Annotated in this window: 47 protein-coding genes and 1 rRNA gene; 36 read left to right on the forward strand and 12 right to left on the reverse strand. The window is 50.8% G+C overall.

Annotated features, from left to right (window positions below; translation table 11 throughout):
• Positions 1 to 244: 244 nt before the first annotated feature.
• Positions 245 to 1264 carry a hypothetical protein gene (locus LQ229_RS19980; protein ID WP_230192671.1) on the forward strand — a complete coding sequence of 340 codons (1020 nt, stop codon included), beginning with the start codon at positions 245 to 247 and terminating at the stop codon, positions 1262 to 1264.
• A 344-nt stretch (positions 1265 to 1608) separates the two neighbouring features.
• Here the strand turns inward: LQ229_RS19980 and LQ229_RS19985 are convergent, their stop codons facing one another.
• Both LQ229_RS19985 and LQ229_RS27355 read right to left on the reverse strand, forming a co-directional pair.
• A complete protein-coding gene (locus LQ229_RS19985) occupies positions 1609 to 1812 on the reverse strand; it encodes a hypothetical protein (protein WP_230192672.1) in 204 nt (67 codons plus the stop codon).
• A gap of 971 nt (positions 1813 to 2783) precedes the next feature.
• The gene (locus LQ229_RS27355) at positions 2784 to 3095 is read right to left on the reverse strand and encodes a transposase (RefSeq protein ID WP_356711437.1); all 312 of its coding nucleotides are present in this window, start codon (positions 3093 to 3095) and stop codon (positions 2784 to 2786) included.
• 203 nt (positions 3096 to 3298) lie between these two features.
• Between LQ229_RS27355 and LQ229_RS19990 the strand changes: the two genes are divergently transcribed.
• The 4 genes from LQ229_RS19990 (at position 3299) to LQ229_RS20005 (ending at position 6104) form a co-directional block, all read left to right on the forward strand.
• Entirely contained in the window at positions 3299 to 3937 is a 639-nt protein-coding gene (locus LQ229_RS19990) for a response regulator transcription factor (protein ID WP_230192673.1), read from the forward strand.
• A gap of 51 nt (positions 3938 to 3988) precedes the next feature.
• Positions 3989 to 4498: a hypothetical protein gene (locus LQ229_RS19995; protein ID WP_230192674.1), complete on the forward strand. Its 510-nt coding sequence runs from the start codon at positions 3989 to 3991 to the stop codon at positions 4496 to 4498.
• A gap of 263 nt (positions 4499 to 4761) precedes the next feature.
• On the forward strand, positions 4762 to 4971 hold the full coding sequence (locus LQ229_RS20000; RefSeq protein ID WP_230192675.1) for a hypothetical protein: 210 nt from the start codon (positions 4762 to 4764) through the stop codon (positions 4969 to 4971).
• Positions 4972 to 5852: 881 nt separating this feature from the next.
• Positions 5853 to 6104 (forward strand): hypothetical protein, encoded by a 252-nt coding sequence (locus tag LQ229_RS20005; protein WP_230192676.1) that lies wholly within the window; start codon positions 5853 to 5855, stop codon positions 6102 to 6104.
• Positions 6105 to 6208: 104 nt separating this feature from the next.
• Here LQ229_RS20005 and LQ229_RS20010 read toward each other — a convergent pair whose 3' ends face one another.
• The 8 genes from LQ229_RS20010 to LQ229_RS20045 all read right to left on the reverse strand — a co-directional run bounded on the left by LQ229_RS20010 (position 6209) and on the right by LQ229_RS20045 (position 16997).
• A complete protein-coding gene (locus LQ229_RS20010; RefSeq protein WP_230192677.1) occupies positions 6209 to 6592 on the reverse strand; it encodes a VOC family protein in 384 nt (127 codons plus the stop codon).
• 102 nt (positions 6593 to 6694) lie between these two features.
• Positions 6695 to 6973 carry a metalloregulator ArsR/SmtB family transcription factor gene (locus LQ229_RS20015; RefSeq protein ID WP_230192678.1) on the reverse strand — a complete coding sequence of 93 codons (279 nt, stop codon included), beginning with the start codon at positions 6971 to 6973 and terminating at the stop codon, positions 6695 to 6697.
• Between the two features lie 250 nt (positions 6974 to 7223).
• Positions 7224 to 7895, reverse strand: coding sequence for a TetR/AcrR family transcriptional regulator (locus LQ229_RS20020; RefSeq protein ID WP_230192679.1), 672 nt, complete (start codon positions 7893 to 7895; stop codon positions 7224 to 7226).
• Positions 7896 to 7945: 50 nt separating this feature from the next.
• Positions 7946 to 8986, reverse strand: a complete 1041-nt coding sequence (locus LQ229_RS20025) for an ABC transporter permease (protein ID WP_230192680.1) — start codon at positions 8984 to 8986, stop codon at positions 7946 to 7948.
• A complete protein-coding gene (locus tag LQ229_RS20030; RefSeq protein WP_230192681.1) occupies positions 8983 to 9717 on the reverse strand; it encodes an ABC transporter ATP-binding protein in 735 nt (244 codons plus the stop codon). Before LQ229_RS20030 ends, LQ229_RS20025 begins: the two co-directional genes overlap by 4 nt.
• A gap of 245 nt (positions 9718 to 9962) precedes the next feature.
• On the reverse strand, positions 9963 to 10928 hold the full coding sequence (locus tag LQ229_RS20035) for a LacI family DNA-binding transcriptional regulator (protein ID WP_230192682.1): 966 nt from the start codon (positions 10926 to 10928) through the stop codon (positions 9963 to 9965).
• Between the two features lie 540 nt (positions 10929 to 11468).
• On the reverse strand, positions 11469 to 14813 hold the full coding sequence (locus LQ229_RS20040; protein WP_230192683.1) for a cellobiose phosphorylase: 3345 nt from the start codon (positions 14811 to 14813) through the stop codon (positions 11469 to 11471).
• Positions 14814 to 14828: 15 nt separating this feature from the next.
• Positions 14829 to 16997, reverse strand: a complete 2169-nt coding sequence (locus tag LQ229_RS20045; RefSeq protein ID WP_230192684.1) for a glycoside hydrolase family 3 N-terminal domain-containing protein — start codon at positions 16995 to 16997, stop codon at positions 14829 to 14831.
• A gap of 473 nt (positions 16998 to 17470) precedes the next feature.
• Here LQ229_RS20045 and LQ229_RS20050 point away from each other — a divergent pair, with 473 nt between their 5' ends.
• From LQ229_RS20050 to LQ229_RS20060, 3 genes are all read left to right on the forward strand, one after another.
• Complete coding sequence (locus LQ229_RS20050; protein WP_216540587.1) at positions 17471 to 18730, forward strand: sugar ABC transporter substrate-binding protein; 1260 nt, start codon at positions 17471 to 17473, stop codon at positions 18728 to 18730.
• Positions 18731 to 18821: 91 nt separating this feature from the next.
• Complete coding sequence (locus LQ229_RS20055; protein ID WP_216540586.1) at positions 18822 to 19709, forward strand: sugar ABC transporter permease; 888 nt, start codon at positions 18822 to 18824, stop codon at positions 19707 to 19709.
• Positions 19710 to 19726: 17 nt separating this feature from the next.
• Positions 19727 to 20584 (forward strand): carbohydrate ABC transporter permease, encoded by an 858-nt coding sequence (locus LQ229_RS20060; protein WP_216540585.1) that lies wholly within the window; start codon positions 19727 to 19729, stop codon positions 20582 to 20584.
• A gap of 450 nt (positions 20585 to 21034) precedes the next feature.
• Here the strand turns inward: LQ229_RS20060 and LQ229_RS20065 are convergent, their stop codons facing one another.
• Positions 21035 to 21343: a hypothetical protein gene (locus LQ229_RS20065; protein ID WP_230192685.1), complete on the reverse strand. Its 309-nt coding sequence runs from the start codon at positions 21341 to 21343 to the stop codon at positions 21035 to 21037.
• Positions 21344 to 21445: 102 nt separating this feature from the next.
• Here LQ229_RS20065 and LQ229_RS20070 point away from each other — a divergent pair, with 102 nt between their 5' ends.
• Together LQ229_RS20070 and LQ229_RS20075 are read left to right on the forward strand one after the other, a co-directional pair.
• The gene (locus tag LQ229_RS20070; protein ID WP_230192686.1) at positions 21446 to 22162 is read left to right on the forward strand and encodes a SurA N-terminal domain-containing protein; all 717 of its coding nucleotides are present in this window, start codon (positions 21446 to 21448) and stop codon (positions 22160 to 22162) included.
• 126 nt (positions 22163 to 22288) lie between these two features.
• Positions 22289 to 24100, forward strand: a complete 1812-nt coding sequence (locus LQ229_RS20075; RefSeq protein ID WP_216540583.1) for a LamG-like jellyroll fold domain-containing protein — start codon at positions 22289 to 22291, stop codon at positions 24098 to 24100.
• Between the two features lie 48 nt (positions 24101 to 24148).
• Here the strand turns inward: LQ229_RS20075 and LQ229_RS20080 are convergent, their stop codons facing one another.
• The gene (locus LQ229_RS20080) at positions 24149 to 25930 is read right to left on the reverse strand and encodes a hybrid sensor histidine kinase/response regulator transcription factor (RefSeq protein ID WP_216540582.1); all 1782 of its coding nucleotides are present in this window, start codon (positions 25928 to 25930) and stop codon (positions 24149 to 24151) included.
• A gap of 153 nt (positions 25931 to 26083) precedes the next feature.
• Between LQ229_RS20080 and LQ229_RS20085 the strand changes: the two genes are divergently transcribed.
• The 26 genes from LQ229_RS20085 to LQ229_RS20210 form a co-directional block, all read left to right on the forward strand.
• Positions 26084 to 26662: a sensor domain-containing protein gene (locus LQ229_RS20085; RefSeq protein WP_216540581.1), complete on the forward strand. Its 579-nt coding sequence runs from the start codon at positions 26084 to 26086 to the stop codon at positions 26660 to 26662.
• Positions 26663 to 26788: 126 nt separating this feature from the next.
• The gene (locus tag LQ229_RS20090; RefSeq protein ID WP_230192687.1) at positions 26789 to 27214 is read left to right on the forward strand and encodes a DUF3450 domain-containing protein; all 426 of its coding nucleotides are present in this window, start codon (positions 26789 to 26791) and stop codon (positions 27212 to 27214) included.
• 159 nt (positions 27215 to 27373) lie between these two features.
• Complete coding sequence (locus LQ229_RS20095; RefSeq protein WP_216540602.1) at positions 27374 to 28039, forward strand: tetratricopeptide repeat protein; 666 nt, start codon at positions 27374 to 27376, stop codon at positions 28037 to 28039.
• 81 nt (positions 28040 to 28120) lie between these two features.
• Positions 28121 to 28972: a VWA domain-containing protein gene (locus LQ229_RS20100; protein ID WP_216540578.1), complete on the forward strand. Its 852-nt coding sequence runs from the start codon at positions 28121 to 28123 to the stop codon at positions 28970 to 28972.
• On the forward strand, positions 28929 to 29921 hold the full coding sequence (locus LQ229_RS20105) for a serine/threonine protein kinase (protein ID WP_230192688.1): 993 nt from the start codon (positions 28929 to 28931) through the stop codon (positions 29919 to 29921). Before LQ229_RS20100 ends, LQ229_RS20105 begins: the two co-directional genes overlap by 44 nt.
• Before the next feature lie 26 nt (positions 29922 to 29947).
• On the forward strand, positions 29948 to 31426 hold the full coding sequence (gene tilS / locus LQ229_RS20110; protein WP_216540576.1) for a tRNA lysidine(34) synthetase TilS: 1479 nt from the start codon (positions 29948 to 29950) through the stop codon (positions 31424 to 31426).
• Positions 31427 to 31478: 52 nt separating this feature from the next.
• Positions 31479 to 32018 carry a hypoxanthine phosphoribosyltransferase gene (hpt, locus tag LQ229_RS20115; RefSeq protein ID WP_216540575.1) on the forward strand — a complete coding sequence of 180 codons (540 nt, stop codon included), beginning with the start codon at positions 31479 to 31481 and terminating at the stop codon, positions 32016 to 32018.
• 91 nt (positions 32019 to 32109) lie between these two features.
• Positions 32110 to 34275 (forward strand): ATP-dependent zinc metalloprotease FtsH, encoded by a 2166-nt coding sequence (ftsH, locus tag LQ229_RS20120; protein WP_230192689.1) that lies wholly within the window; start codon positions 32110 to 32112, stop codon positions 34273 to 34275.
• A 1109-nt stretch (positions 34276 to 35384) separates the two neighbouring features.
• On the forward strand, positions 35385 to 36323 hold the full coding sequence (gene nadA, locus LQ229_RS20125) for a quinolinate synthase NadA (RefSeq protein WP_216540573.1): 939 nt from the start codon (positions 35385 to 35387) through the stop codon (positions 36321 to 36323).
• Positions 36324 to 36360: 37 nt separating this feature from the next.
• The gene (gene nadB, locus LQ229_RS20130; RefSeq protein ID WP_230192690.1) at positions 36361 to 37986 is read left to right on the forward strand and encodes an L-aspartate oxidase; all 1626 of its coding nucleotides are present in this window, start codon (positions 36361 to 36363) and stop codon (positions 37984 to 37986) included.
• Positions 37970 to 38833, forward strand: coding sequence for a carboxylating nicotinate-nucleotide diphosphorylase (nadC, locus tag LQ229_RS20135; protein WP_230192694.1), 864 nt, complete (start codon positions 37970 to 37972; stop codon positions 38831 to 38833). The genes nadB and nadC overlap by 17 nt, the downstream gene beginning before the upstream one ends.
• Before the next feature lie 8 nt (positions 38834 to 38841).
• Positions 38842 to 39606, forward strand: coding sequence for a type III pantothenate kinase (locus LQ229_RS20140; RefSeq protein WP_216540571.1), 765 nt, complete (start codon positions 38842 to 38844; stop codon positions 39604 to 39606).
• Positions 39607 to 39771: 165 nt separating this feature from the next.
• Complete coding sequence (gene hslO / locus LQ229_RS20145; protein ID WP_216540570.1) at positions 39772 to 40665, forward strand: Hsp33 family molecular chaperone HslO; 894 nt, start codon at positions 39772 to 39774, stop codon at positions 40663 to 40665.
• A gap of 39 nt (positions 40666 to 40704) precedes the next feature.
• Positions 40705 to 41673, forward strand: a complete 969-nt coding sequence (locus LQ229_RS20150) for a SurA N-terminal domain-containing protein (protein WP_216540569.1) — start codon at positions 40705 to 40707, stop codon at positions 41671 to 41673.
• A gap of 205 nt (positions 41674 to 41878) precedes the next feature.
• Complete coding sequence (gene cysK / locus LQ229_RS20155; protein ID WP_216540568.1) at positions 41879 to 42814, forward strand: cysteine synthase A; 936 nt, start codon at positions 41879 to 41881, stop codon at positions 42812 to 42814.
• Positions 42815 to 43021: 207 nt separating this feature from the next.
• Positions 43022 to 44626: an anthranilate synthase component I family protein gene (locus LQ229_RS20160; protein WP_230192691.1), complete on the forward strand. Its 1605-nt coding sequence runs from the start codon at positions 43022 to 43024 to the stop codon at positions 44624 to 44626.
• A complete protein-coding gene (pabA, locus tag LQ229_RS20165; protein ID WP_216541400.1) occupies positions 44623 to 45204 on the forward strand; it encodes an aminodeoxychorismate/anthranilate synthase component II in 582 nt (193 codons plus the stop codon). The genes LQ229_RS20160 and pabA overlap by 4 nt, the downstream gene beginning before the upstream one ends.
• Entirely contained in the window at positions 45201 to 46088 is an 888-nt protein-coding gene (pabC, locus tag LQ229_RS20170) for an aminodeoxychorismate lyase (RefSeq protein ID WP_230192692.1), read from the forward strand. Before pabA ends, pabC begins: the two co-directional genes overlap by 4 nt.
• A 25-nt stretch (positions 46089 to 46113) precedes the next feature.
• Positions 46114 to 46974, forward strand: a complete 861-nt coding sequence (folP, locus tag LQ229_RS20175; RefSeq protein WP_230192693.1) for a dihydropteroate synthase — start codon at positions 46114 to 46116, stop codon at positions 46972 to 46974.
• A complete protein-coding gene (folB, locus tag LQ229_RS20180; RefSeq protein ID WP_216541401.1) occupies positions 46967 to 47329 on the forward strand; it encodes a dihydroneopterin aldolase in 363 nt (120 codons plus the stop codon). Before folP ends, folB begins: the two co-directional genes overlap by 8 nt.
• A 5-nt stretch (positions 47330 to 47334) precedes the next feature.
• Complete coding sequence (gene folK / locus LQ229_RS20185) at positions 47335 to 47931, forward strand: 2-amino-4-hydroxy-6-hydroxymethyldihydropteridine diphosphokinase (RefSeq protein ID WP_216541397.1); 597 nt, start codon at positions 47335 to 47337, stop codon at positions 47929 to 47931.
• Entirely contained in the window at positions 47883 to 48101 is a 219-nt protein-coding gene (locus tag LQ229_RS20190; protein WP_216541396.1) for a helix-turn-helix transcriptional regulator, read from the forward strand. Before folK ends, LQ229_RS20190 begins: the two co-directional genes overlap by 49 nt.
• Before the next feature lie 28 nt (positions 48102 to 48129).
• Entirely contained in the window at positions 48130 to 49158 is a 1029-nt protein-coding gene (dusB, locus tag LQ229_RS20195) for a tRNA dihydrouridine synthase DusB (RefSeq protein WP_216541395.1), read from the forward strand.
• Between the two features lie 234 nt (positions 49159 to 49392).
• On the forward strand, positions 49393 to 49869 hold the full coding sequence (greA, locus tag LQ229_RS20200) for a transcription elongation factor GreA (protein ID WP_216541394.1): 477 nt from the start codon (positions 49393 to 49395) through the stop codon (positions 49867 to 49869).
• A gap of 77 nt (positions 49870 to 49946) precedes the next feature.
• The gene (lysS, locus tag LQ229_RS20205; RefSeq protein WP_216541393.1) at positions 49947 to 51452 is read left to right on the forward strand and encodes a lysine--tRNA ligase; all 1506 of its coding nucleotides are present in this window, start codon (positions 49947 to 49949) and stop codon (positions 51450 to 51452) included.
• A gap of 399 nt (positions 51453 to 51851) precedes the next feature.
• Positions 51852 to 51977: ribosomal RNA gene (locus LQ229_RS20210) — 16S ribosomal RNA — on the forward strand; the annotation flags it as partial.

A 51977-nucleotide genomic window follows, 5' to 3' on the forward strand; every position in this document is an offset into this window, starting at 1 on the left:
TACAGGATAAATGATGTGAAAAAGTAGACTGGGGACAGGGGAAGAAGATCCCCATACCCCAGCTTACTTTGGTACGTATGAACGGAGATGCACGAACTTAAAGGACGCCGTCAGGCGTTTTTCTTACGTGGTTCCACATCAGAAAATATGTGGAGTTCCACATGGAAGTTTGTGGACATGGTGTTGGGAAAATAAGGTATTATAAAGGTGGTAGCGCTATCAAAATTTAAAGGAGGAATGCTTTATGAAAAAAAATTTACTCAGTGTACTTATTACTGGTGTATTGTTACTTTCAATTGCAGCTCCTAATATATCAGCTGAAAAGACTTCCCCCGAGGTTTCCCTCTACACCAAGAACATAGCTGATATTAGCTCAGACACAACCATTAACCCTATAGGAAAAATAGTTAAGTATGAAGAAGGAAAGAATGTAAAACCACTTATTATGGAATTAACAAAGTCCCATAATAAAACTCTAAACAATGAAGACTATGAGGCTAGAGAAAGAAGGAAAGATGATTATTTGTCTTTAATAGCATCTGGCCAAGAGGAACGTTTTACCGAGAAGTTTTTTGACTTCCTAGAAGAAAATGAACTTGTTTATTACGAATTAGGAGCTCCTAAAAAGGGACAAGCTAGCATCCTCTCAACGTCAGCATCAGATGTCAGTTTAACTACACCATTTGGCACGTATGATTCTGTTAATAAAAGATACGAAATTTGGGGTGGCTTTCATTTTACGAATGATAACGCCTGGTTTGACGAAGCCAAAAACTGGCTTGGCATTGGAAATCCCACTGGTAATATTGGAGGAGTAGATACTATAGGGATTAATTTAGATGGTGGCACTAATGGAGCAGCACTAGAATCATTCTTTATGCAACCGATGTACTCAGATGCACCCGGCAATTTTAACGGTGGTCACGGTGGAGACTATTCCGCACCTCAAGTAACTAATCGTGTAGGCAATTTAAGTAGTAACAGCGGTGCAATGTTCTTGTTCCAAGACAAATCAGTAGGTTTTGGTCTTGGAAATGATGGATATGCGAAATATGCCAATAACTTTGGCAGAGCTGCCGTTAAGTTAGCCTATTCAAGCGCATTTGCGAATGCAAGTGGCAACGCTTCAACTTATTATAAACACACTTGGAATAAGACAACTATATCCGGTATAACACTGAACAGCGATGGTTCCTTCAGCATTTCCATCGCAAACGGAAATGATTCAACTGAAACACTGATTGGTTACGACTACGCTTATTGATTTAAAATCTAAGGAAAAGCTCCGCGCACCCCTTATAATGGACATTGGAAAACCCCCTTGGTTAATCCGATGAATTATAAGGGGTGCATTTTTAATGGCGATTAAGGGCCAAAAATTTAAACATTACAACTGTATTCGACGGGAGAATAGCGGAGAATCTACTTCAACGGAATTTTCATGCTGACAGTCCAAATCAAAGAGGGCGAGCACAGGGGAAACTAAATAAGCTGACGCCGGTTGAATACCGACATCAGCTTGCATCCCAGGTTTTTTTTATGTCTATTAAATAGGGGCTTGACCATTATTTACTAGCTTTTTGAGTTTACAAAAAGACTTTCAGTAATTTACCGTCTATTTTGGCTTTTTAAAATTAATAATAATACGATCAAAATAAGCCAAGGAAGTATATAGGTAGTTGTATATTGAAAGACATCAACTATGAAAAACCAACCATTTTTTTCATGATTAATAACTCCAATAGTGGCTATAATCGCCAAAAAAATAATCACCATACCCAAAGAGACATAATATAATTTTTTACCTATCAATCGTAAACCTCCCTCCCTCAATAAATTAATGTTCTCCGTTTTTCTCACTAATTCGCATGTTTTTATCTTTGACGTACGAAGCGCTTGAGGATAAGATTTGACGAAGAGTGAATATATGGGATCGACCTGTTGCCGGAATAGAGGTGGTAGTCACCTCGTTTTAAAAGCGTATGGCCGCATATGGATCTCCACATGTAGCTTGCGGTTAACCCTCCCATATCTCCCCGGGTCGATGCCCTTATGGTGATGATTTCTCCCAGCCTATCCGTGATTTGTTCATCAAAGATCAACATGTGTATAAGCGTTGGAACAGAATGAGTTATTAAGCTGTGAATGACTTAAGCTACCGTTTGTAATTGAGCTTCCCGATGGGGGCCGAACGCTTTGCTAGCGTCATAGTTTACCTTATCATTTTTTTTATATCAGTTAAGGCAGTTGATCAGACTTTTAAGGAGCTGCTAAAGAGATCCAGCTGGATAGGCTGGTTCAATTTCGCCTTTAACAACTGGTCTTTTCCGTTATCCAATTGCTGTTGCGATTTTAAAATATCTCCCCATTGGCTGGCGTACATAAACAAGTCTTTCACTTATACACGCTGCACAAGTGTCGCGCTAAATTGCTCGACGAAATTACTATTGAATGTTACGTAATAGTTTATGGTTATAATCATAGCATAACCTCACAACTCCGAACAGCTCCCCTTCGCCCCCAAACGGGGGAACGTGAAGGGCTTGCGCCCTCTGCACACGCCCCCTCCCCCGACGCTAAAGGGGCGGGCCATGCAGGGGGTTGCATACGCCCTTGACGGCTTTCTGCCAGCACTAAATCCGAAGAACAGCAGCACCCAATCGAATTCGATATTTGCAGAAGTTGAAAGGCTTTACGCAAGAGCAGCTTGCAGAGATTGTCGGCACAAACTATACAGATTGACAGTCAGGACCACCCGTTCAACGGGTGGCTTGATATCGCCTCTATAAGGGGCATGGTATTTTGCTGCGCTTAAAGGCGCGGTTTCGCCAGCCAATATTACTGGCTACCCCTAAAAGAGGTTGCTTTTCTGACCTGTCTTCGATGGTATCCGCTTCTTCTTGCTTCTGGATGTATTCACGAATGACATCTTTATTTATCCCGGCGGTACTTACATAATATCCTCTTGCCCACAGATGACAGCCACTCCCTTGTTTCTTTTGGGGGAAGCGATGTTTCCTTTCCTTTTCTGGGGGAAAAGATTCTTTTTGCCTACCTCTCAGCCCTTGTCCCGTTCGGCTTGCCGAGCGTCGCAATTAGCTCGGTTACTCAACATCCCTGTTACTTTAACAAGATTTTCTCTATAGCGGGTGAAGATTCAATAACAGAAAAGATATATAAGTTTATTGCAAAGCAACGGAAAAAATAATTCGTATCGTAAAAGCTTTCATCAATTTTTGTGACCTCCTTACGTTTATTAATAAAGGGGAAAAATTAATTAAATAGGGGGCTTTTTGCTATGAACGAAATGATTAATATAATCGTTGCAGAGCCAATTCATGCTATAGGTATAGGAATGAAGGCAATTTTAGAACAAGTTGATCATGTTACTGTAGTGGATATCGTTGAGAATGTTGGGCAGGCGGCGGAATTGATAACTGTACATAATCCTCATTTCATAGTAGCCGATTTAACCGTACCGTTTCATGAGAATTTACATATCATACGAAATATAAAAATAAATTATTCCGATCTGCATATCATAGCATATATCGATAAGGAAGATGATCACCTCTATAATGATTTGCTGGCAGCTGGCGTTAGCGAAGTTTTCGTTATAAGTGCCGATCCGCAGCAAATAAGAAGATTACTGTATAGTATTCTCGATGGCGATACGGTCATCCCCCTTTGGCTAGTGGACGCATATCGCTCCAGAAAATCGGAAGATCCGGTCATAGGGATGGAACATTTGTCGGATCGGGATAAGCAAATATTACAATGTGTATCGAATGGATACACGAATTCGGAAATTGCCGCAGAATTGCACTTGAGCGTTAGATCGATTGAGACGAATTTATCAAAAATATATAAGAAATTACATGTTAAATCTCGCCTTGAAGCGGTGAAGCAGGGTTATGCCGTAGGATTTATAAAATAAATTTCATGCAATGAAACACCGGGGCCAAATTGATTGCAGAGGTGAAGTTTCATGAAAAAATTGAGCATCGTCGCGTTATGCGTTATTTTCATCATAGGTTGCTCAAAGGTAGCAAATTATTCGGTACCTACGGAGCAACAATTGATTGATTTTTTGAGATCGGAGGATATTACTCCGTTAGACATTCATTTTTTTAAGGATACGGCCGTTGTACTGCACGGGACGGAATTTAGCAATACCGTTTCCTTCATTTCCTATGAAAATATTAAAAAGGAACATGTTATAAATTCTAGCACTACCGGCAACGATAATCCTCTCACGTTCATTCCGTATAAAGGCAGTGATCGAGATCCCTCATTTATCGCCATTTTCCTGAACGATTCGCAACTCGTGGCCGATGCAGCGAAGATCATCGTTGATTTCGATGGAACGCCAACAGAGACAGAGATTGAGAACAGGAGAGGCATCATTGTTAGCAGTCCCAATCCCAAACCAACGAAAAAAATGAATGTCTTAATATACGGTAATGAAAATCGTCTTTTATATAGCAATGAACTGTAGAGGCAAGACACCAGATAAGCGGGTAACAAGATTTTAAGGCGGACGCCTCGAACAGCAGCGCGGAAATAACGGTTACTCCTGTTATTTTGTCGGATTCAAGCAAATAACCAATCGAAACATGTTAGTTACCTACCCAGCAGATGGTTACTTTTTTTAAAGAAAAGGGTGTAAATTGATGAAGAAGCTGATCCTATGTCAATCATGGGGAGAAACCGGATTACGTAAAAATTCAAGTTCGAAATGCAACAGATGCTCTCTTTGCAATGGAAGACAAGGAGAGTGTTAGCTTTTTTCACGAATTGGAAGATGTGAGAATTAAAAAAGCCTCTGTGAAAGAAAGCGATGGCTCGATGAACTACACTTATGCGTTAATGGTACAAGACTCCAATAAAATTCAATCTGTAGAAATTGAGTATGAGTATTTGGGTCAGTCGTTTAAAAAAAACCTGTTTATTTCATCGTCATTTTATTGATAATTCAAGCTTCCGTTAAGTTTTACATAGGTAATTTTTATATACAAAAAACTGTTGTATTGCAACGATGATGCTTATGGGTTGTCAAGATCAATCTCTCAAAATACAAACTCCAACGAAAATCAAAATTCTTGCTTGGGATGAGGAATTATTGTTTAGGCGTTAGGAAGTGATGGCATCACTCAGGACAAATCGATCATAAAGGTCACTTCAAAGTGATATCGGTGAAAGTAATGAGTCATGATGAAGGGGGAGAAAGAAATAAATATTGTGATCGCTGCACTTTTGGTTGTTATTATAGGTTTGCTTATCGACATTAATCATAAGATTCCGCCAAGGGATTATATCAAAGAAGCTGTAGATCGCGACCGGAAGCATACAGATACGGAATGAAAGCAGGGATGAACCTCCCTTTACATGAAAGTCCTGGATAACTACGTGCACCTCATTAATTTTTTCACATTACTCAAACCTCATCATTTTATTTTATCGTTATTTTTCTCCTCTTCCCTTCGTTAAATAAATAAACCTGAATAACAAAGGAAACGAAGGGGACGACCCAAATGAGATGGTTGATCATATTTATTGTATTTATCGGCTTGATCGGCTGCACACCAGTCAAAACGGATGTAAAGGACTTGAACGGAGAAATCAGGTAGTACGGCATCGATGCCGAGATCCCGGAGATTGACGGTCTGGTTCCTATCTATGTTCATGTTCATTTTCCGCTAGTCGATGGAAAGGGCAACTCGAGTGGGGACCACTCCGCTTTAGTTATAACTTATTCGGAAAAGAAAGGGGCGAACGTTGGTATTCCGGACGAAGAGAAGGAAACAGCCGACCGAAAAATCCTATACGGTCCCTACGACGGCGAGAAGGTCATGGATATGACGATAAGCAATGCGGAAAATCATCTGGAGGGCGCAGAAGACTTGTCCATGAGCGACGGGACGAAGATCGAGTTTAAACAAAGTAACGATCGGGTTCTGTTTGTTTTCAATCGGGAGGATTTGTCTTACTTCATCGAGGGCCGCTTTACGGACCGATATACTCTGAAAAAATACATGGACATTGTTGAACATTTGGCGATGTCGCTGCGGGAAGAAACGACTTCCGATTCGGCGTTCGTCTAGGCGTTGGCAATCAGACATAAAAATGTATATAAATATAACCCCGCCCTAATATAGGACAGGGTTAACATATAAGTTATTTAAAGTCGTTAGTGCTAGGCGTGAAGTTACTTCTGCACAATCTGAATAAGGTTGCCGCATGTATCGTCGAAGACAGCTATTGTGAGTTCGCCCATTATTGTCGGCTCCATAGTAAACTTCACGCCGTTTTCCACTAATCTTTTATACTCTTGATGAATATCTGCAACGCCAAACATGGTTGCTGGGATGCCATCGGCAAATATCTTCTTTTGATACTCTTGGGCGGCAGGATGGTCATTCGGTTCGAGCAAAAGCTCGGTACCGTCCTGTTCATCGGGAGAAACAAGCGTTATCCACCTAAATTCACCGACGGGAACGTCCTCCTTTTTTATAAACCCCAGCTTTTCCGAATAAAATTCCAGTGCCTTGTCTTGATCTTGTACGAATATACTGGTAACGACGATTTTCATACTGTTTTTTGCCTCCTTTGATAGTTACGACGTTGGCGCTCTGTTAACAATCTGGCTCCAATCGGAAAACCCCATACATTCGTCAGAAATTTTTACTTAAAATTACTCTACCCATCCTTTCAGCAAATTTTTAAGCGGCTCGTTGTTGAATATAATGATGCGATATTTCCCCTTTTTTTCTGATTTTACGAGCCCTGCATCTTCCAATGCAGAAAGATGTTTCGCAATCGCCTGTCGCGAAATGGAAAGGTCATGCTTCATAATAAGACGTGCCGTAAGTTCATACAACGTCAGCTCGTTGCGCTCGGAGAGTTCGTCTAACATAAGACGCCGAGTCGAGTCGCTAAGAGCTTTAAATATAGCGTCTTTGTCCCAATTCATAGTTCAAGTATACGCAACTCGAAGGTTGCTTGTCAAGCATAAGAAACTATAAAGTTGCATGACAAAAAACCGAAACCTGCAATCTCAACAACTTAAATCATTGCTCGGGAAATAATATGACGCACTGCGACAAGATCAGTTGAACGGCAATGAATGGCAAACAGGAAGAAAAAGCATAAAGCCCCCGTCCATACTGGGTCGGGAGCTAAATCGGGCGGAGCTTGTTCGCTGACTGCTTCGGTGAGCGCGTTTACTCTGTTCGTTTGGAAATACCGTATAGTAGGATGTTGATCGTTTGTTCAATTTCCTCGTCTTCGTCGAAAGGAAATTCCGGCGCCAAAAATACATGGAAGATGATCATGCCGAGGAAGAGGCTGGCGGTGGAGCGAATGACACGCCAGGATGGCCCTTCGATTATCTGGCCTTGTTCCTGAAAATGCCGCACGACTTTGTCAACGCGTGCAACGACGATATCCGTCGCCATGCTTTTTATTTGCTCCATCAGTTCCGGCTGAAAGGGCACCTCGTGAGCCAGAATCTTGATCAGCTTCACGTTATTGCGTGCGAACTCGAGGCGGTCCCTGAGTACGGCGCGAAAAAATTCTTCTATGCGCGGATATGGGAGGTCGAGCAGCTTGGCAAAATCGCGCATGAGGAACGGAGCGAATAATTTAGCCGCGATAGGGCCGGCGATCGATAGCAAGAGATCTTTCTTTGTCTTATAGTGTCGGAAAATCGTACCTTCCGCAACACCCGCTTTTTGCGCAATTTCACTGGTGGATGTGGCAGCGAAGCCTTTCTCCGAAAAAATTTCAATGGCCGCTTCGATAATCTTAACCTGTTTATCGGTTTTCTTCTTGTCGTCATCCTCAACGAAGCGGATGAAGTCCATCAGCCATTGTTCCTTTTTCTGATCTGACATGATTACGTTCCCCTCTCACTTGCACATACATGAGCTTTTCCATAAGGTTACTATATCTTCCGATGTTTACGCAACGCAAGCACATTGGCTGCCATAAACACAAGCGATAATCCAACCAACACATAGACATCCACCGCAATAGAGTTCCAGCCTTCGCCTCGGATCATAATGTTGCGGAGCGCGTCAGCGCCATATTTCAGCGGGGTGATATGGGACAGCCAGCGAAGCCAGGGCGAAATGGTGTCCAGATCGAACAAGCCGGAGAAGAACACCTGCGGTACGATCACAATCGGAATGAATTGAATCATCTGAAATTCCGTTTCAGCGAATGCAGACAAGAAAGTGCCTAAACTGAGCGCCGTAATCGATAAGAGCAGCATAATTAAAAGGACGTACCAGAAGGAACCTGCCATTAAGCTGCCCAATACTCCGATTGTATACCCCGCAATAAGCAGCGATTGCAAGCCGGTGAAGATGCCGAAAGCCGCCATATATCCGACTACGATTTCCCAGCGGCGCAGCGGAGTTGCCAGGAGACGCTCTAACGTTCCGCTGGTACGTTCTTTGAGAAAGGAGACACCGGCAATCAGGAAGACAAAGAAAAAAGCGAACAATCCGATTAATACAGGGCCGAAGTTGTCAAAGGATGACATGTCGGGGCCGCCGTGCAGATAATCAATTACCGGAGCGGCAGGTGTACCGGCCTGATTCGGGGCTGAGAAGTGCGCTTGCATGGCATTCTGAACGAGCATCATAACCGCGCGGTTTTTGGAAGGATCGCTGCCCTCCAGCTTCACATGGGGAATGGAGTCTGCCAATGAGATGATTGCATCAACTTTCCTGTTTGCAAGCGCATCCTCCGCCTCGTCTATCGAATGGTAAGCCGTAATATCGGCATCTTGTGCGCTAAGGCTTTGTTCAATAGAAGGCGGCAATTGGATCGTACCGATCTTTGGTTGATACGTATCGCCGTTAAACACAAGGTAAATCATAGACAAGACTAGAAGCGGAGCAACGACCAACAAAGCCATCGTGCGTTTGTCGCGAATGAACTGGCGGATGATACGGACAATCAGGGCGCGGATTCTCATGCGTGAACACCTCCATAGTACAAGAATGCTTCCTCGATATTGGCGGTGCCGGACTTCGCTTTGAGTTCGTCCAGCGTCCCTACGGCGATCAAACTGCCATCGCGTACCATGCCGAGACGATTACACTTATCGGCTTCGTCCATCACGTGGGTCGTGACGATGATTGACTTTCCTTTGCGGCTTAAGTTCTGAAGCTCATCCCAAATCGATTTGCGAAGGACTGGATCGATGCCGACGGTCGGTTCGTCCAGAATCAGGACTTCCGGCTCGTGCAACAGCGCAATAGCCAAGGACAAACGACGTTTCATGCCGCCTGAATAAGCGCGAACGGAGCGTTTGATGTGCGAGGTTAAATTGACGAGTTCCATGACTTCCTGTATCCGCTCCTTCAGTTTCCCGCCGCGCAGTCCGAATAGTGCGCCGAAGAATTCCAGGTTTTCTTTGGCCGTCAGCTCCGTATATAGCGCGTCGGATTGCGCCATGTAGCCGATGCGATTCATCATTTCCAGCTTCGGCATTGCTGTGCCGAGCACCTCAATGCGTCCGCTTGTCGCCTCGTCAATGCCTGCGATCAATTTGACGAATGTGGTTTTGCCGGATCCCGAGGGACCGAGCAGCCCGAAAATCTCGCCATGGCGAACCGAAAGGCTTACGCCGTGAAGCACCTCCTTATCGTCGAACTTCCGGAAGACGTCCCGGGCTTGGATACAAATTTTCGAGTCTGTATTCATCACGTGTACCCCCTTTAATGAGAGTGAGTAATTACTTTTTTTCGCAAGCTCATCGTACCTTAGATTGAATTTGCAGTCAAGTGAGTACTCACTATTATTTTGTCCAATATGAGGGGATTAGGCCGTCTACCGCAATTAAAAAGACGATTACCGCGTCTTCGGGAAATGGGCCATGGATTGCAAAAAACCGCCGCAACGCAGGCTGGATGCCTACGGCGGCGGGTTTCTCATATCATCGTTCATCACTATACCGATTGTACCGAGTCGCCGGGAACCAGTGTGACATAAATGCGCTCATGTTCGACTTCCTCGCCGGCGATGAGCTTCAGCAATTGTTCGGAGGCGATGGCTCCCCATTTGCGCTTGGAGTAATCGATCGTTGCGATGCGGGGATGCGTGTACTGGGTCAGCTCGATATTATCGAAGCCGATGATGTGGATTTGTTCGCCTACCCGTAGCCCGGCATGAACGACCGTATCGTAGACGCCGATGGCCATCTCGTCGTTCAGGCAGAATACGGCCGCCGGTTCCGTATATTCTTCGATCACTTGCCGGGCGGCTTCCTCGCCTGTCGATTTCGTAAAATCGCCTTGGATGGAAGTGAAGCGAATCGGCTGGTTCCTCTCAATCGTTTGCTTAACCGCTTGCATGCGCTGCATCGAATCGAAGGAATCTTTCGGGCCCGACACGACGTAAATGTTGCGATGGCCTTTCTCGATTAAATATTCAACAGCGAGGCCTGCGCCCGCTTTGTTGTCGAGCAGCACTTGATTCACGTTCGGGTGGTTTAATTCCCGATCGAGCACGACTAGTTTATGGCCTCGGTCGGCATATTGAAGCAGTTCTTCGCTGGCGAAGAATCCGTCCAAAATGATAGCGCCGTCAATCATCTTCTCCGGGAGAAGGCGGTGGGATTGCGAGCCGCTGCATACGATGAGATCGTAGCCGTTCTTGTTCAATACTTCCTTCATTCCTTGCAACAAATCGCCGTAAAAAGCGCCGCTGAAATCGGTCAAGAACGCGCCGATAATTTTCGTTTCTTGCTTTTTCAACGTTCTGGCCGCCGCGTTCGGCACATAGTTCAGTTCTTTTGCAATCGCCAAAATTTTGGCTTTCGTTTCTTCCGTTACTTTCGGGTTCCCGTTCAACGCATAAGATACGGTTGAGATCGAGACCCCGGCCTTTTTGGCGATATCTTTAATACTGACCACAACACCCGCTCCAATCGTTCATTTCCACCATTTTCTTTACTATAGCAAATTTGACGGCGATCTCGAAAGATCGCCGACGAATTCCATCCATTTTCAACGCACTTACATGTGAAAGTTTCCTTGTGCACTACATCCGTCCATTGGATTTTGTCCAATAGAATAATCTTTCCGACTCGTAAAACGGCTTTTCATTGGAATTTATCCAATGGAATTCTCGTAAACGCGGCCGAATACGAGAAATAAGGTTCGGTTCATTGGATGTTTTCCATTGGGGTTGCAGATTTTACATAAAAATTGCCAATTCAATTGGATGTTATCCAATGGGCGACCAGTGGTGACCGAGAAGGGGACTTCATCCGCCGGATATCAAAAGGTTCGAGTATTAGCGGACCCTTGCCCGACCCGCCCAAGCAGGGTCCGCTCAAGCCACACCATAGACTCGGCGTCCGCTCAAGGCGCATCTCATACAACCGTCCGCACATACCCGCCGCCGCCCGTCAAGCCGCAAGCCCCCCCGGGGGCGGCGCCCCGGCGAAGGCCTTACATCTCAATGACGATCTCGTTCGCATCGGCGTTCAGCGCGCGGGCCAATTCCTGGCCGCGAATGCGTAGGCCGCCTTGGCGATAACGGTTGGCCGTTCGGCTCGCTTCCACTTGCTGCCCGTTGATGGTCACGCTGCGAACCGGTTGGCCGCTGACGCGGTATACGAATCGTACCGGAACGTCGTTCAGCTTGAAATCGAATTGCAAACCGTCGCAGTCCTGCGGCAATACCGGATCAACGATCAGATCATCGCCTTCGTGGCGAATGCCCAGGCAGTTCGAGATCAACTGGTTCATATAAATCCCCGGACCGCTGGAATAGATGCGCCATCCGCCTTTGACGGCCACCTTGCCTTGGCGCAGTTCGCCGAATCGTTCCTGCGCTTCGTAACGGTTGTTGAATTTGCCGTCCGAGCTGCTGAAGTAAGCGTTGCTCTGTCTGAGTTCCGCGTTCGGCACCGCATCCCGCAGTCCGATCGGGTTGATCGTCTCAAGCCCTTTCCAGGCTTCCTCGGCTTTCCCCAGCTTCGCCATCGCTTCGACGAAACGAATATGCGCATGCACATATTGCAAGCCGACTTCCCGGCCGAAGTTCGCCGCTTGTTCCGCCCGCTTGAAATGCGTGCTCACGCCGCCGGCATACTGGGCCGGACGGTTCATCAACCGGACGCCGTCCGGACAATACAGCTCTCGCTTGATCAAATCGTAGTGAGCCGCGGCCTGCTTCTCGTCCAGCAACTCGCTGATGATGCTTCGCGTCATCGGCAGCAGGCGGTATTGAATGCCTGTCTCGGCGTCGGTCGGGTGAAGCATCAACTTCGCTTGCCCCGGCTCTTCCATATAGACGAACCCTGGGATGACGTCGGTTTGCAGCATGTACCGCTGGAAATCGGCTTGAATGCCGGAGGCAAGCTCCCGCAGTTGAGCGGACAATGCTTCGTCCGCTTGCGCGAGCGCGCCCGATAATTGCCGGAATACTTGGTACGTCAGCGCGACGGTCCAACTGCTGATCAAATATTGTTTCAGTTGCGGATTCGCGGGCTGAAGCGTGTCGTCCCAATCGCCGTCGCCATACGAGGACAGGAACGTATCGTGCAGGAAGTTCCGCTTCATATAGTCGATTTCTTTGAGGACATGATCGGAGATCGCCGCCCGTTCTTCCGTAAACTCGAAGCTATGTCGGTCCGTATAAGGAACCCGTTCCGTCAAAATGCTGTAATCCCGCGTTGCGATTAAATAATCGCTCAACACCTTTAGCGGCCAGACGATAATATCCCCATGGCTTTCTTCCTGCTGAATCCGATAATACCGGTCGAACATAAACCACTGCGGCCAATTGCCTTCATCCGCATATTGATGGCTGTATACCGTTAGCAAAATTTCGCGCACTGCGTCGTATTTTTGCGTCGCCAGAAAATATTCCGTCGGTCCTTGGCATACGTCGCGCGTTCCCCATGCCGCCCCGCCGTATTGCTCCAATCCGTGCGGCACGGAATAATGCACGAGCATGTTATGCGTATACCACCAGGCGAGCGCGTTGACTTTGTCGAATTCCTCCGCTGTCCCGTTCCGGCGGGAAAGCCGGAAGCCGTTCATTACCTTCTCGTAAAATGCCCGGTAGCGGGCGGCCTCCGCGTCGGCGTCGACGGGAACGAACGGTCTTGCCTCGCCATGGATCGACCCTTGCACGGTCATCGCCCAAGCGCTGCTCTCGCTGAGTTCAAGCACAACAAGGGAAGCTTCCCCGGAGCGGACTCCGGCCGCCAAGGCGCTCTCGTCCTTCACCGACACGTTGGAACCGGCGACCTGCATGCGGTAACAGAGCTTAGGAAGCGTCTTCGCGCTGTCCGACGCCGCATCGGCCGTAAACGTCAGCATCGAACCATCTTGCTTCATATGGAACGGCGCATCGTACTCGTTATTATTCATGGACACTTGGTTCGTGACCAACCAACGATACGATTTGCCGCTCTCGGAGCGCACTTGCAAATGAACTTCCGGCGTATCCACTGTCGTGAAGTTCGTAATGACAAGCGTATCGTCGGCCGTTTTATAATACCAACGCGAGTAGTTGAAGCCCATTTCGAACATGGAAGGCATCGTCAGCAGACGATATTGGCCGTCCCGTTCGACATAGATGCGCTGTCCCGACGTTTTCATCACATTGAGAGCGTTCCGGGCGTTGGTGATCATTTTATTATTCGACGTATTCCCGACAACCAACTGTGAATTGAAGATGCCGTACATATAGGAAGTCGAGGTTAATACTTGCTCGTTCAGCCGCGCATTGTTTCCCGTCATGACAATATGGCCGTGCGGGCGCTCGACGAGCAGTTCTTTCGCTTTCAACACGACATGCTCATGCGTCCCGGTAAAGAAAGCGAGCAGTTCTCCGTCTTGGCGTTCCTCCTGACGGCGGTCCGGAAACAACCGATCGATCTCGTCGATCGTCATCGCCTCCGTTTGCAGCGGGGCTCCGATCTTCGCGTTAAGATGTACCGGTTCAACCGGAGTGAAAGCATGCTCGCCCACGTCATTCGCTTGGTTCCACGCTTCCGTCACATCCGCTTCGAATTCCAGAGATGTCATCGCCTGCGGATGGTCGGGACGGAACAAGCCGTAGAACACGAATTGCGCTATCCCATTCACCGCAACGCGCTCGGATTGCAGCGCCGTATAAGCAAATTCGTATTGGTACACTTCGTTGTCCAAACGCTCTTTGCCGAGTGCGGCCGGTTCGTTCGATTCTTTATACGTCAGGCCGAAAAATTGGAATCCGTCCGTTGAATATCCGATCGCTTTCGTCAGAGAGCCTTGCTGCATATACGGGAACGCGCCTTGCTGCGGCTGATTCTGGCGGGAGCATACGACGTACCCTTTCGCTGCGTCCTCGAACACGGCGTGATCGATATATTGCGACATATACGCTTCATTGGAACGTACGGCCCCTTTATGGGCAAGCCCGACGTCTTGTCCGTACAGAATGTCTGCTTCCGCGCCGCTGCCCTCGATTTGAACGTCCCAGAACCAAATACGCCGCGGCGTCAAGGTGAACGTAACCCGATATGACAGCGATTCGGCCGTTCCTTCCCAGATCACTTGCGTATCGGTATAACGCACTTCGCTCCCGGAGCGAACGCCCAGTAACGGAACGACCTTGATTCCCGTACCGCGATGGACGCGAAGGTAAATATTGTTGAGCGATCCGTCGACGGGATTCGCGATCCATTGATTGATCATCGTGTCGTTATGCTTGATTTCGCGGATATCGCCGCTGTTCAGAAACGTAAACTCTAAATCTCCCGCCTTAACGAGAAAATTCGGGTGTAACAACGTTGTCATAGCTTCCACTCGCTTTCATTGCTTCGTTAGTGTAAATGTCAGTTCCGCCGTGTCGCGGCTGTTCGGACCCACCATGGCGATAAAATCGCCCGGATCGCTGATCCGCTCCAAATTCGTATGATGATAGCGCAATTGCCGCTCCGATAAAATGAATTCCACATCTTTACTTTCTCCCGGCTGCAGCGAGATTTTGCGAAAATCTTTTAATTCTTTGACCGGACGGACCGTTTCGCCCGCCACATCGCGCACATATAATTGCACAACCTCTTCTCCCGCAACGTCCCCGGTGTTGGTGACGCGAACGCGAATCCGCACCGGTTGTTCGGGAGTCATCGTCCCGGACGAGATAGCCGGTTCGCTATATTCGAACGACGTATAGCTCAGGCCGTAGCCGAACGGCAGCAAAGGTTCGTTCGGAATGTCCAAATATTGCGACACATAACGCTCTTGCGCATCGGGAGCCCCTTGCGGGCGGCCGGTATTGAAATGATTGTAATAGACCGGAATTTGACCGGCGGCATAAGGGAAAGACATCGATAAACGACCGGATGGATTATGCTTGCCGTACAATAGTTCGGCGATCGCCGCTCCGCCTTCCGTGCCGGGATACCAGGCTTCCACCACCGCGTCCGCTTGATCGAATACGCCGTGCAGGTCGAGCGGGCGGCCGTTGAACAAGACGGCAACGATCGGCTTGTTCAGCGGCTTCAGCTTCGCGATCAGCTCCAACTGCACTTGCGGCAGCCGGATATTCGCCCGCGACCCCGCCTCGCCGCTCATCTCGGAATGTTCGCCCAACGCAAGCACGATGACATCGGCGTTCCGCGCCGCCCGCAACGCTTCGTCCCATTCCGCATCCGTCCCCGTCTCGATGCCGCAGCCCCGAGCCGCAACGACGCGGTTCGCGCCGGATATCGCTCGAAGCCCGTCGTACAACCGGACGGCTTCCTCTTGTTCGCCGAGCCACGACCAAGGGCCGAGAATGTCTCCGCTCTGCGCGAACGGTCCGATCAACGCTATGTTGCGATCCTCTTGCAGCGGCAGCACCCCTTCGTTCTTCAACAGAACGATAGATTTCAATGCGGCTTCCCGCGCCGCTTGCCGATGCTCCGCGCACATCACAATTTCGCGTTCCCGCTCGGGATCCGCCCCGCGGTACGGATTGTCGAACAAGCCGAGCTTCCGCTTCAGCTTCAGGATGCGCAGCACCGCCTCGTCGATGAGCGCCTCCTCGACTTGCCCGGTTTCGACAAGATCGCGCAAATGGCGAACATAGCACGGCGTCATCATCTCGATATCGACCCCGGCTTGAATCGCTTTGCGGGCCGCTTCGGCTTCGTTCGCCGCCACGCCGTGCGGAATCAACTCTTTCACCGCGCCCCAGTCGGAGATAAGCACCCCGTCAAAGCCCCATTCGTCGCGAAGCAAGTCTCTCATCAGACGGCTGTTGCCGGTTGCCGGAATGCCGTCTACCGTATTGAACGACGTCATCACCATTTCGCAGCCTTCGTCAAGCGCCGCTTGGTACGCCGGCAAATAATATTCGCGCAATTGCCGCTCCGACATATCGACCGTATTATAGTCCCGGCCGCCTTCCGCCGCGCCGTACGCCGCGAAATGCTTGACGCAGGCGGCGACCCGCGACGGGTCCCCGGTCAAGTCGCGCCCTTGGAAGCCGCGGACGAACGCCCGCGCGAATTCGCCGTTCAAGAACGGATCTTCTCCCGTCGACTCCATGACTCGACCCCAACGCGGGTCTCTTACGAGATCGACCATCGGCGCGAAGGTGACATGAACGCCGGCCGCGGCCGCTTCCGCGGCGGCGATTTCGGCGGTTCGCTCCGCCAGCTGCATGTCCCAGGAGCATCCTAGCGCGAGCGGAACGGGAAAGATCGTCTTATACCCGTGCACGATATCGGCCATCATTAATAGGGGAATCCCTAGGCGATTGTTGTTCATATGGGCTTTCTGCACTTGAATGACTTGCTGCGCTCCGGTCAAGCCAAGCACGGAACCGGTATTGGCGACGACTTCCTTCGAGATGCCCATGGCCGCCATCGGGCCCGTAATTTGCCCCTCGCCTTCCGCTCCTTCGTAGAACGGCGCTGCGAGCTGCAGCAGTTGAGCAATTTTCTCATCTATCGTCATTTGGTTCAGGATCGAGACCAATTGTTGTTCTGTCATCTGTACAACTTCCTCTCTATCGCATGGATCGATTTTCATAGCCTTTCTGTGCACTGCATCGCACTCGCAGTATCCATCGACAATTTAATAGAAACGTTTCGATTTACTATAAAATTCATTATAATAACGTTTTCCAACGGAGTCAACCAAGCATTTGTCCTCACGTCTTGAAATTCGAAACGTTTCAAATTTGACAAAAAAACCACTTGTATACGATTTCACTCTGTTATATAATGAGTATCGAAACGTTTAGATATAGATATTACACTCGTTTTGAAAAAAATTTACGCTTTAGAGAAACGTTTCACCAATTTTCATTTCCACCCGTCTCTATGGTTGTTTCTTATTCGGGAGGGGGACGATTCGATGTCACGGGAGGTGTTCGCAGCCTGTATTGATCTGTAAATATTTTTCGTTTGAAAAACCAATATTAAAAGGAATGTTATACCAAGTTAGCGGAAGGAAGTTGAAAAATGCGAAAAACATTATCTATCGTATTAGCTGCAACGTTGCTCGTTATGGGGGTTCTCGCGGGATGTTCGTCTAGCTCGAATAACGAATCTGCCGGCGGCCAAGATAAAGAAGGGAAAGTCACGCTCAACGTATGGGGGATGGGAGAAGAAGCGAAATCGCTTCCGAAGATCGCCGAACAGTTCGAGCAAGACAATCCGAACATTAAGGTGAACGTACAGGCATTGCCTTGGGACACCGCGCATGACAAGTTGTTGACGGCGGTCGCTTCCAAGAAAGGTCCGGATGTCGTGCAAATGGGGACGACCTGGATTCCGGAATTCGCGTCCGCGAAAGCATTGATGGATTTGGCGCCGTATGTGGAGCAATACCCGGAATTGGGCGAGGACCACTTCTATCCCGGCTCCATTATGACTGGAAAATATGAGAATGCGTATGTAGGCGTGCCGTGGTATATCGATACCCGCGTTCTGTACTACCGTTCCGACCTGTTGAAGGAAGTCGGATACGACGAAGCGCCGAAAACATGGGAAGAATTGCAAGATGCCGCCAAAAAGCTGGCCGATCGCGGCGACAATAAATACGGCATCAGCTTGGACACGAAGGAACAATCGTTAGGCTTCATGTTCGCCCGTCAGAACGGCTCGGAATTGTTCGATGCCGACGGCAAACCGTTGTTTAACCAACCGGAATTCGTCGAGGCGGTTCAATTCATGAACAGCTTCTTCGAGAACGGCTCGGCTCCGAAAGATCTCGGATTGGATGCCGTGCAAGGCTTCCGCGGCGATGGCGTCGCGCCGATGTTCATCAGCGGACCGTGGATGGTGAATCTGATTAAAGAACAAGCGCCTGATTTGGAAGGCAAATGGGGCACTGCCGTACTGCCGGCCAAAAATAACAATAAATCTACGCTTGGCGGATCCAACTTGTCCGTATTCCAATATACGCAAAATGCCGATGCGGCGGTAAAATTCGTCGCTTACATGAGCAAGCCGGAAACGCAATTGAAATGGATGGAATTGACGAAATCGCTGCCTGCCGCGAAAGAAGCTTGGGAGGATCCTATGCTGAAGGAAGACCCGAACTTCAAAGTGTTCGGCGAGCAGTTGGAGACGGCCGAGCCGATGCCGATTATCAAGCAATTCGAAGAGATCGCGCAAAACTTCTTGAGCAGCTTCGAGAACGTTTATCGCGGCGGAACGGACGTACAAAAAGAAATGGACGCTTTCAACAAGAAAGCCGAGCAAATTTTGAATAAATAATGCGTTGGAACGATGCTAACCGGCCGGCCGAACCCGCCGGTTAGCCTTCTTGTTCGCGTATCGGACGCAAGAGTAAAGGAAGTGATGCGGCATGAAAGGATTGACCCGGAGCAAAGCGCCTTATTTTTTCATTGCGCCTGCGCTTATATTGCTGTTCGTATTTTCGCTGCTGCCAATATTGGTCGCGCTTTTCATTAGTTTTACCAACATGGATTTGGCAGGATTGGCCGATTATTCCAACTTGAAGTTTGTAAGTTTCGACAATTACAAGAGCGTTCTAACCGACCCCGTTTTTCTCAAAGCGATCTATAATACATTGTTTTATGTCATTATCGGCGTTCCTTTCGTTATTCTCTGCTCCTTGACGATTGCGATTTTAATTAATTTGGGAACGTCGCGAATTTTCAAAGCCTTTCGTGTCGTCTATTACTTGCCTTCCGTTACGAATGTCGTCGCCGTCGCCGTCGTCTGGACGATCTTGTACAATCCGACCTTCGGCTTGTTCAATTATTTGCTGAAAGCGATCCACTTGCCTGCGGTTCCTTGGTTGACCGAACCGACCGTAGCGAAGGTATCTCTGATTCTTCTGGCGTTATGGCGGGCGATCGGTTTGAATATGATCATCTTTATCGCCGCTCTGCAAGGCATTCCGAAGTCTTACTACGAAGCGGCCCAGTTGGACGGGGCGACCACATGGCAGCAAGTGAGACATATTACGTTGCCGATGCTGCGCTTTGCGATCTTCTTCGTCTCGATTACGACGATGATCGGATGGCTGCAGTTCTTCGAAGAGCCGTTCATTATGACCGACGGCGGACCGCTGAACGGCACGATGTCGGTGGCGCTGTTCATTTACCGCAACGGTTTCCAACTGAGCAATTTCGGATATGCGGCGGCCGGATCGTTCGTTCTGTTCATCGCGATTATTGCGGTAACGTTAGTGCAATTCAAATTGCAAAATAAAGAATCGGACTACTAAGGAGCGGAGGTGAACCGATGAGTACAGCGAGCGCAGCAAGCAAACCGGCCAAAGCCCGCGGGAAGAGCCGGGCGTTTCAATGGGCGGTTGGAATGATATTAACGTTGGGCGGCATTATGTTCCTGCTTCCGTTTATTTGGATGATTCTATCTTCGGTGAAGCATGAGAGCGAAGTGCTGCAAATCCCGCCGACTTTGTGGCCGCATGAGTTTACAATGGAGAATTTTCGAAATTTATTTACGAATATGAATTTTGGCGTTTATTTGAAAAATACGATTCTCATCGTCTTGTTCCAGTTTGTCGGCATGTTCTTGAACGCGATGGCGGGCTTCGGATTTGCCAAATATAAATTCAGAGGAAGAGAAAGCTTATTCCTTGCGGTGCTTGCCACGATGATGATTCCCGGCCAAGTGACGATGATCCCGATCTATCTTATCTTGAACAAGATGGAATTGACGAACACGCTGATCGGTATCGTGCTGCCCGGACTTGTGGGGGCGTTCAACATTTTCTTGTTCCGCCAGTTTATGTCGACCATTCCCGACGAAGTGCTGGAAGCGACGCGGATGGACGGCGCCAGCGAATTCAGAACGTTTCTGCAAATTGCGCTGCCGATGTCCAAGCCGATTCTCGCCGTGCAGGCGATCTTGACGTTTATCGCGGGGTGGAACAGCTTCCTCTGGCCGTTAATTATCGCGAACGACGAGAAGCTGTATACATTGTCCGTCGGCCTTGCTCTGTTGAAAGGGCAATACGGCGGAAATTACGCGCTCCAGATGGCCGGCTCGACCTTGATGGTGCTGCCGATCATTATCATATTTATCAAATTCCAAAAAAATATTATCGAAAACTACACCACTTCCGGTTTGAAATAGGATGGTATAACGACAGGCAGAAGCCCGATCGATGTCCGCATCGTTTGGGCTTTTTCTTTTGCTCGAACATCCTGTTAAAGGGGCTCGTTTCGCCCGAAGCGACTCAATAAACGAGACTGTCGATAAATTGCGGCCGCTCGAATTCGACGTTCCCAATTTCAAACGGAACTAGAAGACCTTATTAGGGAAAAAAGCAGCCTTTTCGGATTCTAACGGATGTGAGCGCTCTTATTCGTTGTTTACCTAGCGAGAAATGAACGAATGACTGCAAATAAGGTTTCTTAGTTCCGTTACATTTTGAAACGTCTCGATTTTGCTCAAATAACGTCTCCTACATCCGTTAGCCGTGAAATCGTTGCTGAGCGTTCATCGACATTTTTCGCAAATGCAAAAACCCATTAATTTCGGAGCAAAAACCGTTTTTTGCCTATAGCAACTGCGAAAATCCAGTTAATCGGGCTCGTTTTGCCGATTTTGCGGTTGTGGGGGCAGTAGCAACTGGATCATTGCAGCTATTTCGTTCAAAATCGCCGAAAGTGGCTTATGTAAATGGATTTTTGCAGTTACCTTAGGCGGGATCGCCTGTTTTAGCAAAACCGCAAACGAAATACTCACCTTCCCATAAACAATGATGAGCTTGAAACGGCGCTCCCGGCGGAACATATGGATACATTTGTAAAAATTTGATGCTATAATGGATAGAGTAGCGCGTGACGCATGGCAAGGGGTCATGAAGTTGGCCAATTTGTTAATTATCATTTTAGCGCTTGGATTTTTCTTCGTTATCGCTTACCTTCGTGCGATTGGATCGCACTGAAAGAAATACAATTCGACTCAGAAGGATCGGGGAGGACGGAAAATATGAATAAAAAAATGATAGCCGTCACAGCGGCGGGCATCGTTGCTCTCATCGCGGCGGTAGGATCGTCGATATACGCGTCTCAATCTGTAAAACCGCCATTGACGGAGCGGGACAAGCGGATCATCGGGCAGACGTTTGACGAAATCCAGTCCTATGCTGCGCAGCAAGGGACATCGCCATCGGAGAGGGCTCCGCTCGTGAATAGCGAACATTTTCAAATTTCCGCGGAACGGTTCTTTTTTTACAAGAAAAATATTGAGATGGCCGCCGAACTGAACCTTGGCGAAGGCGCCAAGGCTGCAACATTCTCCGACGCCGAATTGCTCGATCTGATGATCAAAAAAGAGCTGACGGTTCAATACGCGAAAGAGGCGGGCATCACGGCGACCGACGAGGAGATCGGGCAAATGATCGACCGGGAAAAGAACATGCTGTACGATCCGTCCGTTTCCGGAGCGAATAAGGAGACGGTGCAAGAGCTGATGGCGCATCGAATCCGGATGACCGGCATGTCCGAGGACGAGTTCTGGCAAAGCGAGGATACCCGCGCCGAATACGCCAAAACGATCTATATCGGCAAGCTGATGCAACAGCTGAGCCAGGACGGGACGTTTACCGACACGTTCGGCATGGACGAATTCCAGGATCGATTGCTCGCCGATGCCCGGGATCGATATACGGTCGATTGGTCCGTGCTGGAAGCGGCCGGCAACTGACCGCTAACGGCAAACCATCGGCGCACACTTTACACAATTTTGTTTCTCTCGTAATATTCCGCTAACATACATTCCGTACAATGTCCCTATCACCAACCGATTACATCGATGGAGGGACATGACAGAATGAAGAACAAATTCAAGAAACTGCTCGCGCTGCTGTTGCCGGCGACGATGCTTGCGGGGCTGTTGTCGGGCTTCGGCGCGTCCGCAAGTCCGGCCGCTTCGCCGGGCAGCGACGACAGCTTCAAGATGGCCATCCTGCCGGATACGCAAAAGTATGCGCGTTACAAAAACGAACTTTGGCTGTCGCAAACGAACTGGATCGCGAAGAACGCGAAAAAAGAAAATATCGTTTTCACGGCACATTTGGGCGATTTGGTCGATCGGGCCGATGAGGATTACGAATGGCGCAACGCCGACGAAGCGATGAAAGTGCTCGATCGAGCCAAGCTTCCATACGGTTTTTTGGCAGGAAACCATGACGTGCTGAACTCGCGGCAATACGACAACGAACGGGATGTGGCCAAGGAACCGTTTTTGAACTATTTTTCGACAGACCGAATGAAGAACATCCCGGGCTTTGACGGCCATTCCGAGAACGGATTTAATTCCTACTATATTTTTGAAGGGGCCGGGAAAAAATATATGGCGCTCTTCCTGGATTGGAGAGCGTCCGAAGAGACGCTGAAGTGGGCGCAAAAAGCGATCGACGAGCATCCGACGTACCCGGTCATGCTGTTCACCCATCAACTGCTGAACATTTCCAACGACAAAAAATCGGCCGTCATGACCGATCACGGGCAATTTCTATGGGACAAGCTGATCGCGAAGAACGATCAAATCTTCCTGACCGTTAACGGCCACCACCACGGCTATGCCCATACGGTCAAGAAAAACGACAAAGGCCGCGACGTCGTCATGATGGTCGTCGATTATCAAAGCGCCTTTCACGGCGGCAACGGGTTGATGCGAACGCTCGAATTCGACATGGCGAAGAACCGCATTCATATTTCTTCCTTCTCCCCATGGGTGATGGGCATGCCGGAGAAACAAAGAACCGCGTTCGATGAGGAGCGATTGGTCGACGATTTTAACGATTTTACCGTCGCGATGGATTTCGAGGAACGATTCTCCGGATTTCAACCGGTTATTTCCGTCAATAAGGAAGTGCCGAAGGTAGAAGGTACGGTCGCTTACTGGCGAATGGACAACCGTTCGGCCGCCGAAGGGCAAGCCGTTGCAGGCAAGGGAACGGCGGCGGTCCAAGATCTTTCCGGCAACGGCAACGATTTGTACCGCATTGACGAAGGCGACGCCAAGCCGGGCGATATGATCTGGTACAAAGGAAATGCGCAAAATCCGCAAAGCAAGTCGGGCATTCGTTTCTTCGGCGACAAATCGCAAGAGAAGGGCTCGTATTTGCAAACGTCCGATCAGGCGCCTCTCAATGCATTGACGTTCCCGAACGGATATACGATCGAAGCGGTCGTGAAGCTCGGGCCTGAGTTCGACGCGGATAAGCATTCCTGGATGGGCATTCTGGGCCGGTACGGCACCGGGCAAGACGCCGGCAAGAAGGACGGCGACGCCGACGCGCCGCTAGCGACGTTGGCCGTGTCGAACTTGCGGGAAATTCAATGGGCGTCCTTCCCGCTCAATTACGGAAGCGAGCAGACGAGTTGGTCGTGGGAAATGGACGACAGCTGGCGCCATATTGCGCTGGTCAACGACGGGCAATCGACGATGATGTATATCGACGGCGTGGAAGTGCTGCGCAATCCCGACACGAAGCCGCGCGGCATCGCCTCGACCGGCAAACCGTGGATTGTCGGCGCGAGCCAATACGCCAACGAACTGGACGGCGTGTTTAACGGATGGATCAGCGAAGTTCGCATCGTCGATCATGCGCTGGACAAGAAAGATTTCTTGCAATAGATAGAGGTGCGCGCAAGCGCCGGGACAATTCCTGGCGCTTGAAGTTTTTTATATGATCCCTTCTTCCACACATTTCCGAATCGCTTGTTCGCGATTATTGACCTGAAGCTTCGCGTACATTTCGGAAGCATAGTTTCTTACCGTCCCTTCGGACAAATAAAGCCTGGCGGCAATCGACTTATAACGCATTCCTTTCGACAAGTAGGTGATGATCTCAATCTCCCTCGGCGTGAGTCCGTAACGATTTCCATTCGGAACATTTCGGTTTTGCAACTCTTCGAACACTTGATTGGCAATTTCATGGGAGATAATCGTATCTCCGCGGTGAATGAAGGACAGCGTCTCAATCAGTTCATTCGTTTGAATGGATTTGAGCAAATACCCGTTCGCTCCGTGTTGAAGCGCCGAAACGGCTTGGTTGACGTCCTCGGACGAAGAAAGGATGACGACTTTGATGCTTTTGGCGATTTCTTTCATGGCCGCCATGGCTTCCATTCCGTTGATGGCCGGCGTGTTTACATCCATCAGTACGATATCGGGATGCGTGCTGGCACACATAGCAATACCCTCTTCCCCCGAGGCAGCCATCCCTACAATTTGCAAATGATCATGTCTTTCCAGTGTTGTCTTCAAACTATCCAAAATGACGCCTTGTTCGCCGACCAGTACGACCTTCATGGTCTGTTGGTTATTTTCCAACGTTCTTGGCACGTTGCAGAGAATGACCGTTCCTTCGGTGCCTTCCGTATAAATGGACAATTTCCCCTGTACGGCTTCCACTCTCTGCTTCAGGGCGGATAGACCGAAGCCGAGCTCATCGCGGCCCGTTTCCCCGTTATCCTCGACTTGCAAACGCAACTCCGAGCGATCGAAGTAAAGGTAGACCTTGATCTCGCTGGCATGTCCGTTCCTGACGGCGCCCGTTAAAGCTTCTTGCATGCAGCGGATGATCGTTAATTTTGCCTCCTTTGCCACGTGGTACTCGTTTCCGAAAAAGCGAAATTTTACGGACGCATTCGTGCTTTTCACGAAATCGCGAATGACATTTTTGGCATATTGAACTAGGGTTAGATCGATTTCGGACGCTTCCTGCTCATGTACGAGCCTTTTCATCTCTTGCAAGCCGGCATGAGCCGATTCCATGACGGACTTTAGCTTGTCTTTCGCCGATTCATCGGCCAACGACGACCCGATGGACTCTAACGCTCTTATGATCGCGATCAAAGAATTCCCGACCGCATGATGCAGTTCTTGGGACAAGCGGTGTCGTTCCTCCAGTGCGGTTAGCTGCTCCACTTGATATACATACTGCTCAAGAGCGTTGTTCTGTTCGCGGATCATCAAGCCTTGCTTATGATTGGTTACGAGCAATTGAAAAGCGTAACCGAGCGCATACGCTACGCCATGATGAAACATTAATTTCATAACGATGAATCCCAAAGTCTGGTCGGTCACCAATCCGATCAAAAGAGGAATGACGACGATCGTGAAAGGGCAAGTCCAGATGTAAGATTTCTTGATGCTATAAAAACCGATCACAAAGGCGATGGGCAGAAATTGCCATTGAGCCTCGTGAAGCAAGAAAGCTAAAAAAATCGAATAGCCTCCCGCAATGAAGATTTCGGCGAACATGTAATATGGCTTGAAAAACTGCTGGAACAGAAACGGAACGGAAAAAACGATTAAAGGCATGCCGATCATCATCCAAAGCGGAAACGATAAATCATGGTGGAAATGCCACACGCCGATAAGAACAGAAATGAACCAAATGGAGCGAATCACAAAGACCATCCAGTCAAACCAATACCATTTTTTTATAATGTCATACATATTACAACCTCGCCTTAAGCTCTATATCGTCCACGTCATTTTATCACATGCCATAGTTGAATTCAGTCATGAAAAAGAAGTGACAAATTGAAACTATCCGTCATGACACTAAATCAAGATAATAAACTCAAAAAAGAAAGGCGGTTTTGCTGAATGAATCGAATCATCTTATCCAACATTAGAAATTTTTCGTACATGCTTCTTTGGTTTTTGATCGGCTTTTTATATTTTGCTTTCTACTTAATAAGCATTATATTTTCCGTGGCGGTAAGCTTTACCGTTGTCGGCGTGCCAATGCTGGCCGGAGTTTTCCGGACCATCCCCGCTTTATTGAATATCGACCGCAATGCGGCGATCAAATATGCAGGGATCGATATGCCGATTGTGCGCTGGAATCCGCAGCTGAAAGTGACGAGGGAAATATCGGACAAGAGCAATTGGTTTACGGTAGCACTCATGATGTTTCCCCGGTTCATTCTCGGCTTTGTCAGCTTTATAGGCGTTTTTGTATGCTACTTGATTCCAATCATTATGATTTTTTCTCCGTTCTTGTACCAATCATTTGACATGTCGATCATGGCGATTCCGATTGATACGTTATGGCGCGCTATTCTAGCCAGTATAGCCGGGATCGTTTTGCTGGCGGTGCTTTCCCGGTTGGCGGGATTCATTGTAAGCTGCATCGGGGGATTTACAAAAATCATGATAAAAACCGTCCGCAGCTGGCGTTAATCCGATCTGTTCGGGAATCCGGCAGACAGGCCTGGCCGCATCCGCACAACATTCGCATACCTTCCTTACAGCCGGGGATAATACAGGAATAGAGGCATAATCATCCATGAAAGGCAGGAATGCAGGATGCAACAATCATTGGAAAGGCTTGAAGGATTGGCCCGGGGCTGCATGAAAATCGTGAATCATATGCATGACGGCAATGGCGGTGCGAGCAACCCGGAACTGGCGCGGTTGAAACAGGCCGTGGACGAAGTCGACAAGCAGTTGTCCGGCTTAAGGGCGGGCAACGGGGAGCTCGACAGCCAATCGATCGCTTCATTAAAGGAGCAAATCGATCAGATCGAACGAATCGCCGAGCCGCTGAATCGGCAGATGGAGAATTCCTACCGGCAGGAGGTCGGCTCGGATACGCAAGCGTACCAATCGCTGCCGATCGACGAACAGCGGGAATATGAGGAAGCGTACCACGGAAAGATCGACACGATGAGCATGGACAAATTGAAAGATAACTTATCGGAAATGCGATCCGTCCTGAACGGCGCATCATAAAGCGCGAAAGCCAATATTCCTTGACGGGGTGTTGGCTTTCGCGTTCTCATGTTCCATGCCGGAACGCCCCGCCAATGGCATATGCAGTGGAATTGTTTTATATGGTAAAATATTATAGTGTAAAAGGGTGATGATCGAGAAAAGGGGCGGTTCGCGTTGCTGAGCAAGTTTTTTATTTTTTCCATTTTATTATATATAACGAGAAACCCGCTGCTTGCGATTTTGCTGTTGCTGGTCATTTTATATTTCTTGGACCGGAGATATGTCGGGCTGTCGCCCAGTCTTATGAAACCGTTCAAATTGGCAAACCGCATTTCCAAGCTGAGGACCGAATTGCGCAATAACCCCCATCATGCTTCGTCCAAGTTCGAACTGGCTCGTTGCTTGATCGAACGCAAAAATTACCGCGAAGCGCTCGAATGGATGAAGCAGCTCGAGGGGCCGATGGAGGATTCGGCCGATTTGCACGCCGAAATGGGACTATGTTATTTAAAACTGGGCGATTTGGAGCAGGGAGAGCGTTATATGGAGAAGGCACTGACGCTCAATCCGCGCGTTCGTTACGGCGAGCCTTACTTAAGGTTGGGAGAAGCCTATGCGCCGGCAGACCCGGAGAAAGCGATCCGTATGCTGGAATCGTTCCGCCAAATGCAGTCTTCCTCCTGTGAGGCGTATTACCGGCTCGGCTTGCTTTACGCCGGCATGGGGCGGCAAGAAGAAGCGAAGGCGGCGTTCCGCGAGACGCTGGAAATCTATCGCTCCCTGCCTAAATATAACAAGCGGAAAGAGCGCCGCTGGGCGCTGCTCGCGCGTTTCAAAGCCTAGTTATGCGGATTAAATCTCTCAATTTAGGGCATGCTGTTACTAGATAACAGAGACTGGCCAGAATAGGGAGGTTTTTTTGCGATGAAACAAATTATGTTAATTACGGACGGCTGTTCGAATGTCGGGGTAAGCCCGGTCGTGGCGGCGGCGCATGCGCGGGAGGAAGGCATTACGGTAAACGTTGTCGGCGTCGTCGATCACGGAACGATCGGCGAGCTCGGGGCGGCGGAAATCGAGCAAATCGCGCGCGCGGGCGGAGGGATGAGCCGAATTGTGCAACCGCATCAGCTTTCGCAAACGATCCAAATGATGACGCGCAAAACGGTTGTCCAGACGATCCAGCACGCGGTGAACCGCGAATTGCAGCAGATTTTGGGCTCCCGCGGTTCGGACGGCGAGCGCGGCGTAAGCGGTTCGGCGGCAAGCGGGACCGTTGAGAAGGCGGCGGAGAACCCGTATGCGAAGGAATCGGGGGCTTATCCGGGCGGCGCTGCGAGCGTGGAAGAATTGCCGCCGGAGCAGCGCGCGCAGGTCGTGCGGGTCATGGACGAATTGAGCGAAACGACTCCCTTGAAGGTGGCCCTGATCATCGATGCAAGCGCAAGCATGAAGCCGAAGCTGGCGGCGGTCGAGGAAGCGATCCGCGACTTGATGCTCAGTTTGCAGGCTCGCGAAGGCCGCAGCGAAATGGCGGTATTTCATTTTCCCGGCCCGCGTTCGTCGGACGAGACGGTGCTTGATTTGGACTGGACGAGCGATTTGTCCGGCGTCCGCTCTATTTTTCACCGTATTCAGATGAAGGGAGCGACGCCGACCGGTCCGGCCATATTCAAAGTGATTGATTTCTATCAATATGATAAACTAAATGGAAATCGCCATGGAACTTCGAATGGAACGGAAACGGATGGGATATTCGGTGACTACGTCGTCTAAAGCCGTCTTGCCGCCTGGCTCGTTAATTACGGGCAAGTGGAAGAAGGGAAGGTACCGGGTGGAGCGGCTGCTCGGGCAGGGGGCCAACGGTATCGTCTACTTGGTGCGCCGCGAGTGGGGGCGGGAACGGTATGCTCTAAAGATCGGATACGATGCCGTCGATCTTCAATCGGAGATCAACGTGCTTCAGTCGCTCCTTACGAAGCGGCAACAGGGAGGCCGCGGGCTGCGCTCTCCGGAGTTTGCGCATCCCTTCCTGGTGGAAGTGGACGATTTTCCGGCACAGGGCCGCGACATCCCGTTCTACGTGATGCGGTACGTGCAAGGAAGCACGCTGCAGCAGTTTATCGCCAAAAACGGGCCGGAATGGTTCGGGTTGATCGGCTATCGCTTGCTTGGCAAATTGGCCGCGCTGCATGAGATGGGATTTGCGTTCGGGGATTTGAAGGCGGAGAATATTCTCGTCTCCGATTACGGGCGCGTAGAACTTGTCGATTACGGCGGGGTGAGCGCGATCGGGCGCAGCGTCAAGCAGTTCACGGAATCGTACGACCGCGGGTTCTGGAACGCGGGCACGCGTACGGCCGATCCGGGATACGACTTATTCTCTTACACGGCGCTTTGGCTGCATGTGCTGGACCAAGCGAGATTGCGGCGGATGATGGCGGAGCAGCTCCCGATTACGAGGCAAGCTTCGGATTTAATGCAGCTGATTCGTACGAATGCGCATCTAAAGCCGTTCGAGCGATGGTTCGGGAAGGCGGCGTCCGGGCAATTCGCCACCTCGCGCGAAGCGTGCGCCGCGTGGAAAGAAACGATGCTGGCGCTGGGCGGGCAATCCGGCGATTTGCAACGGAATCGGGCAAAGACCCCTTATTGGTTGACAGGCGCGCTGATCGCGGCCGTGCTGTTGCTTTGCTCGACGATTTATTGGGTGCTGCAAAGTTAGTTGGCTGCAGAGGAAGGATTCATGCTATGTACGATTCGAAAGGGTACCATATTTTGCAACAAGTTCAGCGCACGGCTGCCGAGCATCGCCTATGGAGCCGAGGAGATACGATTGTCGTCGCCGTTTCCGGAGGGCCGGATTCGGTGGCGCTTTTGCATGTTCTTTACGATTTGTCGAACGCGGAAGGCATGCGGTTCCGGCTCGTCGTCGCGCATGTGAACCATCAGTTTCGCGGGGAGGAGTCGGACGCGGAAGCGCGCACGGTGGAGCAATTGGCGCTGCGCCTCGGTCTTCCCTGCGAAATGGCGCGCATCGATGTGCCCGCATATATTGAGGAAAGCGGCATGAACGCGCAGGCGGCCGCGCGCGAGAAGCGTTACGCTTTCCTGCACGAAACGGCGGGGCGCCACGGCGCGGGCAAAATCGCTCTCGCCCATCATGCCGACGATCAGGCGGAGACGATGATGATGCGTATTTTGCGCGGGGCGGGACCGGCTGGGCTGTCCGGCATGCCGATTCGAAGAATTGAAAAAAATGTGGAACTTATTCGCCCTTTCCTGCGTATATACAAGACAGATTTGATTCGATATTGCGAGATGAACGGCATTTCATACGTAACGGACAGCAGCAACGCATCGCGCAAATATGCAAGAAACCAGATTCGAATGGATGTCCTGCCATTTTTGGGGCAATATAATCAACAGATTTCGCTCGTATTAAATCGAATGGCCGAAGTCATCGGGCCGGAAAACGAATACTTGGAACAGGAGACGCAGAAATTATTCGAGGACCAGGTCGTTCCCGCGGGAAACGGATATTCCTTCCATCGTCCCGGGTTCGCAAAGGTCCATGTCGCTTTACAACGGCGGCTGATTAAACTAATATTAAATTATCTCGCTATATCGGCGGACGGTAAGGATGAAATTGCCGAATTTTCCAAAATAGAGAATCTGCGTTTTCGTATTTTGCAACCAAGCCCTACGACTTGGAGCATCGATTTGGCGGATCGGATTCGATGCGTTCGAGAATACGACCGTATCGTATTTGTGCGCGAGGAGCGCATGAAGGACGGTCGCGGCGAGTATGATTATACGATGCCGTTATGCGGCGAAGAGTCAACGGTTTCGATCCCGGAACACGGCAGTTCGATCCATTCCCGCATTTATCGGGCAGGCCTGCAGGATCGCGATTCGTTGCCAAGACCGGCCAATCGGTACGAAGCGGTTTTCGACGCCGATCGCGTCGCATTTCCGCTAACCGTGCGCAATCGCCGTCCCGGCGACCGGATGAAGATCATCGGATTAAACGGTTCCAAAAAAGTGCAAGATATTTTCATCGATGATAAAATCGCTCCTTCGGTACGGGACTCGATGCCGATCGTTACCGATGCGAACGGCACGATTCTATGGATTCCGGGCGTTCGGCGTTCCGGGGAAGCGACGGTAGAAGCCGGAACTTCCCGTATCTTATATATGAAGCTTCAAGGGCGAAGCGCTGACCGCTAATGTAGAATGTAAGACCATTCGCTTTCATAGTATAACGTAGGAGGGGCCATCATTGCATAATGACATTCAGGAAGTGTTGTACACGGAAGAACAAATCCAACAGAAGATTAAGGAACTGGGCGAAGCACTAAGCCGCGATTATGAGGGACGCAACCCCCTTGTTATTTGCGTGCTGAAAGGTGCGTTTATTTTTATGGCCGATTTAGTCAAAAATATGACTGTACCGTTGGAACTCGACTTTATGGCGGTATCCAGCTACGGCGCATCGACGAAATCGTCCGGGGTCGTGAAGATCATTAAAGACCTGGACCTGCCTGTAGAAGGCCGCGATGTCATCATCGTCGAAGATATTATTGACAGCGGACTGACGCTTAGTTATTTAATCGATGTGTTGGAGCGAAGAAACGCCAATTCCATCCGCGTCGTCGCTCTTTTCGACAAGCCGGCGCGTCGAACGGTTGGTTTGGAGGCAGACTATAAAGGCTATGTGTTGCCGGATGCATTTGTTGTAGGCTACGGTCTGGATTATGCCGAGAAATACCGCAACCTTCCATACATCGGGATCTTGAAGCCGGAGGTCTATTCGAACTAACGATTGCAGATGATGCTTGCCTCGCCGCTCTATTGTGGTGGCAAGACATGCTATGGTAAAATAACTAAAGTGTCTTGAGAGGAGGTTGGGGATGAATCGGTTCATCCGGAATTCTGGTTTTTATTTGATACTTTTTCTAGTCGTGGTGGGCATTGTTCAATTTCTGGGAAATCGGACCGAATCCGCCGTCGAAATTCGTTACGACCAATTGCGAGTAGCGTTGGAAGACAATAACGTTACGGAATTAACCGTGCAATACGAAGGCAAAACCAACTTGGTAACGGGTAAATATAAAGCGGCGCCCGAGGGTGCCAAGACGGATAATTTCTATACCCATATTCCTGATCTGGAATCGTCTTATAACGAATTAATCGATGCCAGCAAGGCCAACGGCTTCGACCTGAAGGTCAAGCCGATGGAGGGCGACAGCATTTGGCTGACATTCCTTACATCGTTAATACCGTTCGTCATTATGTTCGTGTTGTTCTTCTTCCTGTTCAATCAAGCGCAGGGCGGCAACGGCAAAGTGATGAACTTCGGCAAGAGCAGGGCGCGCTTATATAATGAAGAGAAGAAGAAAGTCACCTTCGAAGACGTCGCGGGTGCGGACGAAGAGAAGCAAGAGCTGGTGGAAGTGGTCGACTTCTTGAAAGATCCGCGCAAATTCGCAGCCGTCGGCGCGCGTATTCCGAAAGGGGTGCTGCTTGTCGGGCCTCCGGGTACCGGTAAAACGTTGCTGGCGCGTGCGGTGGCAGGCGAAGCGGGCGTTCCGTTCTTCAGCATTTCCGGTTCGGATTTCGTGGAAATGTTCGTCGGGGTCGGTGCATCCCGCGTGCGCGACTTGTTCGAGAACGCGAAGAAAAATGCGCCATGTATTATTTTCATTGACGAGATCGACGCGGTCGGCCGTCAACGGGGCGCAGGTCTCGGCGGCGGACATGACGAGCGCGAGCAGACGCTCAACCAATTGCTCGTTGAGATGGACGGCTTCGGCGCGAACGAAGGCATTATTATCGTCGCGGCGACGAACCGCCCGGACATTTTGGACCCGGCGTTGCTTCGTCCGGGACGTTTCGACCGGCAAATTACGGTTGACCGTCCGGATGTGAAAGGGCGCGAAGCGGTATTGAAGGTGCATGCGCGCAACAAACCGCTGACCAAAGACGTGAAGCTGGATATTATCGCCAAACGGACGACCGGATTTACCGGCGCCGATTTGGAAAACTTATTGAACGAAGCGGCGCTGCTTGCGGCCCGCAAAAACCGGAAGGACATCTCGATGCTCGAGGTGGACGAAGCGATCGACCGCGTTATCGTCGGTACGGAGAAGCGCAGCCGCGTTATTAGCGACCGGGAGAAGCGCATCGTCGCTTATCACGAAGCGGGACATACCATCATCGGCTACTTCCTGGAGCATGCCGATCAGGTGCATAAGGTGACGATCATCCCGCGCGGACGCGCCGGCGGATATGTCATTATGATGCCGAAGGAAGACCGGATGCTTGTCACGAAGCAGGAATTGCTCGATAAAGTGACCGGGTTGCTCGGCGGCCGCGTGGCCGAGGAGATTTTCATCGGCGAAATCGGTACGGGCGCTTACAGCGACTTCAAACAAGCGACCGGCATCGTACGCAGCATGATCGTGGAATACGGAATGAGCGAGAAGCTCGGTCCGATGCAGTTCGGCACATCGCAAGGCCAAGTGTTCTTGGGCCGCGATATCGGACATGAGCAGAACTACAGCGACTCGATCGCTTACGAAATCGATCAGGAAATGCAGCGTTTCATTAACGAATGTTATACGCGCGCGCATGAGCTGTTGAATAAATACTCGAAAGAAGTCCATTTGATCGCGAATACGTTGCTTGAGAAAGAAACGTTGGAGCTTGAGCAAATCAAGCAATTGATCGAAAATGGAAGCATTTCGGAAGACGGCGGCAGCGATGCGGGGCCGACTTCGATCGAATCCGGCTCGACGGTAGAGTCGATCGGCGATGTGAAGGTCAACATCCATAGACAATCCGATCAGAACGGCGCGAACAAGCTCGACTTCAAAGAGAAGGACGAGAGCGGCGCACCGGAAGATCCGTCGGTTCAACGTCCGAAGGACGGCGATGCCGAACGGAACGAGGAAGACGCTCCGAAAGATCCGCAGGATCCGCAAAATCCGCAGGATGGAGTTCCTCCGACCGGCGATAACGGGCCGAAGGGCGATTCCGGCAACAATGCCGGCGACGACGGCACGAATAAAGCGTAAAGAAGAGCTTCCCCGGCTTGAGCTGGGGGAGCTTTTTTGCTATTGCAAGGCACGGTGCTCGCTTCGTCGAGTGTACGCTATGCGCTCCGGTAGAAGTTTTGCTCGTTGGTCAGTTGGTGTGCGGTGCTACGAAATTCGATATGTATGGACGCCACCCCTGAACGAAATGTGATACGCATGTACCGCAATAAAGGTAAAATGTGGAGCTAAAATGGGTTGCTTCGGCTAATAAGTAAATTTAACGGTAATTACTGGTGCTAATTTCAACATTTCGGTCGTTTCATCGAATTCACGTGGAATTAGCGCCGGTTTTTCCATCTAAGGTAGCTAAAGAGGGGCATGCGGTAAATTTAACGCCAGCTTTCGGCGTTAGTTTGTTTTTGCTAGCTTCAATGCCAACTCCGCGGGGACGTCTACCATCCCTATGATGTAAAATGTACAACATGCTACCCCGTTTCATGAGGCGATTGCCACCTATGCTGCATAATATGCAACATTTTAGGTCATTTCGAGCGATGCAGGCGAATAATTCACCGAAATTGTTGTATTTTCTGCAACATAGTGACCCATTCTGCGCTATTTCCCCGCAAAATGTTGTACTCCGTACAACCTAAGGCTACTCCTACTAATATTTCGGGTAATTCCCGTGCCACCCGTCTCGCCAAGCACTAATTGAACATCCTGTGCGCCTCAGTCTCACCTTATGCTACTCCACATCCTCCCGCGCCATCACGCCGGCCTCGTACCATCTTACATCCTCCCTGTGCCCTAGGGCGTCCCGCCTGTGTCTTCTCACACGTTCGCGACACGCCCTGCATATCGCTACACCTCTTCACAAACTATCCCTCTAACTTACTTTTATACTCGTCTGTTGCCCGCTATTCCGCACTGCCTATCAAAATCTTCACAGTACTCCCCTGCCACGATCCATCCCTGCATGTCCCCCTTTCCGCCCCGTCCGAGCTGCCTAAATTTTCAGCGGTTTGTTTTCATACTTTCATTGACACTTACTTCTGCGTTGTGTAAATTAATTGATAAAGATTCGAACGATTTATAGAGTGGTGCCACATATCATAAAGAGAAAAGCTTTTGGTTAAGGGGGAGCATCAATGGAAGCTTTAGCTTTGCAGCATAAAGCCGAACAAAACCGCGAATTGCGCGAACGGCTGATGCAATTGAAAAAAGAGAGAAACGCAATCATACTGGCTCATTATTATCAACGCGACGAAATTCAAGAGGTTGCCGATTTCCGCGGCGATTCGTTCCTGCTTGCGCAGAAAGCGGCGGAGACGGACGCGGATACGATCGTATTTTGCGGGGTTCATTTTATGGGGGAGAGCGCCAAAATATTGGCTCCGAACAAAACGGTCATCATTCCCGACGAGCGCGCAGGCTGCCCGATGGCGGATATGGTCAACGTCGACGGATTGCGCAAATTGAAAGCACAGCATCCGAATGCGAAGGTCGTCACGTATATTAACTCCTCCGCGGAAATTAAAGCTGAAACCGATATATGCTGTACCTCGTCCAACGCGGTCAAAGTCATTCAATCGCTGGACGCGGAAGAAATCATATGGGTACCCGACAAAAATCTGGGCCATTACGTACAAGAGAAAACCGGCAGAGAACTTATTATTTGGGAAGGTTATTGCAATACGCACGACATGCTGACGGTGAAAGACGTCGTGGAGATGAAGAAGCAATATCCGAACGCACAATTCGTCGTGCATCCCGAATGCCGTCCCGAAGTGGTCGCTATGGGGGATTTTGTCGGAAGTACGACCGCGATCCTCGAATACTGCAAAAGCTCGGATTGCCAAGAGTTTATTATAGGAACGGAAGACGGTACCGGCTATCAATTGCGCAAAGACAGCCCGAACAAAACGTTCCACTTCGCATCCAAATTTCTCGTTTGCCCGAATATGAAAGTAAATAACCTCAAGAAGCTGGTCAAATGTTTGGAGACGATGCAGCCGCAAATTTACGTTCCGCCGCATATCGCCGATCAAGCACGGCTTTCCTTAGAGCGCATGTTACAAGTCAAGTAGCATGCGCTACTCTCTTGCCCAAGATAGGTGAATGACAATGATTCCGCCATATTTAGTCGATTTTTCACTGCAGGATGTACCGCATATTCAAACCGATGTCGTCGTGATCGGCGTCGGAATCGCCGGGCTGTTCACGTCTATCAAAGCAAGCGAACATAACCGGGTCATTATGATTACGAAAAAATCGCTCCTCGACAGCAACACCCGCTACGCGCAAGGCGGCATCGCAGCCGTCATATCCGACGAAGATTCCCCGGCTTATCATCGGGAGGATACGCTGATCGCCGGAGCCGGGCTTTGCTCGGACGAGGCGGTCGATGCGCTCGTTCACGAAGGCCCGGCAGGCGTGCAGGATTTGGTCTCCATGGGAACCTCCTTCGATACCGAGAACGGAGAATTCGCGTTGACGAAGGAGGGGGCGCACAGCCATCGCCGCATTTTGCACGCCAATGGGGACGCTACCGGCTTTGAAATCGTAAGAGCGTTATCCGACCAGGCGAGAAGCAATCCGAACATCGACATTTGGGAGGAGCATTTTGCGATCGACCTGATTACCGATGGCGGGGAATGCGTCGGCGTTCTTGTGCAGCGTCCCGACGGGCGGCGCGTGTTCGTGCAAGGGAAGGCGACTGTCCTTTGTTCGGGCGGAGCGGGCCAATTGTACCGGTATACGACGAATCCCGATGTTGCGACAGGGGACGGGATTGCGATGGCTTACCGTGCCGGGGCGACGGTACGGGATATGGAATTTATCCAATTCCATCCTACCTCGCTATGTTATCCCGGTGCGCCGCGTTTTCTCATTTCCGAAGCGGTGCGCGGAGAAGGAGCCGTATTGCGCAACATCAAAGGCGAGCGGTTTATGGACAAATACCATCATCAACTTGAGCTGGCGCCGCGGGACGTCGTGGCGCGGGCTATCGTCAGCGAGATGGAAGAAACGAAATCGACGTTCGTTTATTTGGATATTACGCATGAATCGGAAAGTCTGATCAGGCACCGGTTCCCTACGATATATGAATATTGCTTGAGGTATGGTCTCGACTTGACGTCGGATTGGATTCCGGTCGCGCCTGCCGCGCATTACACGATGGGGGGCGTTCGGACCGATCTGAACGGAGAGACGAACATACGCCGTCTGTTCGCATGCGGCGAAGTTTCGTCCACAGGCGTCCACGGCGCGAATCGGCTGGCAAGCAATTCGCTTTCGGAAGCGATCGTGTTCGGGCGGCGCATCGTCGAACGAATCAATGCGCTGCAGCCGATCGAGCGCGATCTGACCGGGATCGCATATTCCGCCGGCCGAAGCGACAGCCCGATGCAGGCGGTGATCGAGAAAAAGTTAAAATTGCAAAAAACGATGGTACGCTGCGCCGGTCTTCGCCGAAATGACGAAGGTTTGCATAAAGGGTTGGAAGAATTGAACCGGCAGTTGCCGATATACGATACATGTCTGGCGAAGAAGGAAGAATTCGAATTCGCCAATATGCTGACGTGCGCCCTATTGCTTACGCAGGCGGCCATTTGGCGGCAGGAAAGCCGCGGGGCGCACTACCGCGAGGATTTTCCGGAACGAGACGATATGGTGTGGCGCAAACATTCGCTGATCCACCGCAAACAAGGATTGACAGAGGAGCGTGTTGACATTGTGGAACGGGTATAATGAACAATTAAAAGAGCAAATTCGCGCCTGGCTGCAAGAGGATGTCGGTACGGGCGACGTAACGACGCAATATACGATCGCGGCAGACCATCAGTCGAAGGGGATTATTCACGCGAAAGAATCGGGCATTGTCGCGGGACTTCCTGTTGCCCGGCTTGTATTTGCCGTCGTAGATCCTGAGCTGCATTTTTCGGCGGACGTGCAGGAAGGCGCGCATGTCGAACGCGGCACGGTGCTTGCGGTCGTGGAAGGACGTACTCGCAGCATTTTGACGGGGGAACGGCTGGCTTTGAATTTGATGCAGCGCTTGTCCGGCATCGCGACCAAAACAAGATCGTTCGTAGACGCCGTAGCCGGTTTGAACGTCCGGCTGGCCGATACGAGAAAGACGACGCCGGGGCATCGGCAATTGGAGAAATATGCGGTCCGCGTCGGCGGAGGGGCGAATCATCGGTTCGGATTGTACGACGCCGTCATGATCAAAGACAATCACATCAAAGGCGCCGGCAGCATTGCGCAGGCCGTGAACCGGGTACGCGCGGGCGTTCCGCATACGATGAAGATCGAAGTCGAAGTGGAAAATATGGACCAGTTGCAGGAAGCGCTCGAGGCGCGCGCCGACATCATTATGCTGGACAATATGAAGCCTGAGCATATGAAGGAAGCGGTACAAGCAATTAAGGCGCGGGCGCCGCATGCGATTGTAGAGGCGTCCGGCAACGTATCGCTGGAGACGGTGCGGGACATTGCGGCAAGCGGCGTCGACGTTATCTCGGTAGGGGGACTCACCTACTCCGTCAAAGCGCTTGATATTAGCTTGGATTTGAACGCGAAGAAAGAGGGGTAACGGCAAGCATGATATTGGTGATCGATGTAGGAAATACAAATATCGTGCTGGGCGTATACAAAGGGCGCGAACTGCTTCATCATTGGCGCCTGAGTACGAACCGGTCGGCTACGGTAGACGAATACGGCATCATGATTCATAATTTGTTCCGTATGGGAAAACTGCAAGTAAAGGATATCGACGGCGTCATTATTTCCAGCGTCGTGCCTCCATTGATGCATATGCTTGAGGTTCTATCCAAAACATATCTCTATAAAGAACCGCTCATTATCGGACCTGGAATCAAAACAGGCCTCAATATACGGTACGAGTATCCCCGCGAAGTCGGAGCCGACCGGATCGTCAATTCGGTGTCGGCGATCGAACAATACGGGGCGCCGATTATCGTAGTTGATTTCGGAACGGCGACGACATTCGATTATATCGATGGAAAAAGCAATTATTTAGGCGGGGCGATCGTTCCCGGCATTCAAATTTCGACGGAGGCGTTATATCAGCGCGCGTCCATGCTTCCCCGGATCGAGTTAACCAAACCGAAGAGCGTCATCGGCCGCAATACGGTCCATGCGATGCAATCCGGCATCATATTCGGTTATGCGGGACAAGTGGACGGGATCGTCGAGCGAATGAAGGCGGAATATGGGGAAAACCCTAAGGTGGTCGCCACCGGCGGTTTAGCCGAACTGATCGCAAGCGAATCGCGCACGATTGAGAAGATCAACCCGATGTTGACGCTGGAAGGATTGCGTCTCATTTATGAACGGAATCAATAGAATCGCAACGCTCACAAAACAATGCGGATGCTTACGAAGCAAGTTTTGTTCGAAGCCCAATCGTAGAAGCAACGCTCACAAAACAAAGCGTATGCTTCCGAGGCGAGTTTTGTTCGAAGCTCAGTCTAGAAGCAACGCTCACAAAACTTTTAGGAGGATTGCATCATGGCGAACAACCAAGAACAAGATTATTTAATCCGCGGGACGGCATTCGGCGGCAAAGTACGCGTGTTTGCCGTTCGCACGACTCATTTGGTGGATGAACTGCAGCGCAGGCACGGCACCTATCCTACGGCCACGGCGGCGCTGGGCCGGACGGTAACGGCGGCGGCCATGATGGGCGCCATGCTGAAAGGCAATGAGAAGCTGACGATCCAAGTGAAAGGAGACGGTCCCATCGGCCAAATCGTGGCCGACGCCAACGCCAATGGCGAGGTGCGCGGTTATGTCACGCATCCGCAGGTGCATCTGGCCAGCAATGCGCAAGGCAAATTGGACGTGGCGGGCGCGGTGGGAAGAGAAGGCTTCATCCATGTCATTAAAGATCTCGGCCTGAAAGAGCCCTACCATGGGAGCGTTCCGATCATCTCGGGCGAATTGGGCGAAGATTTCACGTATTATTTTGCCAAGTCGGAACAAACTCCTTCCGCCGTCGGTCTCGGCGTACTTGTCGATACCGATTCTTCCGTCATTACGGCCGGCGGATTTATTGTTCAATTATTGCCCGGATTAGCCGATGAAGATATTACGAAGATTGAAAATGCCGTCGGCATGCTCCCGCCTGTTACCGCGTTGCTCGATCAAGGATTGGAATTGGACGAACTTCTCGGTTGGATTGTCGAGGACGTCAATGTGCTCGATCGAATGGACATTCGTTTTCAATGCAAATGTTCCTACGAACGGGTAGAGCAAACGTTAATCAGTTTGGGCAAGCAGGAAATCGAGGAAATGATCAAGGAAGACGGCAAGGCCGAGGTCGTATGCCATTTCTGCAACGAAGCGTACCAATTCGATCGAGAGCAATTGCAAAATGTACTGGAACGGGCAGCAAGCAAATAAAGCGGGCGGCAGAAGTATAAAGTAAAGGGTTTAATGTGTATGACGAGGATTGAGAAAGGATTATGGGCCGCGGTCGCCCTGTTGTTCGGGTGTGTAGTTGTTTTGTCGTGCATGATTTTAATGTGGGGTTTGAATATGCCGGGGACGGAGAAATCCGGCGCAACCGCGACGCCCTCCGAAATCGACGAAACGGACGGCACACCGGTGGCGGAGATCGGTGGCGAGACGGTAACCGCCGGCGATTTGCGGGAAGAGCTGGTGCGGCAATACGGCGCGGTTACGCTGCAGCTTCTGCTGACGCGCAAGGCGTTTGCCAAAGAAGCCGTCTCGCTCGGCCTTGACGTCACCGACCGGGAAGTGGAGGAAGAGCTGCGAAGAATGATGTCCGGCTACCCAAGCGAGCGGGCCTATTACGATGCGATGTTCGAGCAGTTTGGCTTAAGCCCGGAACAGTTGCGGCAAGATACGTACGACCGTTTGCTGGCCGAGAAGGTGGCCGTTTCCGGCGTCAAAGTGAGCGATCGGGAAGTCGACGAATATATTGCGGCTCATGCGGATCAATACCGCGTCGCCGCACAATACAACATCGCGCAGATCGTTGTGAAAACCAAACCCGACGCCCTGGATGCATTGAAGCTTCTGGGCGAAGGGCAGCCGTTCCCGCAAGTGGCGCGGCAGGTTTCGCTTGATTACGGAACCGCGGACAACGGCGGGGCGTTGGGCTGGATCGGCGATGACGATCCTTTCGTCGATGCGAATATATTGTCCGCTGCCAGGGGGATGCAGGTCGGAGACATTAGCGAACCGATCCTATTGGACGACGGCCGATACGCGGTCATCCAATTAACCGGCAAGGAGGAGCCGCGGTCGCTGCAAGGCGACGAATTGCGCAAGACGGCGCGGAAAGACGCCGCATTGCAAAAAGGAAAATCTGTATACGAATTGGAACAAGAGTTAAGGGAAAAGTATAATGCGGTAATTCTCGATCCTCGTTTCATCGTGCAATAACACGAATTTTTGAATCGTTTGGAAATGCTTTGCGGGCGGTCGGCTTGCGAAGTATTTTTTTGCATTAATATGGGGGTTTCAAGGCGATTTCTTGTTGACAATCCGTGGAAAGGTTGTTACTATGAAAGTAATAAAACCTACCTAATTACTCGGAAATTAAAAATGACATCGAACATAACTGCAAAAACGTTTAGGAGGAGTTACCATGGCTAAAATTGTACAAAGTATCACGGATTTGATCGGCGATACGCCGCTTGTACGCTTGAACCGCATCGTACCGGAAGACAGTGCGGAAATTTATGTGAAGCTCGAATATCAAAATCCGGGTTCCAGCGTCAAAGACCGGATCGCCATAAGCATGGTTGAAGTTGCGGAGAGCGAAGGAAAGTTGAAGCCGGGCGATACGATCGTGGAGCCGACGAGCGGCAACACGGGAATCGGCCTCGCAATGGTCGCCGCCGCCAAAGGATATAAAGCGATTCTGGTCATGCCGGAAACGATGAGCATCGAGCGCCGCAATTTGCTCCGCGCGTACGGCGCCGAGTTGGTGCTGACGCCGGGATCCGAAGGGATGAACGGGGCGGTGCGCAAAGCGGAGGAACTGGTAGCCGAGAATCCGGGCTATTTTATGCCGCAGCAATTTAAGAACCAAGCCAATGTGAAAATCCACCGCGAAACGACCGGACCGGAAATTGTCGAGGCGATCCATTCGCTTGACGGCAAGCTGGATGCGTTCGTAGCGGGAATCGGTACGGGCGGCACGATTTCCGGCGCGGGAGAAGTGTTGAAGGAAAGCTTCCCGAATATCAAGATCGTAGCGGTCGAGCCTGCGGCATCGCCGATTTTGTCCGGCGGAAAGCCAGGACCGCATAAAATTCAAGGCATCGGCGCTAATTTCATCCCTGATATTTTAAACCGTGAAATTTATGACGTGGTGCAAACGGTCGATAACGACGAAGCTTTCGAAACGGCTCGCCGCGTGGCGAAAGAAGAGGGCATTCTGTGCGGAATTTCCTCCGGCGCCGCCATCTTCGCCGCTTTGAAGGTCGCGAAGGAACTCGGCAAAGGCAAACGAGTCGTAGCCGTCGTTCCGAGCAACGGCGAACGTTACTTGAGCACGCCTCTATTCCAATTTGAATAATCAATTTGTCCAGATTGAAGTTGTCGACTTCGAACCCGGTACCGGTATGGTGCCGGGTTTGCCGTATTATCGGGAACGATTCCGGGGCTTCTTCCAATAGGCGACTCCGTTTCGGATGTTTCGCCATTAAACGGCATCTTTCTTATGCATCGCATTTATATTACACTATTCATAAATCTTTACTCGGATCATATTGGAGGATCAACAGTGACGGTTGGCACGGTTCTAACATCATACGATCAATGGCGGAAATGGGCGGAGCAACAATATACCGTTTTGCCTTATGTTGTCAAATATAAACTCGACTCGCCCGAAAGGCTGCGGTCATGGAATCAGGCTTGGCATACGGCGGGGGATTACGCATTTGTTCTCGAAAGCGGGAAAGACGGGCGCTATACATTTCTCGGATTGCGTCCCGAAGCTGTGATACGCGGGAAAGGCGATCGGGCGCAGGCCGACGAATTGTCTGCGAATGCCGAAGGGCAATCGCTTACCGGCAAGCCTCTAGAGCTCGTTAAGGGCTGGATGGCGCCGTATCGCTCTCCCTTCGTCGATGGAGCGCCGAAGTTTATCGGGGGCTGCGTCGGGTACTTGAGCTACGATACGGTTCGTTCGCTGGAGGAACTGCCCGAGCGGGCTGCCGACGATCTCGGTTTGCCGGACTATCTGTTTATGCGCATCAACGAGTTGTGGATTATCGATCATGAACGGGCCGAGCTCTATTGCGCGGTACATACGCCGGTCTTGACTCCGTTAGCGGACGAAGAGGCGTTGCCGCGGCTGTACCAAGCCGCCCTTCAGAGCGAACGGCGCATGAAGGGGCAGTGGGATGCGATCCGGTCGTCCGCCGACGATGAGAGAACGGCGGCGGAATATGATGCCCGTCTTCGCATGGTGCAGGAAGACAAGCTGCATATGGATATCGAGTCGCTTACGGGAATCGAGACGTTATTTCCGAAATCCGATTTCGAGGAGGCCGTACGCCGAATTCAGCAATATATACGGCAAGGCGACGTATTTCAAGTCAACTTGTCGCTGCGTCAGAGCAGGGCGATCCGTTCGGTTCCGGAAGAGTTGTACGAATGGCTGCGCTTATTCAACCCTTCCCCGTATATGGGATTTCTGCGCTGCCCCGATTTTCAGCTTGTGTCGGCTTCGCCGGAGCTGCTTGTGAAGTTGGAGCGGGGACGAGTCAGCACGCGGCCGATCGCGGGAACGAGAAGAAGAGGGCGGACGGAGCGCGAAGACCGCGAGATGGCGGCGGAATTACTGGCAAGCGAGAAGGAGCGGGCGGAGCATATTATGCTCGTCGATTTGGAGCGCAATGATCTTGGCCGCATTTCCAAGTACGGAACGGTGCGCGTCAGCGAGTTGATGGCTGTTGAATATTATTCGCATGTCATGCATCTCGTGTCCGAAGTGGTCGGCGAACTGGCCGAAGGGAAGGATGCATACGACGTGCTTGCCGCTACTTTCCCGGGCGGGACGATTACCGGCGCGCCGAAAATTCGCACGATGGAAATTATCGAGGAGCTCGAGCCTACGCGGCGGGGACCGTATACCGGGTCGCTCGGTTTTATTGACTATAACGGGAATATGGAATTTAATATTATTATACGAACGCTGACGGTCCGGAAAGGCGTCGGCCATATTCAAGCCGGAGCCGGAATTGTGATCGATTCCGATCCGGAGCGGGAATATTACGAATCGATGAATAAAGCGAAGGCTTTATGGAAGGCCATTCAATACAGCGAGCGGGAACTTGGCGATTACCGTTTCAAGCGGAGTCAAAAGAAGGAGGAAACCCTATGATATTAGTCATCGATAATTACGATTCGTTTACGTATAACCTGGTGCAATATTTAGGCGAATTGGGGGAAGAAGTCGAAGTATACCGCAACGATAAGATCGATATTGCCGGCATTGAGGCGCTGAATCCGGATCATATTTTGATCTCGCCGGGACCGTGCACGCCGAATGAGGCGGGAATCAGCATGGAAGTCATCGAGCATTTTAAAGGGAAGGTTCCGATCTTGGGCGTTTGTCTCGGACATCAGTCCATCGGGCAAGTGTTCGGCGGGCGCGTCATCCGCGCGGAACGATTAATGCATGGCAAGACATCGGACATCTTCCATCGCGGAACATCGGTATTCGAAGGGTTGCCTTCGCCGTTGACGGCGACGCGGTACCATTCGCTGATCGTCGAACGGGAGTCGCTCCCCGATTGCCTGGAGATTACGGCGGAAACGGCGGAAGGCGAAATTATGGGACTCTCCCATAAAGAATATCCGGTCGTCGGGGTTCAATTCCATCCCGAATCGATTATGACGGAGGAAGGTCATCGGATGCTGCGCAATTTCCTTGATATGCGGGCTGCCGTAAGGCCATGAAATACATCGGGTTCAACGGAGAAGTCGTCGAACGGGACAAAGCCGTGATTTCCGTCTTGGATCACGGTTTTTTGTACGGCATCGGACTGTTCGAAACGATGCGGACCTACGGAGGCAAGCCGTTTATGCTGGAGCGCCATCTCCGCCGTTTGGCGGACGGCTGCCGCGCGCTCGGCATCGATCGCCGCGACGATCCGGAGCAGGCGGAGCGGCATATCGCGGAGCTGCTGCGCGCGAACGGCTTGCAAGACGGCTACGTCCGCTACACCGTATCGGCGGGCGAGGGCGCGCTTGGCTTGCCGAGCGAAGCGTATACCGCGCCGAACACCATCGTGTACGCGAAGGCGCTGCCCGATCCGCCGGCTTCCCTGTACACGCATGGGAAGCCGCTGCAGCTGCTCCGGACGCGGCGCAACAGTCCGGAAGGCGATGTGCGGTTGAAATCCGCCCATTATATGAACAATATTATGGCGAAGCGGGAATTGGCCCGATATAGCGAGGCGCAGCGCGCCGGCGCGGAAGGGCTGATGCTGAACGAAGCGGGATATGTTGCGGAAGGCATTGTGAGCAATGTGTTCTTTATCCGCGGCGGCGTTTGCCGGACCCCGGACGTTGCAACCGGGATATTGCCGGGCATTACCCGCGCCTTGGTGCTGGAGGACGCCCGTCATGCGGGAATCGCCGTCGAGGAAGGCTTCTATACATGGGACGACCTTCTTCAAGCGGATGAAATATTTATAACGAATTCGATTCAAGAATTGGTTCCGGTTCAGCGATTGTACGATACCGAACGCAATGAGCGCATCGTCGGCGATGGTGCGGCGGGACCTGTAACCGCCCTATTGCTGCAATTGTATCGCTCGAGAATTGCCGGACAACGATGACGACAGAAAGGCGGCGCAACATGCTATGTTGAAACCTACGATTCACCATCGGCGCTACCGGTATGGCGGAGCTTCGATCGAGCTTGGCGCGAGAACGCTGGTGATGGGCATTTTAAACGTCACGCCGGATTCTTTTTCCGACGGGGGCCAATATAACGATATCGAACGCGCTGTGGAACGGGCGAAGGCGATGGTTGCGGAAGGAGCCGATATGATCGACATCGGCGGCGAGTCGACCCGGCCGGGATCGGAAGAGGTCGGCATGAGCGAGGAATTGGAACGGGTCGTGCCGATCGTGCAGGCGCTGCAAGCCGCCATGCCCGGCGTTCCGCTATCCGTCGACACGTACAAGGCGGAAGTGGCGCGCCAATCGCTTGCGGCAGGGGCGCATATCATTAACGATATATGGGGATTCAAGCGCGATCCGGATATGGCGGCGGTTGCCGCAGAGGCGGGCTGCCCTGTGATACTCATGCATAACCGGGACAATCGCGATTACGCCGATTATGTGTGCGACGTGCTGAACGATTTGCGGGAAAGCGTTCGAATCGCTCTTGCGGCGGGAGTCGAAGAACGCAATATTATATTGGATCCGGGCGTCGGATTCGCGAAGGACTACGGGAAAGATCTTACGATCATGCATCATTTGGACGAAGTGGCGGCGCTCGGATATCCGGTGCTGCTCGGTACCTCGCGGAAACGGTTCATCCGCAATACGCTGCATCTGGAAGTGAACGATGTCGTGGAAGGAACGGCGGCGACCGTAGCTTTGGGCATAGCCCAAGGCTGCCAAATTGTGCGCGTGCACGATGTGCGGGAGATCAAACGAACGGTGCGAATGTGCGATGCGATCTTATATGGAAGCGGAGGGAAACATGATGGATAAAATGACGCTCACCCGAATGGAATTTTTCGGATATCACGGCGTTTTTGAGGAAGAAAGAAAACTGGGGCAGCGTTTTTACGTCGATCTCGACATGATGCTTGATTTGAGCCGAGCCGGACGAACCGACGATTTGACAGCAACGGTCAATTATGCGGAAGTATTTTACACCGTCCAAAACATCGTAGAGAAGCAATCTTTCCAACTTATTGAAACTTTGTCTGAAAATATTGCATCTGCCGTGCTGGACACTTATACTATTATAGATGAAATTACGGTTCGGGTGACGAAACCGCATCCGCCGTTCAACGTTCATTTTCAAGGGGTAACCGTCGAAATACGCAGAAAACGGAAGTGAATAGCATGATACACAATGACCACTCCTCCGAGCGATCCGAGGCTTATATTGCTTTGGGGGCGAATTTAGGGGAACGAGAGCGTACGCTGCACGAAGCGATTCGTTTGCTCGACGCACATCCGAACGTTTCCGTGCTGCGTTGTTCCGGCATTTACGAAACCGATCCGGTCGGATATGAGGATCAGCCCCCTTTTCTCAATATGACGATTGCCGTACAAACAAATTTGGACCCTGAAGCGCTCCTGACCGTATTAATGGATATCGAGCGGCAATTAGGCCGCGTCCGGGATATTCGCTGGGGTCCGCGCACGATCGACTTGGATTTATTGCTGATGGACAGGGTTGACCGAACATGGAATTCGGTTTCATTAACGCTTCCCCACCCCCGTATGGCGGAACGGTTATTTGTTCTTGTCCCTTTATCGGACATCGCATTGGATCATGCCTCTGCGAAGGGCGGTCCGGCGGAGGAGGGGACGGAAGCAAGCGTATCGTTGCCCGAATTTGTGAAGGATGCCATGGGTAAACTGGAGGGAAAGGAAGGAGTACGCTTTTGGACAACATGCAATTGGCAGGACGCATCCGGGCGTTCCGCAAATTAAAAGGATACACGCAGCAGCAATTGGCCGACCGATTGGCAGTATCGGTTGCGGTATTGGGAGCGATCGAACGGGGCAACCGCATACCGGATGCCAAAATCGTAACGGAAATCTCGCAGCAGCTCGGCATCGCCGTGGAAGAATTAACGGGTGAAAGCAACGGTTTATTATAAATCATGCAAGAAACAAGGAGTTGACGAAGTGCTTAAAATCGGAAATATTCAGATGAAAAATAGAGTGGTGCTCGCACCGATGGCCGGCGTCTGCAATCCCGCCTTTCGGCTGATCGCCAAAGAATTCGGCTGCGGGCTCGTTTGCGCCGAAATGGTCAGCGACAAAGCGATCATACACGGCAACCAAAGAACGATCGAAATGCTGTATGTAGACGAGCGCGAGAAACCGCTAAGCCTGCAAATTTTCGGGGGAGACCGCGATTCTTTGGTGGAGGCGGCGAAAGTCGTGGACCGGCAGACCAATGCGGATATTATCGATATCAATATGGGCTGTCCCGTTCCGAAAATTACGAAATGCGACGCGGGGGCGCGTTGGCTGCTCGATCCGAACAAAATCTACGAGATGGTCTCGGCGGTGGTGGATGCCGTGGAGAAGCCGGTAACGGTCAAAATGCGCATCGGCTGGGATCACGAGCATATTTATGCGATTCAGAACGCGCAGGCGGTGGAAAGAGCGGGAGGCCAAGCCGTCAGCGTGCATGGGCGTACGCGCGAACAATTGTATACCGGAACGGCGGATTGGGACATTATAAAAGAAGTTAAAGAGGCCGTTTCGATTCCGGTCATCGGCAACGGCGACGTATTCACGCCGGAAGACGCCAAGCGCATGCTCGAACAAACGGGATGCGACGGAGTCATGATCGGACGGGGGGCGCTCGGCAACCCGTGGATGTTGTACCGCACGGTCGAATATTTGACCACGGGAGAATTGCTTCCCGATCCGACGCCGGAGGAAAAGATCCGCATCGCCATTTTGCATATGGACCGTTTGGTTGCGTTAAAAGGCGAGCCGGTGGCGGTTCGCGAAATGCGCAAGCATTTGGCATGGTATCTGAAGGGGCTGCCTGGAGCGGCGCGCGTGAAGGATGTCATTATGGAAGAAACGAGACGGGACGAGATGGTGCGAATTTTGGAACAATTTGTCGCATCCCTCGCGTCTTCCGATACGCCGAAGCCGGTTCGCAAAGCCGGGAAGGACAAAACTTTGGTTCATTAGAAGATGCCGGGAAAGATGCGTTAAGGGAGCGTTTCCAACGTTTGGGGCCATGTCATTGACATTTTGTTTCCATTCCCATATAATTCTGCATTAGAAAATCAAGCCTCGGTTCTACAAGCCCTGTGTAGGAATCTAGTCATCATGATTTCCGAGCGTAATATATTATAAAGAAATAGTGAATTCGGCCCCCTTGCGCAGGGTGCGAAAATTTTTCACATGACAGGAGAATCGGTAATGAGTGATAAAGAAGTTATTCTGACCCAGGATGGTTTGAAAAAACTGGAGGAAGAACTGGAAAATCTCAAATCGGTGAAACGCCGCGAAGTCGCGGAACGCATCAAAATTGCGATCGGTTATGGGGATATAAGCGAGAACTCGGAATATGAGGATGCCAAAAACGAGCAAGCGTTTATCGAAGGCCGAATTATCACCCTTGAGAAAATGTTGCGCAACGCTCGAATTATTAATAACGATGAAATTGACATCGATACGGTCAGCATCGGTTCGATCGTAACCGTTGAAGATTTGGAGTTCGGCGACACGATGGAATATACGATCGTCGGTACGGCCGAATCCGATCCGCTGCAAAATAAAATATCGAATGAAAGCCCAGTCGGCAAAGCGATTCTCGGCAAGAAGAAAGGAACGGTAGTCGATGTGAGCGTTCCTGCGGGCATTATTCAATATAAAATCGTCGATATCAAAAAGTAAGTCACCGTTATGAATTTGAAAGCTTCCTTTGCGGGAGCTTTTTTCGCTATAATGTAGCTAAGGAGATGATTGTGAAAATGTCGGAAGAGGTAGTGAACCAAGAAACGGAACTAAGCGAATTGCTGCAAATTCGCCGCAACAAGTTGGACGAGCTTCGCGGGCTCGGAATCGATCCGTTCGGCAAGAAATTCGTCAGAACGCATACGGCGGAGCAAATTTTAGCTGCCAATGAACATAAAACGAAGGAAGAGCTGGAAGCGGAAGCGGTCGAAGTTAGCATTGCGGGACGCATTATGGCGAAACGGGGAATGGGCAAGGCGAGCTTCTCCCACATTCAGGACTTGAGCGGCAAAATTCAAATTTATGTACGTCAGGACACGGTTCCCGCCCATAAATTCGATGCGTTCGACCTGCTCGATCTCGGCGATATCGTCGGCGTGCGCGGCGTTGTGTTCAAAACGAAAACCGGCGAAACCTCGGTCAAAGCGAAAGATTTGGAAGTGCTGTCCAAGTCGCTATACCCGCTGCCGGAGAAATACCACGGGTTGAAGGACGTAGAGCTGCGCTATCGTCAACGCTATGTCGATCTCATTATGAATCCGGATGTTCAGCAAACCTTTATCGCCCGTTCGAAAATTATTCAATCGATGCGCCGTTATTTGGACTCTCTTGGCTATTTGGAAGTGGAGACGCCGACACTGCATACGATTGCGGGGGGGGCTTCCGCGCGGCCGTTCATCACGCATCATAATGCGCTCGATATGGAACTGTATATGCGGATTGCGATTGAGCTGCATTTGAAACGATTGATCGTCGGCGGACTTGAGAAAGTATATGAAATCGGCCGCGTTTACCGGAACGAAGGCGTCTCGACCCGCCATAATCCGGAATTTACGATGATCGAGTTGTACGAGGCTTATGCCGATTATAAGGATATCATGAACTTGACGGAGCAAATGATTTCCCATATCGCGCAGGAAGTGCTCGGAACGACGAAGGTTCGTTATCAAGACCATGAAGTCGATCTGTCGCCGGGCTGGCGCCGCGTGTCGATGGTTGATGCCGTCAAGGAAGCGGTTGGCGTCGATTTCAGCCGACATATGAGCGATGAAGAAGCGCGTGCATTGGCCAAAGAACATAAAGTGCCGATTGAGCCGCACATGACGTTTGGTCATATAGTGAACGCGTTCTTCGAGCACTTTGTGGAAGAGACCTTGATTCAGCCTACGTTCATTACGGGACATCCGCTCGAAATTTCGCCGCTTGCGAAGAAAAACGAGCAGGACCCGCGTTTTACCGACCGGTTTGAGCTGTTTATCGTGGCGCGCGAACATGCCAATGCGTTTACCGAGCTGAACGATCCGATCGATCAGCGCGAACGGTTTGAAGCGCAGCTGCGCGAGAAAGAGCAGGGCAATGACGAAGCGCATGAGATGGACGACGACTTTATTCGCGCGTTGGAATACGGCATGCCGCCGACGGGCGGACTCGGAATCGGCATCGACCGCTTGGTGATGCTGTTGACGAACTCGCCGTCGATTCGCGACGTTCTGTTATTCCCGACGATGCGTCGTTCGGAATAGTTGTACGGTTGCATGGTTTGAATAGGCAGTCTTAGGCGGGGAGCCTGGGACTGCTGCTTTTTTCGAATGAATGAGGGGAAAACGGCGTCGTAACAAGGGTTGCTGTAGGTATAAAAAAATAAATGGTGTTTGTAAAAATATACCTGTTGCATGTTTGATTGTCCCTGTGTTATATTATTTAAGTCGCCGCTGAACAAGAGCGGAGATGAGCAAAAAAATTTGTTCTTTGAAAACTGAACAACGAGCGAATTAAGCAACAATAAATGAGAACGACAAGTTCTCGTCAGCAACGAAATTTTGAGCTATTCGGCTCTTTCATATTCGGTTTTATCGGTTCTGTCGATGGAACCGACCAGATTATATCTCAACATCCCGTTCCGGGCCAAGAGAATAATCGTTTTAATGGAGAGTTTGATCCTGGCTCAGGACGAACGCTGGCGGCGTGCCTAATACATGCAAGTCGAGCGGAGTTCGTTTTGTAGCTTGCTACGAAGCGAACTTAGCGGCGGACGGGTGAGTAACACG

It is taken from the genome of Paenibacillus sp. CECT 9249 (genome assembly GCF_918697855.1).
Lineage (GTDB): Bacteria > Bacillota > Bacilli > Paenibacillales > Paenibacillaceae > MSJ-34.

Bases quoted from the DNA above. Each gene is read 5' to 3' on its own strand.
- LQ229_RS19980 (WP_230192671.1), top strand. From the start codon at position 245: ATGAAAAAAAATTTACTCAGTGTACTTATTACTGGTGTATTGTTACTT.
- LQ229_RS19990 (WP_230192673.1), top strand. From the start codon at position 3,299: ATGAACGAAATGATTAATATAATCGTTGCAGAGCCAATTCATGCTATA.
- LQ229_RS19995 (WP_230192674.1), top strand. From the start codon at position 3,989: ATGAAAAAATTGAGCATCGTCGCGTTATGCGTTATTTTCATCATAGGT.
- LQ229_RS20000 (WP_230192675.1), top strand. From the start codon at position 4,762: ATGGAAGACAAGGAGAGTGTTAGCTTTTTTCACGAATTGGAAGATGTG.
- LQ229_RS20005 (WP_230192676.1), top strand. From the start codon at position 5,853: ATGGATATGACGATAAGCAATGCGGAAAATCATCTGGAGGGCGCAGAA.
- LQ229_RS20010 (WP_230192677.1), bottom strand. From the start codon at position 6,592: ATGAAAATCGTCGTTACCAGTATATTCGTACAAGATCAAGACAAGGCA.
- LQ229_RS20015 (WP_230192678.1), bottom strand. From the start codon at position 6,973: ATGAATTGGGACAAAGACGCTATATTTAAAGCTCTTAGCGACTCGACT.
- LQ229_RS20020 (WP_230192679.1), bottom strand. From the start codon at position 7,895: ATGTCAGATCAGAAAAAGGAACAATGGCTGATGGACTTCATCCGCTTC.
- LQ229_RS20025 (WP_230192680.1), bottom strand. From the start codon at position 8,986: ATGAGAATCCGCGCCCTGATTGTCCGTATCATCCGCCAGTTCATTCGC.
- LQ229_RS20030 (WP_230192681.1), bottom strand. From the start codon at position 9,717: ATGAATACAGACTCGAAAATTTGTATCCAAGCCCGGGACGTCTTCCGG.
- LQ229_RS20040 (WP_230192683.1), bottom strand. From the start codon at position 14,813: ATGACAACGTTGTTACACCCGAATTTTCTCGTTAAGGCGGGAGATTTA.
- LQ229_RS20045 (WP_230192684.1), bottom strand. From the start codon at position 16,997: ATGACAGAACAACAATTGGTCTCGATCCTGAACCAAATGACGATAGAT.
- LQ229_RS20050 (WP_216540587.1), top strand. From the start codon at position 17,471: ATGCGAAAAACATTATCTATCGTATTAGCTGCAACGTTGCTCGTTATG.
- LQ229_RS20055 (WP_216540586.1), top strand. From the start codon at position 18,822: ATGAAAGGATTGACCCGGAGCAAAGCGCCTTATTTTTTCATTGCGCCT.
- LQ229_RS20060 (WP_216540585.1), top strand. From the start codon at position 19,727: ATGAGTACAGCGAGCGCAGCAAGCAAACCGGCCAAAGCCCGCGGGAAG.
- LQ229_RS20065 (WP_230192685.1), bottom strand. From the start codon at position 21,343: ATGATAATTAACAAATTGGCCAACTTCATGACCCCTTGCCATGCGTCA.
- LQ229_RS20070 (WP_230192686.1), top strand. From the start codon at position 21,446: ATGAATAAAAAAATGATAGCCGTCACAGCGGCGGGCATCGTTGCTCTC.
- LQ229_RS20075 (WP_216540583.1), top strand. From the start codon at position 22,289: ATGAAGAACAAATTCAAGAAACTGCTCGCGCTGCTGTTGCCGGCGACG.
- LQ229_RS20080 (WP_216540582.1), bottom strand. From the start codon at position 25,930: ATGTATGACATTATAAAAAAATGGTATTGGTTTGACTGGATGGTCTTT.
- LQ229_RS20085 (WP_216540581.1), top strand. From the start codon at position 26,084: ATGAATCGAATCATCTTATCCAACATTAGAAATTTTTCGTACATGCTT.
- LQ229_RS20090 (WP_230192687.1), top strand. From the start codon at position 26,789: ATGCAACAATCATTGGAAAGGCTTGAAGGATTGGCCCGGGGCTGCATG.
- LQ229_RS20100 (WP_216540578.1), top strand. From the start codon at position 28,121: ATGAAACAAATTATGTTAATTACGGACGGCTGTTCGAATGTCGGGGTA.
- LQ229_RS20105 (WP_230192688.1), top strand. From the start codon at position 28,929: ATGGAACGGAAACGGATGGGATATTCGGTGACTACGTCGTCTAAAGCC.
- tilS (WP_216540576.1), top strand. From the start codon at position 29,948: ATGTACGATTCGAAAGGGTACCATATTTTGCAACAAGTTCAGCGCACG.
- ftsH (WP_230192689.1), top strand. From the start codon at position 32,110: ATGAATCGGTTCATCCGGAATTCTGGTTTTTATTTGATACTTTTTCTA.
- nadA (WP_216540573.1), top strand. From the start codon at position 35,385: ATGGAAGCTTTAGCTTTGCAGCATAAAGCCGAACAAAACCGCGAATTG.
- nadB (WP_230192690.1), top strand. From the start codon at position 36,361: ATGATTCCGCCATATTTAGTCGATTTTTCACTGCAGGATGTACCGCAT.
- LQ229_RS20140 (WP_216540571.1), top strand. From the start codon at position 38,842: ATGATATTGGTGATCGATGTAGGAAATACAAATATCGTGCTGGGCGTA.
- hslO (WP_216540570.1), top strand. From the start codon at position 39,772: ATGGCGAACAACCAAGAACAAGATTATTTAATCCGCGGGACGGCATTC.
- LQ229_RS20150 (WP_216540569.1), top strand. From the start codon at position 40,705: ATGACGAGGATTGAGAAAGGATTATGGGCCGCGGTCGCCCTGTTGTTC.
- cysK (WP_216540568.1), top strand. From the start codon at position 41,879: ATGGCTAAAATTGTACAAAGTATCACGGATTTGATCGGCGATACGCCG.
- pabA (WP_216541400.1), top strand. From the start codon at position 44,623: ATGATATTAGTCATCGATAATTACGATTCGTTTACGTATAACCTGGTG.
- pabC (WP_230192692.1), top strand. From the start codon at position 45,201: ATGAAATACATCGGGTTCAACGGAGAAGTCGTCGAACGGGACAAAGCC.
- folP (WP_230192693.1), top strand. From the start codon at position 46,114: ATGTTGAAACCTACGATTCACCATCGGCGCTACCGGTATGGCGGAGCT.
- folB (WP_216541401.1), top strand. From the start codon at position 46,967: ATGGATAAAATGACGCTCACCCGAATGGAATTTTTCGGATATCACGGC.
- folK (WP_216541397.1), top strand. From the start codon at position 47,335: ATGATACACAATGACCACTCCTCCGAGCGATCCGAGGCTTATATTGCT.
- greA (WP_216541394.1), top strand. From the start codon at position 49,393: ATGAGTGATAAAGAAGTTATTCTGACCCAGGATGGTTTGAAAAAACTG.
- lysS (WP_216541393.1), top strand. From the start codon at position 49,947: ATGTCGGAAGAGGTAGTGAACCAAGAAACGGAACTAAGCGAATTGCTG.